Genomic DNA, 57,671 nt, shown 5'->3' with positions numbered 1-57,671 from the left:
CCCTGCGAACCCTTACCTAGCGGGTGAAGTGTCACTTGGTATGCTTTGGAATGGCTCTGCTTACATGGCACGCCAAGAAGGCGCAACGATTGACATTATCTGGCCAGAGAAAGGCGCTATCTTCTGGATGGACAGCCTAGCGATTCCATCTGGTGCTAAGAACATCGAAGCCGCTCATAAGATGATCGATTTCCTTCTTCGCCCAGAGAACGCAGCGAAAATTGCTCTAGAGATCGGCTACCCGACTCCAGTAAAAACCGCTTACCCTCTTCTTCCAAAAGAATTTGCTGAAGACAAGAACGTTTTCCCACCACAATCAGTGATGGATAACGGTGTATGGCAAGATGAAGTTGGTGAAGCGAGCGTCATTTATGACGAGTACTTCCAAAAACTTAAAGTGAACAACTAAGTTATTGTTAGTTAATCAGTTAAGTAAATAAAGCGGCGTAAGCCGCTTTATTTTTTTCAGATTCAGAAACTGATGTGCTTTATTAAAGACAAGGCTTAGGCCGTTAAAGAACCTTTCTCTGAACATAACAATTCCCCGACGAGTTTAGGTACCTCGATACTCGCCTTACCGTAACGTTTCTCTTCAAACTCACTTTCAACCGCGCTTGGTTCTAGATTGATCTCTATTGTGTGCGCACCATGCATTTTTGCATCATGAACAAAGCCTGCAGCTGGATAAACAACACCTGAAGTTCCGATAGAGATAAAGAGATCGGCTTCTTCGAGTGCTGAATAGATGTCACCCATTCTTAATGGCATTTCGCCAAACCACACAATATGAGGACGCATTTGCGCTGGAATTTGACAACAGTGACAAAGTTCACCAGTTTCAATGTCACCTTTATATTCGATAACTTGATTCGATTCACTGCAACGTGCTTTTAGAAGTTCACCGTGCATGTGGATAATGTTGTTACTACCGCCTCTCTCGTGCAGGTTGTCGATGTTCTGAGTGATGATTGTTACTTTACCATCAAGTTTGTCTTCAAGCTCACCTAGCGCCTTGTGGGCTGAGTTTGGATGAATGCCCTCACCTTGTAAACCATGGCGACGCTTGTTATAGAATGCTTGAACCAAGTCGGGATCTTTTGCAAACCCTTCAGGGGTCGCGACATCTTCGATTTTATGGTTTTCCCATAGCCCGTCTTGTGCTCGGAATGTTTGTATCCCCGACTCCGCGGAAATGCCAGCGCCAGTAAGAATTACGATATTTCGATATGGGAAATGCATACAACGTCCTTTTCAATATGTCACTTTGTAACAGCTTAGCACTGTTCAAATTCCAACAATAGTTTTAGGGATTAGACCATAGTCTTAGGCAACTGAATTCATTGGCTATTTGTGACATAACTCGCTTGATGGGTGCTGCCGTTGTTACGCAAACTCTCCGTTTTGCTTTTCACTGAAACAAAAAAAGCGACCGAAGCCGCTTAGTTTTGTATAACTGTTATGTACTTGATGAGTTTAAAACTCATCGCAGCAACTAGAGTTAGTCTTCGTTGATAGATGAGATCTTATGGATTGAAAGATCCGCACCGTTGAACTCATCTTCTTCACTTAAACGTAGGCCAGTTAGCTTGCTGAGCACGCCGTAAACAATCAAAGCACCAATCAGAGCAACAGCAATACCCGCCAGTGTACCAACCACTTGAGAAGCAAAGCTCACACCGCCTAAGCCCCAGAATGTTTGCGAACCGAAGATACCCGCTGCAATGCCACCCCAAGCGCCACATACACCATGCAGAGGCCATACACCCAATACATCATCAATCTGTGTTTTGTTTTGCATGTACGTGAACAAGTAAACGAACAACGCGCCTGCCACACCGCCTGTCACCAAAGCGCCTAATGGGTGCATTAAGTCTGAACCTGCACAAATTGCTACTAAGCCAGCCAAAGGACCATTATGGATAAAGCCCGGGTCATTCTTACCAGCAACAAGCGCCGCAAGAATACCGCCAACCATTGCCATCAGTGAGTTCATCGCCACTAGGCCGCTGATGCCGTTGATTGCTTGTGCAGACATCACGTTAAAGCCAAACCAACCCACACATAAGATCCAAGAACCTAGTGCTAAAAATGGAATGTTCGATGGTGCGAAGTTAGTGTGTTTACCCGCGCGGATGCGACCTTTACGCATCCCTAAGAAGTAAACCGCAACCAATGCAATCCAACCGCCGACACCGTGAACCACTACCGAGCCTGCGAAGTCATGGAAACCATAGCCAAACTGGCCTTCTAGCCAATCTTGGAAACCAAAGTTACCGTTCCAAATGATGCCTTCGAAAAATGGGTAGATGAAACCAACGGTAAATAACGTTGCGATCAAAATTGGATAGAAACGTGCACGCTCTGCGATACCACCAGAAACAATCGCAGGAATTGCCGCAGCGAAGGTCATTAGGAAGAAGAACTTAACCAGTTCGTAACCATTACCTTGTGAGAGCGTTTCAGCGTCGGCAAAAAAGTGTGCACCGTAAGCAACCCAGTAACCGATAAAGAAATAAGCGATGGCGGAGACACCAAAGTCGGAAAGGATTTTAACCAGCGCGTTTACTTGGTTTTTCTTTCGCACGGTACCGACTTCGAGAAAAGCAAAGCCTGCATGCATCAGGAAGACCATGATTGCGCCAAGTAGTAGGAATAAAGTATCTGAACTTTGGGTAAGGGTTTGTACTGCACTATGAACTTGAGTCACCGTTTCACTCATTAAAGCATTCTCCTTCGCTTTATCTGATTTGCACTGATATCGTGCGATTCAATGTTGTAATTAATTAAAGACTCAACAGTAAACGCAAGATGTGTTCCAAGTGTTAAGGGTAATTTTCGTGCAACAGATTTTAACTTTAAGTCGTTGATTATTAAAGTCTAAATATTTACGTGCACTTTTATGGTTATTAAAAATCGAAAAAACAACCACGACAATTGCACCAAATAAGGGAGTTGCACCATATTGAAGCGGTCAATAAGTAGGTTCTGATACAGAGAGCGGCTGACAACAATTTACTGTTCCATAGCCTAAAAACAAAAAGCCCAGTGAATTTGAATCACTGGGCTTTCTTTAGAGATGTCGTTAACGTGTTAGTGTTACAGGTTTGGCCCTGTCGACGGGTTTTGCGGTAGGTTTTGACTTAAACGCTGCATGCCTTGATACATACGGATAAACCAAACCACAATCGCAACACCACCGAACAACATGCCTACATATGGAATGTAGTAAGCGATGTCATCGATAATATGGTTTTGATACCAGTAATCGTTCACACCGATTAACACGCCATTAGAGGTCGCTACCGTTACGATAAGCACCACGAAGAACGTCAGGTTCAAGAAGAACGAGCGAATCAGTCCGTAGTAATGGGTATCCACTACTTCCCCGTCTTCGCCTTTATCTAAACGATAGCCCGCGTAGATGATGGCAACCACACCAGAGAGAAGGCAAGTAAATGGTGTAAAGCAGCTTAGTATGTAAGCGACCCAAATACCTTTATGAGGTTTGTTCATTCTTATTCACCCCTTCCGTTTTCTCTGTTGCTGCGTTAGCGCTTTGCTCAACGCCGTTTTTCTCTTGTTCCATCACTTCTTTGTACCAAAGGTCATGGTGCTCTTTAGCCCAAGTCTCATCAACTTCGCCTGTTACCATGCCTTCTAGTGCCCCTTCCATACCGAACAAGCCGATGTAGATGTGGAACACGAAACCACAGATAAGGATCAAAGCAGCTAACATATGGACTAGGTTTGAAAGCTCCATATCTCGACGCGTTTGACCGAAGATTGGGAAGTCTAAAACCAAGCCACTGATCGCAGCCACACTACCCATAACAATCAATAGCCAGAACAGTGCTTTTTCACCCGCGTTCGAGAACTCTGCAGATGGGTGAGAACCTTTATGTTTCCCTACCATGCCACCCAGTTTCATGAACCACTGGATATCGACCATCTTAAAGATAGACTTGCGCCACCACTTGATCAGAACAGCCATCAACAGCACATAGAAAATCGGTCCGATGTAGTTGTGGTATTGCTTAGCCAGTAGAACAATGAAGCCCCATAGATCCGTTGGGATATAAGGTTTCAAGAAGTGTTTACCGTAAACCAACATCAAACCACTGAATGCCAGTGTTAAGAAGGTAAACGCCATGCTCCAGTGCAATGCACGATCAAGTCGAGACCAACGTTTGATCTTACGACCTGTTCTTGGTGCGCTTAGCATTAGCGGTCCAATCACAACGTACATCAAAGTCACGAAAGCAATACTGCCAAAGATAGCGACGGCACCGGCTGGTGACATCCACTTCTCTTTCAATATGTACCACGTCTGACCTGGAGTACTGATTAACACACCGTGTTCAGCCGATTGAGATGTGGTGTAACCTTCTTCACCATTTCTTACTTGTCGCCAAAAATCGGCACCAGCAAGTTGAGTGATTTCTCGTTGAGCAGAGCTCGATTGAGTTTGTGATGAGTTCGTCTCAGATGCATGACTCATAGGAGAAAGCATTGTTAGTGCTGCCAACATAGGCAGCACAACAAGGAAGAGACGCTTAAACATTGTAAGCATATGTCTCTCCTACTTAGCTCTTAGTCGCATCGTAAGAAAGGTCGTTGCCGTCTGTCCAACCTGCACCTTTCGCACCACGTTCAACTACACGCTGACGGAAAACATCAGAAACTTTCTCTGCGTCACCCGCTAGCAGTGCTTTGGTTGAACAAAGCGAAGCACACATTGGCAGTTTGCCTTCTGCAATACGGTTCGCACCGTACTTTTGACGCTCTTCAACAGAACCTGGCTCTGTTTCTGGGCCGCCAGCACAGAAGGTACATTTGTCCATCTTACCGCGCTCACCAAACGCTTCCTGTTTAGGGAATTGAGGTGCGCCAAACGGACAAGCAAACAAGCAGTAACCACAACCGATACACAGATCTTTGTTGTGAAGTACGATGCCGTCTTCTGTATGTTCAAAACAGTCTGCAGGACAAACTGCCATACATGGCGCATCAGTACAGTGCATACACGCAACTGAGATAGAGTTTTCACCCGGTTCGCCATCGTTCAATGTCACAACGCGACGACGTTGAATACCCCATTCCAGAGCATCATCATTTTCATTCTTACATGCAGTGACACAACCGTTACATTCGATACAACGCTTGGTGTCACAAAGAAATTTCATTCTAGCCATTTTAAGACTCCTTACGCTTTACGAATATTACAAAGGGTTACTTTCGTTTCCTGCATCAACGTGACAGGGTCGTAACCATAAGTGGTTGCTGTGTTAGCAGCTTCACCAATAACGTAAGGATCAGTGCCTTCTGGGTATTTAGAACGCAAATCTTCGCCTTGGAACTTACCACCGAAGTGGAATGGGATGAATGCCAGACCCGGTTTCACACGACGTGTAACCATCGCTTTCACCTTAATTCGGCCCTTCTCAGCACCCTCAACCCAAACATCATCACCGTCTTTAAAGCCGATGTCGTTCGCGTCTTTCGGGTTCACTTCAACGAACATCTCTTGTTGAAGTTCTGCTAGCCAAGGGTTAGAACGGGTTTCTTCACCACCACCTTCGTACTCAACCAGACGACCAGAAGTCAGGATAATCGGGTATTCACCAGATTTGTCTTGCTCTTGAATCGACTTGTAAAGCGTAGGTACACGGAAGATCGCCTCTTTGTCATCCCATGTTGGGTAGTCAGCAACTAGGTCGCGACGTGGTGTGTAAAGCGGCTCACGGTGCAGTGGCACGCGGTCTGGGAATGTCCAAACAATCGCACGCGCTTTTGCATTACCAAACGGGATACAACCGTGCTTGATAGCCACACGTTGAATACCGCCAGAAACGTCGGTCTTCCAGTTTTTACCTTCAGCAGAGGCTTTCTCTTCTGCTGTTAGGTCATCCCACCAACCCAGTTGTTTCAGTAGTTTGTCACTGAACTCAGGGTAGCCATCTTTGATTTCGCTGCCTTTCGAGTAGCTGTCTTCAGCCAGTAGGTTTTGACCTTCAAACTCAACACCGAAACGAGTGCGGAAGTTACCACCACCTTCAGCGACAGTCTTAGACGTATCGTAAAGGATATGTGTGCCTGGGTGTTTCATTTCTGGCGTACCCCAACATGGCCAAGGAAGACCGTAAGTCTCACCATTTGCAGGCCCGCCCTCTGCTTCCAGAGACGTTTTGTGGAATGTATGCCAGTTCTGTTGGTGCTCTTTCAAACGTTCTGGGCTTTGACCTGTGTAACCGATCGTCCACATACCTTTGTTGAATTCACGAGTAATGTCTTCAATCAATGGTTGGTTGTTCTCAACACGGATGTTTTTGAACAGCTGATCAGAGAAACCCAGCTTCTTAGAAAGAAGGTACATGATTTCGTGGTCAGGCTTAGATTCGAACAGAGGATCTACCACCTTGTCACGCCACTGTAGAGAACGGTTCGATGCCGTTACACTGCCGTAGGTTTCAAACTGAGTCGTCGCTGGTAGCAGGTAAACGCCGTCAGTACGATCATTCATTACCGCTGCAACCGTTGGGTATGGGTCAACAATAACCATCATATCCAGCTTCTGCATCGCTTTCTTCATCTCTGGACCACGAGTCTGAGAGTTCACTGCGTGACCCCAGTAGAACATCGCGCGGATGTTTTCACGTTGACGAATCTTGTCTTTGTCTTCAAGTACACCATCAACCCAACGAGAGACAGGAATACCTGCACTGTTCATTGGTTTTTGACCGCCGTAAGCGTTGCCGTCGAAACGGCCTTTGATCCAATCAAAGTCGATATCCCAAACTTTCGACCAGTGGCGCCATGAGCCTTCAGACAAGCCGTAGTAACCTGGCAGCGTGTCAGACAGTACGCCAAGGTCAGTTGCACCCTGTACGTTATCGTGACCACGGAAGATGTTTGCACCGCCGCCTGATTTACCGATGTTACCTAGCGCAAGCTCAAGTACACAGTAAGCACGTGTGTTGTTGTTACCTGTGGTGTGTTGAGTACCACCCATACACCAAACGATACAACCCGGACGGTTTTCAGAAAGCAGTTTCGCTGTGTGGTAAACGTCTTCTTCGCTTACGCCTGTTACACGTTCAACTTCTGCTGGGCTCCACTTCGCAACTTCTTCACGGATCTCGTCCATGCCGAATACACGTTGGCGGATGAATTCTTGGTCTTCCCATTTGTTAGCAAAGACATGCCATAACACACCCCAGATAAACGCAACGTCTGAACCTGGGCGAAGTGATACATAGTGATCAGATTTCGCAGCAGTGCGCGTACGACGCGGATCCGCAACAACGATCTTACAGTTGTTCTTCTCTTTCGCGATCAAGATGTGCTGCATCGCTACTGGGTGAGCTTCTGCTGGGTTTGAACCAATGAACAGCATTGACTTACAGTTGTGCATGTCATTGAACGAGTTGGTCATTGCACCGTAACCCCAAGTGTTTGCAACACCGGCTACTGTGGTTGAGTGACAAATACGCGCTTGGTGGTCAACGTTGTTCGTGCCCCAAAGCGACGCCATCTTACGGAATGCGTAAGCTTGCTCGTTACTGTGTTTTGCACTACCTAGGAAGTAAACCGAATCAGGGCCAGACTCTTTACGAAGTTCTAGCGCTTTGTTACCGATCTCTTCAATCGCTTGTTCCCAAGAAAGCTTCTTCCACTTACCGCCTTCCAATTTCATTGGGTACTTAAGACGACGTTCACCGTGGCCGTGCTCACGTAGAGCAGCACCTTTCGCACAATGTCCACCAGCGTTGAATGGGTGATCAAATGCAGGCTCTTGACCTGTCCAAACACCGTTTTGTACTTCAGCGTAGATACCGCAACCCACAGAACAGTGAGAACAGATAGTACGTTTCACTTCTGTTTTCGCTTCTGGATCGACTGATTTAGCCTGTGCTTTCTTCATCATGCCCGGTGCGAATAGACTTGCGCCTACCACTGCGCCACCAGCAGCTAATGAAGTGTTTTTCATGAAGGCACGTCGAGACACGCCTAGCTGATTGGTTTCTTTGCTCACACTATCGGAGCGTTTGACAAGTTTCATCCGTTATCTCCTAAAGCGTGTCGTAGTAATCGCGAATGTGTTGCGTTTCACGATAGCCCGTCTTCTTCATGTCTTCTTTCGGCATTTCAACCGTTTCTGAAGCCGTTGCCACTTTCGTTGTACCAGCGACAACGGCACCAGCTACGGCTGCAGTCGTTAAGCCTTTGAGTAAGTCCCTACGGCTTGTGTTTATTTCTTTATTATCTTTCATCATTGCTTCCTTACCTTACGGTAGATCTTTTGGAGGCTTAATGCCCCTCTATCGATATAATCGCGTACTGCTCGATTACTCGTAATCAGTGACGTTTTTCACATCAATCTTTAATTTATGCTTACTGCTTTTTGTATTAACGCTAAAACGCACTTGTTCTAACGTTAAAAATGCTTCACACAGCTGAGCGGCCGATTTGTAGAAGTTGGCACTTTCTGCACTTTCAAGCTGACGCGTAAAAGAGTTGAACCAAGGACCAAGGTGCTTATTGAAAACCGCTTGTTGCAGGGCTTCTTCTTCACCGGTTAGCATTGCCATTACTTCACACAATGCCGCAATATGATCTTCTGGCTCTTTTACTTGATCATCACGTTCAATGCCTAAAAGCTCTAAATCATGACGAATCTCTGCTAATGGTTTTTCCATCATGGCGCCAGTGCGATGCCAAGAACCAAATGGAACAATCTCTCCACGGCCAATGCCAATGAACAGGTCTTGATATTCGTCTTCTAACGCTTCGCGATTTGATTCTGTTGCCGCTTGTTGAATAGCAATCCAAGCTTTTTGCATTGCACTTTCAGATGCTTCAATATCTAGCGTTTTTAGAAAGTCGATCACCTCTTCAGAAGGTGCGCTACGAAACAGTGCAGATAGAACCAAATAGATCTCAGTTCTTAGTGTCTGTTCTTGTGCCTGATCCAAATTAGTTTCCAAGGCTAACTCCTAGTATTTCAATTGTTTCAATGGGTCTTGCGCCATTGAATCGAACATATCCACCACACGACAGTCCTCACACATAGCAATACGATTGATCGCTGCTTCATCTGAAAAGTGAGAGTGACCGCGTAACTTGTTCTGTAACATGTCGATCATAGACTGAGGTGCAAATGGTTTATGGCAACGTACACATTCCGCAGCTTTCTCTTCATGAATCACAACCGCTTTCTGACGTTCTTCTTTCACCCAGTTCATACGAGGAGTAAGAGTCAGAACATTTTCAGGACATGCTTTTTCACATAGACCACATTGAATACAGTCTTGTTCTACAAACTTAAGTGATGGAGATGCGCCATCGGTATGAAGCGCTCGTGTAGGACAAACAGCCACACAGCTCATACATAACGTACAATCTTTGCTTTCACACGAAACCGTGCCATATGGCGCATTCGATGGAAGCTCAACAATATTTTCAACTGGAATACGAGCTGAAGACATTGCATCAAGTGCTGTGAATAGACGTTGGCGCTTATTACCTTGAAGATCGCCAAGTGCAAGGTCGAACGAATCCACACATAGTGTTGGAGGACCTTCACGTAGAGACTCTAAGTACAAAATATCGATGGTTTCTTTTGGAATACCGATTTGGTCTAGTAACTCTTGAGCGATCCCTACTTCGTTATTCAGAACACGAATGATCGTTTCTGGCATAAAGCGAGATGCTGCAAACAGAACTTGAGTCGCGCCATTTACTAAAGCAGCAAACCAAGTATCAATACCAATAGATGGCAGTTCTTCTACGACAATTGGAATCACGTTATCTGGTAGCGCTTTAAGAGCCATCACGTTGTAAGTTTCATGACGTGAGCTACAGATAAGCACGATAGGATCAAGACCGCCCGCTTGCTCGTAATTCGCTAGCGTACGTTCAATGAATTTTTGAGTATCGTCAGGATTAGGCAATGCGTAAGAGATTGCTTCTGTCGGACAGCTCGTTGCACAAGTACCAACGCCTTGACATAGGTAAGGGTTGATCTCAATCTTATGGCCGGTCTTATCAGAGCCTTCACTTGATAGTGCTCCAGCAGGACAAGCATCAACACAACGCTCACAACCTTTTACGCCACGAGAACTGTGCGCACAAAGGTCAGTGTCTAGACGGAAGAACTTAGGTTTATCAAACGTGCCCATTAGCGTTGGAATCTCTTCCAGTGCTTCAGCCAGTTTTGGATAGCCACGGCCTACTGGGTAATAACCAGGTACAGGCACTTCTTCTGTCATGCAACTATTCAGACATAGGTCTAGAACAACATCGAAACAATCGTGATTAATCGCGATTTTCGCTAGGTTGCTTGATGTGCCTTTACTTTCGATCACAACTTCAAACGTGCCAAGGAAACCGGAGACTTGAACCGAATTCGCGAAATACAGTTCTGGGTTTGTGCCCTTTTCGCCGTCTGTCGACAATAAGGTTAGGCTCGTCAATTGAGGTAATTGCGCCGCAGCACTTTCAATGATCGCAGTTGGACCAATAACAAGAGTATTACCACCGCTTTCGTAGCTAACAGTAGGTGGAATCAGATTTGTTAACTCAACTGTATTTTCAAATGCATACAGTCTTGCTTTAGCGTTATTTGAAGTTGCTTGTTCTAATAATTGTTTAAGCATTGCTCAGTTCCATCTTTGGACATGGATAATCTGTTCAACTTTCATTGTAGTAAGCGATAGAGAACTTGCTGAGTAATCCGTTAACAACTAACCCTTTAGCCAGTGTGCCGTTCGTCAGACCATGAACTCGTCTATCTACAAAAAAGTTGATAATGAACGTTATTTAGCAAATGCCATGCCAGTTTAATAATCCCTATATATCAGTAGTTTAATGATTTATAGCGTTTATTGTGCGTATAAAAAAACCGCTTGGGACATTTTGTCGCAAGCGGCTCATTGAGTGTTTAGTCAAAATGTACCTATTCTTTGTGTGGTATATTTTGTCCCATCTTTTTCAGGTCAGCTTCGTCTGACATTGTAGCATCAACATCTGATACTGTATTTTTATACAGTTCATTTTCTTGTTCTGTTATTTCGTCAATTTCTGACGTTTCAAGTTCATTATCAGATACCTCAAGATCGCTTTCAGAATTTCCTAAAACCTCACCTTCATCTTTATTATCAATGGCTTGCTCTTCTTCTGGTGTGGTTTCGTCTTCCGTTTTGTCTTTAACCCAATCACGCAAGGTTTCCGCAACCCCTTCAGAAAGAGACTTTAAATTACTGTAATCGTCGTCGTAATCATCTAAACCATCACGAACGTTGAACTCTTCTGAGAGGAATAATTTACGCAAGGCCGCTTTTTTTACGCTCTCAGATGCTTCTGACACCAATAATTGAGCAACAGACAAGTCTTCAGTCGTTTCTGATGCTATCTCCTGAGAGTCAATAGCTTGAGAATCGACAGCATGAGTTTCTTCATTGCTTTCTGGAGAACCATTTTCTAAAGTTCTATTTTCTAAAATCTGACGGTCTAATGACTCTGATGTTTCTGCACCTATAGATGAAGCAGCAGACGAAGCCTCTGAAGAAATAAGTTCGGCTTCCTCAAGCGTTTGTTGCGCTTCTAATGGTTCATCAGACGATTCATCGAGCTTTCGTTGAGACCAACGGCTAAAAAAGTTAGTTGCCATTTGATCGACCCGCGCCTTTACGTTTCTTACGTCTTGCTTCTAGTAACTCGCCATGACGGCCAATGAATGCTTCCATCCAAGCTTGTACAGGCAAAGGAATGTCGTATGAAAGGACTTGGTTGTCACCGTCCATGTATTGCCCAGCAACGGTTTGTGATGCCGTAAGTAACTGAATGACTGGCTCAACACCAGAATCGACGTTATCCATCACTAAGAAAAGCTTAGGTTGTTGAGAGCTAAGGTTGAAACGATAGTCTGTACGCTCGTCTTTATGTAATTGGAGTAAACAAACGTCTTGGGCATCGTCTTCTGGCGACAGTTCAAATCCCGTCAATTCCCATTGCGTCGTTACCCAGATACCTGTTTTGATCTCTTTCTCTATTCTTTGGACACCGATTGGCCAAGCTGCTTCTGTTTTTTCATATTGTTCTTGGAATTCTTTTATCTCAGACATACTTCACCCAATTGATTTTCTTTGGTCTGAATGCACTTAGGAAATTTTGTACTGTGCGCAATCATATACACCCCATAAAGCAATAAACACGCCAATACGGATTACCTACGAGAGCGTATCTATAGCGTTCGTTATCAAGTTGTCATTATAACGTTAGTCGATACTGGTTATTTCAGACAACTCGACCCAGTGAACTCTCATATTTTGCGCTATTTTAATCTAATGCTTCCTGTTTCCATCAATTCCCGTTATTTTGGAATAAGATTTGCTTTAGCTAATTCGCTAATGTTATTCACAGAGCTATGTATTCTCAGAGCTATGGCGCGCTCGATAACGTTAATCGAAACCTAAGCTATAGCGAACTAACAAACTAGCGCATTGATGAATGAGAGCCTTATTGCTCTTGTTGACTTCTTATCTCATAAAATCGCTATCTCATTAAGTAGGAAATGACTGTGGTAAAACCAAACATAATAAAAACCAGTGAGAACCCACTTCAGACAATCGAAGTTGAAGTGTTTGATGAATATGGCGAAAAGCTAACGAAACAAATCGCGTGTGAGCGCCCTCTTACCGTGATGTTGAACTGGAAAGAGATCGTAACGTTGATGACATTGGGTTCTCGTCCTGAGTCATTAGTATTAGGCTATTTGAAGAACCAAAGCTTTCTGTCTGATCCAGAAGCTATTGAATCTATCATTATCGATTGGGAAACCAGTTCTGCAGCGGTTATCACCAAAGAAGACACGAGCCAACTTGAACAAGCATTGAAGAAGAAGACAGTAACGTCTGGCTGTGGTCAAGGCACCATGTATGGCAACGTGATGAAGCAATTGGAAGATTACCAAGTGCCTCAAACTAAGATTAAACAATCTGAAATCTACACAGCGCTTGAAGCGCTGACTCATTATAACGATACCTACAAGAAAGCAGGCGCGGTGCACGGCTGTGCGGTTTGTAAAGACGACAAGGTTCTATCGTTTGTTGAAGATGTTGGCCGACACAATGCCGTTGATACATTGGCTGGTGAGATGTGGCTTAACAAAGAGTCAGGTGAAGATAAGATCTTCTATACCACAGGCCGTTTAACGTCTGAGATGGTGATTAAGGTTGCTCAGATGGGTATCCCTGTTCTGTTATCACGTTCTGGTGTAACTCAAATGGGCTTAGACTTGGCTCAGAAATTCGGCATCACCACTATTGCACGCGCAAAAGGTTTACGCTTCCAAGTGTTTACAGGCGCAGACAAGATCGACTTTGATGTGAAAGGCGAACAAGTTCTTTAAAGACAAACTTTTCTAAAGGCAAGTGCTATCTAAAGCCAATTTTCAGATGAACTCATATAAGGTGTAGGCGAAGGCTTGCACCTTTTTCTTTTGTGTCCTCTATTCGATTTAGTCTCCTTATCATTCCCTCTCCTTGCTCCATCATTTTATTCGCATAATTTTTACAGCCAGTTCGCTGTTACCACCCTTTCTGCACGTTATTTCAGCAACAGAATGCGCTCAATATTACTGTTTAGTTTTACTTAACGTTAATTTCAAAATTACTAGATATACCAAACGTTAACAATTCTTTATCTTGTGCTCCGTGAACAGAACGAAGCACGCACTTATTGTGCTGCTTGGTGAAAGTTTCACTTCTTTGAATGCTCACTTCGAAGAAAACACATAAGAAAAAAGAATTGGATAACAATATGAAACAGCCTTTAAAAGCTTTAGCAATTGCTCTTGGATTGACCTTGGGCGCCAACTGTCACGCAATTGAACTTAAGCCGGTCGATACTGACTTTACATTACAAATACTGGGTTCAGGTGGTCCTATCTCGGATGACCTACGTGCATCCTCAGGTGAAATCGTATGGTGGAAAGGCAAATCACGAATCATGATTGATGCCGGTGGCGGTGTTTACCTACGTTTCGGTCAAGCGGGTGCAAAACTTGAAGACCTAGATTTTATGGGTATTACTCACTTCCATACCGATCACGTCAATGACATGCCTGCTCTTCTTAAAGGTGGCTATTTCTTTGAACGCGAAAAGGCGTTGGAGATTTCAGGTCCAACCGCAGGTTCTGCGTTCCCAAGCCTCAACGGTTACTTCGAAGCGAATTTTGACCCAGACCATGGCGCATACGCTTATCTTGCTGGCTTATACGATGGAACCGATGGTCTATTCCCAGTCAATCTTACCGATGTTGACTATCAATCCACAGTGCCAACCGTTGTTTATGAAAAAGATGGTTTGAAGATCACTGCTCTGGGTATTCCTCATGGTGATGTGCCTTGTCTCGCTTACCGAATTGAAAGTGAAGAAGGCGTGATGGTGATTTCAGCTGACCAAAACGGTAGCAACCCTGCGTTCTTAGACTTCGCTCGCGGCGCCGACATCATGATGATGCCAATGGCGATTCATGAACAAGCCGATGGTGTCTCTACATTTATGCACGCTAAGCCTTCCGTGATTGGTGAGATTGCTAAAGAGATTAATCCAAAAATGTTGGTACTTAACCACTGGATGGGTCTAGGCCTTAAGCGTAAATCTGAATCGATCAAAATCGTACGCGAATACTACGACGGACCAATCATGTCCGGTCGTGATTTAGCCAGCTTCCCTATGTCCGCTGTAAAGGAGAAATAACATGAACAACAAAATCGCCCTATCAATCGCGATCACGTCTGTGATTAGTCTTAACTCTGCAATGGCGTTTGCTGATGCACCTGCCGAAGCCCCTGTTGAAGCTAAACAATCTTCAGGACACGGTGGTAAATGTGCCGCAGGTAAATGTGGTACCGAAAAACGTTTCGAAAAAGCGGAACTGACCAGTAACCCACAAGACCGTTTAGTTCGAGCTCGTGACGGGAAATGTGGCTTAACAGCTGAAGGTATCTCGCCAAGTAAAGAACGCATCTTAATGGCAAATAGCAAGGTGACAGGTGGAGTATGTGGCCAGTAGAAACGCATAAAACTAAAGCTATAAAAAATAAGGCTTTAAAAACCAAAGCTTTAGCATCAAATGACCGAGTCCCTAAAAGCAGAGAGTTAAACCATAAAGTGCGAACCATTCAGAATACAGACAAAGGCATTGGGCTACGCGGTGAGCACATTGAACTGCTCGCTCGTTCCCCAAAGCACCCTGATATTGATTTTCTCGAGTTAGCACCAGAGAACTGGATGAGCTTGGGTGGACTTAAGCGTGAGCAATTACAAGATATATCTAAGCTCTACCCCTTGATTGCACACGGTTTAAGTTTGTCTATTGGCGATTGCCAGCCACTTAACACAAAGTTTGTACGTCAGGTTGGTCAGTTTCTCGATGAATTGAATATCGAAGTCTATAGCGAGCACTTGAGCTTCTCTAGAGACAATCAAGGGTACTTGTATGAACTGTTACCCGTGCCACGCCGCGCAGAAAACATCGACTATTTAGCGGACAGAATCAAGCAAGTCCAAGACATCATTCAACGTCCTTTGGTCATGGAGAACATCTCTTATTACCACAATTACGGAGATGAGATGCCTGAGGGTGAGTTTATCGCTGAAATAGCAAAGCGCAGTGGCTGTGAGTTGTTGGTCGACATCAATAATCTCTACGTGAACAGTCAGAACCACCACTTTGATGCAGCTCAAATGCTTAAAGCTTTGCCGAGTGATGCTATTCGCTATTACCACATTGCAGGGCATTTAGTTGAAAACGACAGGTCGGTTGAAAGTGATAAATCGATTAAAGGTAACAAGTCGCTGATTGATACCCACGGCATGGAAGTACAGCAAGCTGTTATTGACTTGGCACGTTACACCATCTCTATTCATGGCAGTAAACCGTTATTGCTAGAAAGAGATAACAACGTACCGCCTTTGGTTGTACTGACAGAAGAGTTACGAGGTGTGCATAGTCAGGTTCTAGATGCTGGTGTAAGTCATCGCCCTCTTGAACAGGAGTTGTTATATGCATAATCCGCCAAACTCAATGGTAAGGCAAACACAAGCTTTGGCTGCATTAATACGTTCGCCACTTGAAGGCAACGCGGTGTGCCGATACAGCGAATTCATTAGAGATAACGTATTTGGTGTATTGAACAACACATTTCCGCTGTTTTGTCAGCAAGTCGACCAAGACCAACTACTGATATTGGTTGATGAGTTTGTTGTCGTGCATTACGCCTCAGAGCCGGAGTTTCATCATATCGCGACTGAGTTTGTCAGCTTTGTTCAGCGTCGCGCTCAGCCAATGTATATCTCTAGTTTGACTGCCACCCATCAACTTACAGACGATCAATTGGCTGTATTGGAGTTCGAATGGTGTGCCTTTTGCGTTGAAATTGACTCTTCAAAGCAAGTATTGCCGATGTCGTGGACGGGTGACTTTTGTATCGATGAACAACAGCTTCAATTGGGTTTGTTAGTCAACAGTATGATGAAGCTCGTACAGGTACCTTTCCTTGTTCATGGTGATTCACTGACGTTTCTAACACAAAGGCGACACTCAATTTATTACGCGATTTATCGCGACTCAGACCAACGCGTCAACACGATAAAACTAAGAGAAATTGATGTTGCGATTATCCAAATAATCCAACAACGACCAAATCGTTCTTTAGCCGATATAAAACAAATAATTGCTCAACAATTGGCGAGATTCGAGTTTATTAATTGGGTTGAACACTTCAGTGAAACAGAACTGATTGGCGTTCACTCTTTAGGAGAAAAATTATGATTAAGTCAGCCCTCAGCTGGTACGACACTATTGTCGAGAAATGCAAACAGTTCGATTATCTAGCTCTGCTTGCCGTACGTCTGTACCTTATTCCGGTGATTTATGTTGGTGCACACTCAAAAGTGCTCGGCTTCGCTGGGACGGTCGCTTGGTTCGGTGCATCAACCGCCGATGGTGGTCTTAACCTTCCCTTCCCAGAGCTACTGGCATTCCTAGCGGCAGCGACCGAAGTATTAGGTTGTATCTGTATCGCGCTAGGCCTGTTTACTCGCTTTATCTCGATTCCAATGATTTTCATGATGAGCGTCGCGAGTGCAATGGTTCACTGGAAACACGGTTGGGATGCGATTGCGACTGGTGGTATGGAAGCAACCGTTCGACTTAACGGCTTCATCGAATGGCTCGCGGTTAACTTCCCAGGTCGTTACAACTACATCACAGAACTTGGCGACCCGGTAATGCTCAACAACGGTATGGAATTCGCAGGCACTTACTTCGTGATGCTGTTAGTACTGCTTGTTTACGGCGGTGGTCGTTACGTGAGTGCAGATTACTGGCTACGTAAACAGTTCTCTAAAAAACAAAACAAAGCACTTCGTTGGTAATCGATTCTTTTCACACAGCTACATGTAAAACCTTTAATTAGTTCTCTCTAATTATCATCTTATTTTCCATTATCTTACCCGTCACACTCGTGGCGGGAAGGAGTTTTTATGCTTACAGATGTCGTTGATCTGTCGCGGTTTCAATTCGCAAGTACCGCTCTTTATCACTTTATATTCGTCCCCCTAACTATAGGTCTCTCCTTCTTACTCGCAGTGATGGAATCGCTGTATGTCATGACCAACAAAACCATCTACAAGGACATGACCAAGTTCTGGGGTAAATTGTTTGGTATTAACTTTGCTGTCGGTGTTGCTACCGGCCTAACCATGGAATTCCAGTTCGGCACCAACTGGGCATATTACTCGCACTATGTGGGCGACATATTTGGTGCCCCACTGGCGATTGAAGCGCTTGTTGCGTTTTTCTTGGAATCAACCTTAGTCGGTATGTTCTTCTTCGGTTGGGACAAGCTCTCTAAGCGTCAGCACTTATCGGTAACTTGGTTGACGGCTTTGGGTTCGAACTTCTCTGGCCTGTGGATTCTGATGGCCAATGGCTGGATGCAAAACCCAGTGGGCGCAGAGTTTAACTTCGAAACCATGCGTATGGAGATGACAGACTTTGTCGAAGTGATCTTCAACCCTGTGACTCAAGTGAAGTTCGTGCATACCGTTGCGGCGGGTTACACAACCGGCGCGCTATTTATTATGGGTATCAGTGCTTACTACATGCTTAAAGGGCGTGATTTACCGTTCGCTCGTCGTTCATTTGCAGTCGCAAGTGCTTTTGGTATGGCTGCGATTGTATCGACAGTAATGCTAGGTGATGAATCGGGTTATGAGTTGGGAGACGTTCAACAGGTGAAGCTAGCGGCTATCGAAGCTGAATGGCACACCGAAGAAGCCCCTGCATCATTTACATTGTTCGGGTTCCCAAACCAAGAAACCATGGAGACGGACTACGCGATTAAGATCCCATACGTGATGGGTATTATCGCAACGCGTTCTTTGGATACGCCAGTCGTCGGGATTCATGATCTATTAGCAAAAAATGAAGAACGTGTGCGCAGCGGTATCTTGGCTTATGGACTATTAGAAAAACTACGCTCTGGTGATAAATCACAACAAAATATCGATGATTTTGAATCGGTTAAACATGACCTAGGTTATGGCTTACTGGTTAAGAAATACAGCGATAACGTGGTGGATGCAACAGAACAACAGATCAAACAAGCAGCCAAAGACACAATCCCAACGGTAGCCCCTCTATTCTGGAGCTTCCGCATCATGGTGGTGTGTGGCGTCTTGATGTTTGCCATCATTGGTCTTTCATTCGTACAAATTTGTCGCCGTAAGATTGGTACCAATCGTTGGTTACTGAAAGCAACAATATGTGCGATCCCACTTCCTTGGATTGCTTGTGAAGCGGGTTGGTTTGTTGCGGAATATGGCCGTCAACCATGGGCAATTGGCGAAATCCTTCCAGTCAATATGGCGGCTTCTAATCTACCCGCTTCAAGTCTGTGGATCTCTATCGGCCTGGTTTACTTGTTCTACACCGCGTTCTTAATTGTAGAAATGTTCCTGATGGTTAAGTTTGCAAAAATGGGCCCGAGCGCACTGAAGACGGGTCGCTATCATCATGAGCAATCAAACCAAGATCTAGCCATTACAGGTGAGCAAAACACACCGCGTCAGCTAGATAAAACTATCGACCTTCATTAAGGAATTCAGATGTTTGATTACGAAAATCTTCGCCTGTTTACATGGGCAGTTATTGGTGTGTTGTTGATCGGTTTTATCATTACCGATGGTTTCGACATGGGCGTTGCGGCGTTGCTCCCAGTTTTAGGGAAGTCAGAAGTTGATCGACGAATCATGATTAACTCGATTGCCCCTCACTGGGACGGTAACCAAGTGTGGTTGGTGACCGCGGGTGGCGCGATCTTCGCGATATGGCCGGCAATCTACGCGGCTGCGTTCTCCGGGTTCTATTTAGCCATGATTATCGTGTTGGCGACCCTGTGGTTAAGACCACTCGGTATGGATTACCGAGCTAAGATCGACAACCCGCAATGGAAGAAAGCTTGTGATATTGCTCTTATCGTTAGTGGTTTCATTCCTCCGGTTATCTTTGGTGTTGGTTTCGGTAACTTGATGATTGGCGTTCCGTTTGAATTTAACGAATTGCTAATGATGTCATACCAAGGTGGTTTCTGGGATCTACTCACGCCCTTCCCACTACTATGTGGCTTGGTGAGCTTGGCGATGGTTGTCACGCAAGGCGCGGCATTCCTACAGATGAAAACGACGGGTGATTTAAAACAACGTGCCCAGAAAGTGATCGTATGTATGGCGCTTGTGACTGTAGGTCTGTTTATTGTTGGTGGGCTATACGCATATACACTTCCGGGTTACCTGATTACTAGCCCAGTTGTGACCGATGGTGTTTCAAACCCATTGCTAAAACATGTAGTGAAGTTTGATGACTTACTGCTACATAACTACGAAAACTATCCGGTACTTTGGGGAATCCCTGCGCTAGGCATCATCGGAATGCTGAGTTGTGCAGTGATGACTCGACTTAACCGCGCTGGCTTAGCCTTTGCTTCTTCGAGCTTATCAATCGCAAGCATCATAACGACAGCGGGCGTAGCTCTATTCCCAATGATCATGCCATCTAGCTTGATGCCATCGCATAGCTTAACGCTGTGGGACGGAACATCGAGTGAGTTAACACTGAGCATTATCTCGGTTGTGGCAGTTATCGTGGTGCCAATTATTTTGGGTTACACAATTTGGTGTTACTACAAAATGTTCGGTCGATTAGACAGTCAATACATTCATGATAACAGCTCGTCACTGTATTAATTAAAGATGAAATAGGAGGATAACCTATGTGGTATTTATGTTGGGTACTTGGCGTGTTGCTAGCCTGCGCGTTTGGAATCATTAATGCTCTATGGCTGGAGCACACCGATTTTCTCGATGATCAAAACGGATAAAACGGAGCGTAGCAACTGTTAACTAAATAGTAAGCTAACTAATTAAAATAACTGAAAGTCCTTACTTAATGCGATGCCTGTGATCTCAAAGATTGCTGACATGAGTGTTAATGAGGACTTTTTCTTTTCGCATCTAATCTCACGTGCTTACCCCCGTCTTCGCTAGCAAAGTCGGCGTCTCAAATGGCTAAGTTAATAATAGTTAAGTTGGTGCATATCATCGATTAAGTAGCTTTCTCCATCAACGGACCTTGCTTTAACAACCCTATAGGCTATTAGTTACATATTCATCATTTTAATATATCTGTTAATTACAAAATAAATATGAATATCAACGTCACTGGCTTAAAGGGAGTTAACCATGAACAATCCATCGGAACCTCAGCATCGTTTGCTGTCTCTTTCTATTCGCAGTAAGTTTATTTTAATCAACCTCACCCTGTTTATTTCTGTTTTTATCTATGCCATCTACGAGCAGCTCAGCCTAAACAAATTGGAATCACTGGAGCTCGCTGCGACCGAAAACCTTAGAAGCTCAGTCGATTTATTAACGCTTAGGCGACATGAGAAAGACTTCTTGTCTCGACACGATCAAAAATACGCAGAGCGTTTCGATAAAACTGCCGACACATTGAATCAAAGATTGGTGACGTTGAACCAAACTCTAACCTCGCACGAGCTTCACCTTACCGATCAAATGACCAAAATCTCCGATACCCTTCATCAGTACCAGAAACAGTTCCATCAGATCGTCAATCAAGTGAACGACATTGAACGCACAACCCCACCTTTAGGCTTTGTCGCAACCCTCGATGGAAAAAGAACAGCGCTGAAATCAGCAATCGAATCAGAATCAAGTTTGGCACTGGAACTTGCGTTGTTAGAGTTGATCGAAAAAGACTTCCATTACCTCGCACATATTAATAGCCAAACGAATGCAGCGTTAACCAATGCTCTTGTTGAGTTTGAACCCTACTCCCAAACTTCGATTGCGACTGAACAAGCCTATTCCGAATATAAGGCCGCGGTTGAAACTCTGTTAGTTGCTAACAGCAATCTAGGTTTGTCTGCAGAGTTGGGGCTTAGAGGCGCCTTACGTAGCAATGTTCATCAAACGGAACAAGCCATTGAAGAAGTGCAGAATGAGATAAGCCAAGCGATTACAGCTGCAGTTAAAAACACACAAAACATGTTACATCTGTTTGGTGCCGCTATCGTCGCTCTGCTTTCTCTATTATTGGGGTTCATCGGTCGCAACATCCTGGGTCGTATCAAAGCGATAAACGTGATGATGGAGTCTATTGCAAATGGAGATGGAGATTTAACCGTCAGAATGAACGCCAGAGGTAACGACGAGCTCGCTCAACTTGCCCACTCGTTCGATACCTTCATCGATAAACTGCACAGTAACATCAAAGAGCTATCCGGCGTGATGACGGTGCTGACAGACAGTTCATGCAGTTCTGAAGAAGCGGCAGTTAAAAGTATGAGCAATGCAGAGAAACAAAAGCAGCAATCTGAATCGGTAGCGACGGCAGTCAACGAGTTAGTGATGACGAGTAATGAGGTGACGGCGAATATCGAAAATGCCGCAACCAATGCCGAGAAGATCAAAGAAAATGCCCATCAAGCGCTACAAAAGACACAATCAACCAACGACAGTATTAATGTCTTAGTAGAAAACATTGCAGAGTCTCAGGATCTCATCGTTCAGCTTGAAGAACAGAGCCGTGAAATCAATCAGGTGGTGACGACCATTCAAGGTATTGCTGAGCAAACTAATCTATTGGCACTTAATGCTGCGATTGAAGCGGCGCGTGCTGGCGATCATGGACGAGGTTTCGCTGTGGTAGCATCCGAAGTACGAGAGCTTTCACTAATGACCAACGATTCAACTCATCAAATAGAATCCACGATTCATGGTTTAACCACTGGGATAGACAAGACCGTCGCTAAGATGACGGCAAGCTTAGAACAAACTGAGTTGGTGAAAAACCAAACCAAAGACGTGGTGAATGCGATAGAAGGAATACACTTCCAAGTTGGCGAGATGTTCGACTTAAACAGCCAGATCTCAACAGCGTCTGAAGAGCAATCGATGGTTTCTGTTGAGATTGACCGAAACATTACTGATATCGCTCACCTTGCTAGTGACACCTATACTGTGGTTTCTGGGTCGGTACGTTGCAGTGAACAAGTCTCGAGTGTGAGTGTGAAGCTAGAGAAGATTGTCGCGCAGTTTAAGTATTAGTGATTAGCGCAAGCTAGTTGATTCGTGTGGTATGGAAAAACAAAAGGCCTCTATCTGATTGCTAAGATAGAGGCCTTTCTAATTTTGAATACGTACTAACGTGTTATTACGTATCAGCTCTCACTACACGGTATTAGCCGCGTGCTTTCAAGAACTCAGCGTAAGTGCCGCGGAAATCGTTGATCTTGCCATCTTTGATTTCAAGGATACGAGTTGCAAGCGAGTCTACGAATACACGGTCGTGAGATACGAAGAACAATGTGCCTTTGTAGTTCTCAAGAGCCAGGTTAAGCGCTTCGATAGATTCCATATCCATGTGGTTCGTTGGCTCATCCATTAGAAGGATGTTTGGTTTATGCATCATGATCTTACCAAGAAGCATACGACCTTGCTCACCACCAGAGATAACCTTTACAGATTTCTTAATGTCGTCTTGACCAAATAGCATACGACCTAGGAAGCCACGAACAACTTGCTCGTCTTCGCCTTCTTGGCGCCATTGGCTCATCCAATCAAACAGGTTCATGTCTTGTTCGAAGTCATGTGCGTGATCTTGAGCGTAGTAACCGATGTTTGAGTTTTCAGACCACTTGTACTCACCAGTGCGTGGCTCTAGTGCGCCAGCTAGTGTGTTAAGTAGTGTTGTTTTACCTACACCGTTTTCACCGATGATAGCAACACGCTCACCTACTTCGAAGATACCGTCGAACTTGTTGTATAGGTCTTCTTCAAAACCTTGAGATAGGTTTTCAACCACAAGTGCGTTACGGAATAGCTCTTTAGACTGTTCGAAACGGATGAATGGGTTTTGACGGCTAGACGCTTTAACTTCGTCTAGTTGGATTTTATCGATCTGCTTAGCACGAGACGTTGCTTGCTTCGCTTTCGATGCGTTAGCAGAGAAACGAGATACGAACGTTTGAAGTTCAGCAATTTGTGCTTTCTTCTTAGCGTTGTCAGACAATAGACGCTCACGAGCTTGAGTCGCTGCCGTCATGTACTCATCATAGTTACCTGGGAATAGACGAAGTTCGCCGTAATCAAGGTCAGCCATGTGTGTACAAACAGAGTTTAGGAAGTGACGGTCGTGCGAAATGATGATCATTGTGCAGTTACGTTGGTTTAGCGTATCTTCCAACCACTTGATGGTGTCCATATCCAGGTTGTTCGTTGGTTCGTCAAGAAGCATGATATGCGGGTCTGCAAACAGTACTTGAGACAATAGAACACGAAGCTTCCAACCCGGTGCTACTTCGCTCATCAGACCGAAGTGCATTGATTCTTCAATACCTACTGCAAGAAGAAGCTCACCCGCTTTCGCTTCTGCCATGTAGCCGTCCATTTCAGCGAACTGAACTTCAAGGTCGGCTACTTTCATGCCGTCTTCTTCGCTCATTTCTGGCAAAGAGTAAATGCGGTCACGCTCTTGCTTAATAGCCCAAAGCTCTTTGTGACCCATGATAACCGTGTCGATTACCGTGAATTCTTCGTAAGCAAATTGGTCTTGGTTTAGCTTAGCAACGCGCTCGTTAGGATCGTAGCTTACGTTACCAGCACTTGGCTCAAGTTCACCAGATAGGATCTTCATGAACGTCGATTTACCACAGCCATTCGCGCCGATTAAACCGTAGCGGTTGCCTTCGCCGAACTTAACTGAAATATTTTCGAAAAGTGGCTTAGCGCCGAATTGTTGGGTGATATTTGCTGTGGAGATCAATGCCATTACCTTCTTAATGTGAAAAACGTCGCAACGTTACTTGTTCAGGGCTTTAACTGCAAGTATTGATTGCAATTACTGGCCATTAAGTGAGTGATAACCTAGCCAAATCATAGTTTGAGCTGACTCACATTTTTGATTTTCTATTTATCTCCGAAAAGCCGTCGATTTTCAGGAAAAACAAAATATCGAACAGCGCCCCATAATGGGTGGTATATAACGTCCCAAATCATGCCAACCATTGAATATATCGTATGCTGATTGGTCACAGTCAAAGCCACCCTGATCAAAGCAGCAACAGACATAGCCAAGACTAGCCTAATCCCTGACAATTTCATGACAAAATCGATCGAAACAGGAATAAAGTACTCGCCCCCGATACGGGGTTGGATTTCACAAAGTCAGATTATCTAACTATAGTAATCCTAACCTCATAATTCTAAGAGACTTTTATGCGTTCACTATCGCGCTTCTTAATCCTCACGTTGGCCATTCTCTCATGGCCTAGTCATGCCAACTTGGAATATGACTTACAATCTCAGCCGCAGGTATCCGATTCTGCTGTTGACCTCGATGATCGAATTGATTCGTTACCCGATCCTCTCTTTATGGAGCCGTCGGACAGACGCCAAGTCAATATTCTGCTTGCCGAAGTTCTGCGAGTTCAAAAGCAGGAAATCCAAACCTTCGAGCAACAGATAAAAGCTTACAGAGATAACAGCGACGCCGATCAATGGTTTGCCGTTCAAACCAGTTACGTCACGCTGAATAGCTTGAACGTAAGTAAACAGCATCTTTTAGAGCAGACCAACTCTGCAAACAAAGAGCGTTTAACCGGTTTTGGTCCCTATGGTGTGACCCAGTTTAAGCAAGAGTGGGAATTGACCAAACTCAATATTGAGTATCTTGTTTATTTCCAAATTCGTAGCTTTAAAGCGCTTGTTAAAGACATCTTTATTTCGCCAGTGCCAGTGATTGGTGCCTCACTAAAAGTGTTATTCATCTACTTCGGTTTAGTGTGGTGGCTTGCCAACAGCACCCGCTTGATTGAACTGTTTCGAATTAACTTTCTTGAAGCGAAAACGAACCCTCCTTTTCTGGTTCGCGTGATTTGGTATATCAGCCGCGCTGATCGTGCGATTGCTTGGCTAATTGCCATCACATTGTCATTGAGAGTGCTTTCTAGTATCCCTAGTCTTCAACATTTGATTTTCCTGGAGATCTTCACTTGGTGGATTCTAGGTGGTTCGATTGCCATCAGCTTTATTTTGGAATTTGCCTACCGTTTAGGTCGTACATCAAATCAAGAAGTGATAGCACTACGCCTATCGACTATTCGTCGTTACGTGTGGAGCTTCATCGTTGCGGGTGTGATTCTCCAGATATCAAGTATTACGCTAGGAAAAGGTACGATTTACAGCTGGATTTACAGCGCTCTGTTTTTTTGGTTTGTGCTGGTCACGATCTCAGTTCTCAGACTATGGAGAGCGAAGGTCTTCGATACGTTGCAACACATCTCTGATCGTCCGGTTTGGGTGAATTGGGCAGTAAACCGCAAGGATACCTTCTTACTTAATATATTGGCGACGGCCATTGGCATCGTGTGGTTGAGTGTTTACAACTTTCAACATCGAATTATGGCCCTGCTATCCAATTACACTTTGTTTAGCCAGGCCTTAGCTTATCTATTTAGAATTGAAGTTGCTAAACAGTCTGACCTTGATAAGAATCAGCAAAACTTGGTTCGAATCAAAGGCGATCAAACCTATGAATACATTCTTCCGGGTAATATCGACAGTACGTTGATAGATTACGCGGGAGATGAAATTAAGCAGTTATCACGCTACTTAATGTCAGACAGCCCGGCTATCTGTATTGTGTCTGGCGAACGTGGTGTCGGCGCGACAACGCTGCTATATACCTTACTGCACAAAGTCTCTAACGCTGAGCCTGTATACGTGAGTTGCCCTTATGCGGGTTACCAAGAGCTTTTAGCGCATTTAGCCGTGAGCATTGGCTTGGACGAAGAAGCGACTGAAATTCAAATATTAGCGCATCTTCGTAAGAGCAATACCACTTACCTTATCGCGATTGATAACGCACAACGACTGGTGCAACCAATGGTCGGTGGCCTGTCTGATTTGATTCGTTTGACCAACCTTCTGCGTCGTTCTAAAAAGAACCACCGTGTCGTGATATCGATCGCCAAATCAAGCTGGCGATTTGTGGATAGAGCGCGTGGCGAACGTTTGCTGTTTGACTTGGTGTGTTTCCTTCCGCGTTGGACAGAGAAACAAGTGGGTGAACTTCTAAATAGCCGTATCAATACGGAGCTTGAGAAGCCGTTGTCTTTTGATGGTTTAGTAGTCCCTAAGCAATGGGACCAAGATGATATGAGTGAAGAAGAACGTGCACGCCAAGGTTTCTATCGAATTTTGTGGCACTACTCTGATGGCAACCCTACCGTTGCGCTGCGTTTCTTCCGACTCTCTTTGAACCGAAACAAAGAGACAGATCAAGCAGTGGTGCGTCTGTTCCATGTTCCTGAAGCCCAGGAGCTGGAAAATATGCCGAAACCTATGCTGGCTGTACTTCGTTCTATCGTTCAACTGGAAATCGCTTCTCCGGAAGTGTTGTCTGAATGTACACAGCTGAGCACGGCAGAGATAACGGGGATTCTGCGTTACTTTGAAAGCCGTGGTTATATTGGTTGGCATGAAGAAAAGGCTCGGATTTCTGAGCACTGGTTCCGCCATATTACGAACGTTCTCGACCGTCAACATCTACTGGTGAAGTAAAATGAAGAAGTTATTTATCCTACTATTTGTTGGCTTGGCAGGTGCTGTCAGTTTCCCGACCTTTGCGACGGAAGAGTTAGCTAACGTAGAAAACATCTCTAAAATTGCGAGCCTTGTGCGATGGAGCGGCGTGTTCTTCTCCATGATCGTTATCGCTGCGATGTGGTTGCTGCTTAAGTTCATCAACTCGTTAGTGACCAGCTTTGGTAGTCAGTTCGTGCAATATCGAATGCTACTACAAAAACTGCAGTCGTTTACTCAGTTCTTCATCTATGTGAGCACCGGTCTCATCGTGTTCATGATGAGCTTTAGAATCAACGACCAAATACTGGCCTTGATTGGTGGCACCCTCGCCGTGTCGGTAGGCTTTGCGCTTAAAGACTTGGCTGCTTCATTCATCGCCGGTATCACGGTGATGATTGATAGACCCTTTCAAGTTGGTGACCGTGTCACGTTTGAGGGTAACTATGGCGACATTATCACTATCGGTTTGCGTTCGGTACGAATGAGAACATTGAATGACGACATCATTACCATTCCGAATAACAAGTTCTTAAATGAAGTGACGACCAGTGGTAACTACGGTGCGTTGGACATGCAGGTGGTGATTCCGTTCTACGTCGGCATGAATGAAGACATCACCCTAGCCCGTGACTTAATTCAAGAAGCTGCGTCTTCGAGTCGTTACATCCACTTACCGAAGCCTGTCACGGTTTTGGTTAAACAGACGATTACCGATAACTACCTTGCGATACAGTTGACGTGTAAGGCTTATGTGGTGGACACCGCGTATGAAAAGTTGTTTGAAACCGACATTACCCTGCGTGTGATGAAAGAGTTTAAGAAGCACAACATCAACCCACCGAAGATTTCAGTGGCAGCGCATTGATCGAACTTGGTCTAACGCTAGGAGAGTAAATTAATCTCCTAGTCAGCGACAAACGAAAACACCTCCGAACTTATCTCGAGTACGGAGGTGTTTTTTTATGTGGTGTTATCTGTGTTAACGCTAAGTGCTTTGGGGTTTATACCTTAAAGTACTTCAACTGTTCTGTTAGATGCTCTGTGGTATTGGCCATTTTCTGACTGTCTTCTGCGAGCGATTGCGATGCCTGCAGAACCTCATTCGCGGCTAAATGAATACCAGTAACACTTTCACTCATTTCCGTTGCGACTGTGCTTTGTTGTTCCGACGCTGCGGCAATCTGAGCCACCATGTCGTTAGCGTTGTGCAGTTCATTCACAATTACATCCAGTTGTTGGCGTGTTTCGTTAGACGCGACAACGCTGTGGTCAACCTTCTCGTTACTGCTTTGCATTGCTTTAAAGGTGCGCTCTGCTTGCTGAGTCAGTTTCTCAATTGTGGATTGCACTTCATTGGTTGAATTCTGAGTGCGGCTCGCTAGGTTACGGACTTCATCTGCCACAACTGCAAATCCTCTGCCTTGCTCTCCCGCTCGAGCTGCTTCTATTGCCGCATTAAGCGCTAACAAGTTCGTTTGTTCTGATACATCACGAATCACACCGACAACTTGGCTTATTTCAGTAACGCCTGATTGCAGATCTCTAACTAAGTTGTTCGCGGTTGAAATGTTATCAGAAACCTGAGAAATGGTTGTAGAAGTGACCTGCATGTTTTGATCGTTCTGGTTTGCATGATCGACCACCTTATTAGTACTAGCGGCCGTGTTCTCTGCATTCACTGCAACATCTGAGATAGTCGCACTCATTTCAGTCATCGCAGTAGACAGTAATTCCAGCTGCGCATGTTGAGCGTTAACACTGGTTGCGGCCTCTTCACTGGCTTGCGCGATGTGACTTGCCATGTTGCTCGATAAGTCCGCTGACTCATTGGCAGTCCGAAGCGTCGTTTGTAGTTTATCGAGCATGGTATCTATCTGGTGGCTCATATCACCAAGCTCATCTTTACGAGTCATGTTCATGCGCACACGAAGGTCGCCATCGGCAATCTTATGGGTGTTATCGATAAGCTTATTCAGTGGCACAAGGATGTTGTTGGAAATCGCGTAACCCATAGCGAACAGTAAGCCAGATAAAACAACCGCTACCATCCCTTCCTTAATAGCTAAGGCATAGAACGCCTCTTGGATATCCGCGACTAAGATTCCAGAGCCAATCACCCAGTTCCATTCTGGAAACAACTGAACGTATGAGATCTTGTCTTTGAGTTCACCTTGCGGGCTCATCCATTGGTAATCAAGAAAGCCTTTCTCTTCAGGAGTGCGAGAAATGGTGACCATCTCGCGCCAGTGATGCTTACCTGCTCCATCTCTAAGGTTTCCGGCATTAGTGCCATCAAGCTCTGGTTTTAACGGATGACTAATGATGTTGAGCTGCTGGTTTAGAATCCAGAAGTAATTAGTGTTGTCATAACGAAGCGTTTTGATGGCTTGTAGCGCACGATCCTTTGCGACCTCTTCACCCAGCACACTGCGTTGGCTGTAATAGTAGTTTGCCAAACTTACCGCGGTTTCAACTTGAGCGCTGAGTTTATCTTGCCGCTCTTCCATCGAACTAGCACGCTGTTGCATTAAATTAAAGGTGGATGCCATTACCAGTAGAACGACCGATAAAATGACGATGGAGACGAGCTTTAATTTGATAGATAGGTTACTTAATTTCATAGCTGACTGACTTTATTATTTGTTTTGATTATGGATTTTCGACCAAGTTATCAAAAATTCGTACAGTTCAGATGATATGCATCAAGATCGAAGGATATACACCGTGTTACATAACTAAAAAGAGGTGTACGTCAAACAGGCGGAGGTTGAGATTTGGCTGGCGATAGATTAGTAGTGCGGAATCTTCGTGCTTGGGCTAAAACGTTCGTGTAATAGCCCAAGCGCGTTAGAAATATTATCGGGTGATAATATCGGTGAATTGGCTGTTAGAGCTTATAGATTTGATACTAGCAATTGAGGCGTGGCTTTTTGTTGAAGGTAGATACTAAATCGACTTCCTTTACCTACTTCGGATTCAACACGTATCTCACCGCCCGTTTGGCTCAAGATACTTTGAGAAACGGATAAGCCTAAGCCTGTACCATCTCGCTTGGTCGTGTAGAAAGGCGAGAAAATGCGTTTCAGCTGCTCTTCCTTGATACCGCAACCTTCATCTTCCACATGAACAATCGCCCCATGAGACACGCCGCTTTCAACCCAGTCTTCACTCGAGATGGTTAACGTACCTTGTCCTTCCATCGCATGAATCGCATTCATTTGTAGGTTAACCAGAATCTGTAGCAATTGGTTGCGGTTGACTTCGACTGAGGTTCTAGCATTCAATTTCGAGACATACACAATGCCTTTCTTTTTCGCCCCTGTTTTTACGAGCGTAATACTTTCATCGACAATTGGATTGATATGTTGCCACGTAATTTCATCTTGCACGCCGCCGTGACGGCTGTATTGAAGCAGGCTTCGCGTTATGTTTCGAATTCGGTCTATCTGCTCCATGATGGCGTGGACTTCTTCGTCTACACGGCTCACGTCATCGCCTAGTTCAAACTTCATCAATTCTACATTGCCAAGAATCACTGCAGTTGGGTTATTGATCTCATGAGCAATGCCTGCCGTTAATTCACCTAATGCGGCTAATTTCTCATTGACCACCAGCTTATCTCTGGCTTGATTAAGTAGTTTGATGTGCAATTCGAGCTCTTCAGTTTTCTCTTTTAAACTCGCGGTACGAGAGTGAACCTTACATTCAAGTTCAGACGCAGCTTGTTGAATCTCTTGATTACGTTCGTGGAGCAAATCTAGCATCTTGTCGAACTGTTTAGCGAGCAGTGTAAGTTCGTGTTGATCATCCAAACCTAACGTGCCAATGCGCTTGTCTTGCCCCATCTGGACTAGCTTGACGACCTTGTGGATGCGTTCTATTGGATTGAAAAGATCACGCGCACCACGGTGAACGATCAAACCTGATACCAATAACAGCAACACAATGGTAATGCTAATTTCACCAAGGTTGGTCAGGTACGTTTCTATCAGCGGCCAAATCAAATAACCGGTGTAAAGCATACCAATCACGTTATCGAACTGGTCATGGATTGGTTGATAAGCCGTGATGTACCAAGCATCGTAAACATACGCTCGATCTAGCCACTCTTTACCTTCATTTAAAACTTTTGAGTGAACCTCATTAGAAACACGAGTACCAATTGCGCGCCCAGCTTGTTCTTCACTGCTTAAAGGTACATTGGTACTGACGCGAAGGTCATCGAGGAAGACCGTGACCGTGCCTATATGACGATTAAAGCCTTCTCTTTTTGGGTAGATAAGATTACTAATTTGGTCGACTAGTTGAGTACTGTTATTAAGTAAGATCCCGCCATCTAGAAAACCAATCACATGATCACGTTCATCTTTTATGGATACAACGGTTCGGCTTACCAGTCCGCGAGTCTCAACTTCTTGCCCATTGAGCATCGGAACTTCCGCTTTTTTAGCGAGGTCACTATCGAGGTAGTTGAGTTCGTTACGGCTTAACACGCTGAAAAACGAAGACTTGTGAGTCAAATTTAGATATTCGAGTTTCTTAGCCATACTCTCGACACTGCGCCAGCGTAGAAAGTCGAGTTCATAACGAGATTTGTTTTCAGACACCCATCTCGTTAGCTCTTCGTGTGAAAGATCGCTCGCCAGTTTGGTTTGAAAGTTATAAGACTCGGCAAACGCTCGAACGTTGTATGCTTGCTGATTTTGAATTAGGTGGATACTGTTGTCGGCAACATCTAAACGCTCATCGACATCAATCAAAGCGCCCTGCCACGTGTAATGAACAGACCAATACAATGTGATAGCGACAAGTGCACATAAAGTCAGAATGATCGGAGCAGATGTTAGGAACAATAAGCGGTAACGCACCATGGTTTTGAATCGGAACGTCCACTTTGACCACCAATGACGTCTAATCGGCATATTCAGAGCCTTCTGTGTTCCAATCTTTGTATTTACGCTCTAGCGTTTTACGTGCCACGCCAAGATCTCTCGCAGCAGCCGACTTATTACCATCATGGAAACTAACAAGCTGTTCTATATGAGATTTTTCCACTTCTTTGAGTGTCCAAGTGTTTGGGTAACCCTCGGCAACATCTGCATTATTCAAGTTTGGCATTTCTGCTCCATGTGACACCGTCACTGAAATATTAGCCGGTACAGGATCGCTATTAATCTCGCGCCAGTAGTGTGCTGGTGGCTTGTCTAAAAGAATGCATCGTTCGACTAAGTTTTTAAGCTCACGAATATTCCCTGGCCATTCGTATTCGTTCATGGCCAATATATCTTCATGTGCCCAATTTGGAACAGGCATCCCAAGCTCACTTGATAAAAGACGAGTAAAATATGGAACAAGCTCAATTAAATCTGATGGACGCTCTCTCAATGGCACTACATCAATCTTAAGTACATTAAGTCGGTAGAATAGATCGCGACGGAAGTGCCCTTTATCGACCTCTTCCTGAAGGTTTCGGTTGGTCGCCGCTACAACGCGTACATCCACAGAGATCTCTTTCTCACTACCAACAGGACGAATGGTTCTTTGTTCTAACACACGTAGTAGCGCTGCTTGCATTGGCAGCGGCATTTCACCGATTTCATCAAGGAACAAGGTGCCACCACTTGCGACTCGGAAAAGGCCTTCACGGTTTTTCTTCGCACCGGTAAATGCGCCAGAGGTGTGTCCAAACAGTTCACTTTCTAGAAGCTCTGGAGCAATCGCGCCACAGTTAATTGGCACAAATGGTCCAGTACGTTTACTGGCTTCATGTACACCACGCGCAACCAACTCTTTACCTGTACCCGACTCGCCTTCTATCAAAACGGAAGCTCGAGATGGTGCAAATTGACTGATAAGCAGTTTAAGCTGTTTGGTTTTGTCTGAATTGCCGATCAATTCGGTCTTGATATGACGGCTAACATCACGCTTCAACGCGTACTGCATTCTTTGGTCAAGCCGCTTGTCCATACAACGCAGAACGGCTTGTATCATCTGTTCTAGGTTGAAGGGCTTAAGAATAAAATCTGAAGCACCAAGCTTAAGTGCAGATATGGTCATCTCTAGATCGGCATAACCCGTCATGAAAATCACATCGGCGCGTTTGTCGTTGTCGTTAAACGCCTCTTCCCACTCAATACCAGAGCGACCTGGTAAGTTGATATCAAGGACAATCAGATCAAAATGTTCACTCGAACGCAGCGTTTCAGCCTCTTCAACCGACCCTGCACTCGACACCTTGCCAAAGAACTTACCTAGTGCTTTCTTTAAGATAGCCTGCATACCCAACTCATCATCGACGACCAAAACGGAAAACGCCTGATACTGAGTCAATGTGTTCGGGTTGAGATTGGATGCAGATGAACTAGGTAAAGACATAATGATTAGCCGGTGAGGAAGGTTGGGACAGAGTGTACCAATTAACCTTTTGTCCAACAGGGACAATGTGCGACATTTTGTCCTAGCTCATGTTTTGATTCATTTTAACGGGGTAAATGGCGCAGTGTTGTCCGAAATAACAGCAATTTAATGAGATCTGATGCATTATTTATTGGCATTAAGATTGCTTGTAAGGTGTAGATTTCTAATTACAACAATTAGCGTCTTATGCACATGCCCTTCTTTGAGCCCTTTAAATCTGAAGGCATGTCATTCATTTATAACAGAATGGACATAATAATAATGAAAGCAATTCCCTTAACTATTGCAGCTCTATCTATCGTCAGTTACACGGCTAGCAGTGCGGAAGACACCACTCATATCAAGTTGGCGACAACCACAAGCACTTATCACTCTGGTCTACTGGACTACCTACTGCCTGAGTTCGAAAAAGATTCTGGCATCAAAGTAGATGTTCTGGCTGCGGGTACAGGTAAATCACTTCGCATGGGTGAAAATGGTGACGTGGATTTGGTGATGACTCACGCACCAAAGGCTGAAGCGAATTTCGTAGAAAAAGGTTACGGCGTTTTACCTCGTAAGCTGATGTATAACGACTTTGTCATCGTTGGCCCACAAAGCGACCCTGCAAAAATTGAATCTCAAAAAGCAGTGGCAGATGTGTTCAAAGCGATCGCGACTAATAACGTGACGTTTGTGTCTCGTGGCGACGACTCTGGTACTCATAAGAAAGAGATGGGTATTTGGGCACAAACTAAAATCGAACCAAACTTTGGAGGCTACCGCAGTGTTGGTCAAGGTATGGGCCCAACTCTGAACATGGCGTCTGAAATGCAAGGCTACACCATGACAGACCGTGGTACGTGGTTGGCTTACCAAAACAAACTGGATCTTAAAATCCTTTTCCAAGGTGATAAGAACCTCTTCAACCCTTACCAAGTGATTCTCGTTAACCCTGAGCGCTACCCAAGCATTAACTACCAAGCAGCGAAAGTATTCAGTGATTGGTTGGTTAATCCTAAAGGTCAGAAACTGATTAACGACTTTAAACTGCACGGCAAACAACTGTTTGTTGCAAGCGCAGAATAGTATGCTCTAAGTAATAAGTCGTTGGTTGTAATTAAAGCGTAGCGTTGAAGATGTCGTCAAAACCAACAAACACTACACTTAACTAAATTCAGTTAATGAGCACGCTTAAAAACAATAGCTGGCCAATACAGGCTCAAATATATTGTGTCAGCTATGATTAACATCAGTCATTACCGATAAAAACCTATTATCGATTCACACGAGATACTTCATGACCCTATGGCAAACAACGATTGATGCAATGAATCTACTGGTGAGCTTTGACCACGAATTGTGGCAGATCGTCGCGGTATCCTTCAGTGTGTCTTTGTCCGCCATCTCATTAGTGATTGTTCCTGCAATCCTTATGGCTTTCTTATTGGCTTATACCGAGTTCCCCGGAAAGTGGGCTCTGCTTTCGGTGATCAATACCCTGCAAGCGATCCCTACTGTGGTTATTGGTTTGTTGATGTACATGATGCTTTCTCGCTCTGGCCCGCTAGGTGATTGGCAATTGCTGTTTACCCAGAAGGCGATGATTTTAGGTCAGATGCTGATCTGTTTCCCTATCCTAGTCGCGATGATGCACGGTGCTCTGCAGGCCAGTGATCGCCGAGCAGTAGAAACAGCGCGTACGCTTGGTGTATCAACGACACGTGTGGCGTGTACCTTGATTTGGGAAACACGTTTTCCTCTATTGGCCGCAACCATTGCAGCCTTCTCTCGTATCGTTACTGAAGTCGGTTGTTCAATGATGGTCGGTGGCAACATTATGGGGATGACAAGAAACATCCCAACAGCTATCGCTATGGAAAGCCACAAAGGAGCATTCGCTCAAGGTGTTGCCCTCGGTATGGTGTTATTAGCATTGGCATTGGCCCTCAACTTTTTCCTTTCCAGTGTGAGGGGAAAAGGCTATTTAAGAACTTAGGAACGCTGTCATGAGTATAAAAATAACAACGCAGCAAATTTCAATGCGCTACAAAGAGCGTGTTTTGTTCCACATTCCCGAATTGTCGATCGGCCCCAACGATGCCATTTATCTCAAAGGAGACAATGGTGTTGGTAAAACGACCCTACTAAAAATCTTGTCTGGATTAATTCAGCCAAGTTCTGGACGCATTCAGTCTCCAACACAGAGCTGGCAACAAAGATTATTCCCTCGACTCAAATTCAAAGACATCATCTACCTGCATCAAACCCCCTATCTTTTTGATGGCTCGGTGTACCAAAATGTCGCTTATGGCATTCGCTTTAACAAAGAGAGCCAAAAAGATAAGCGAGCTCAAATAATTAATGCATTGAGAATGGTAGGTTTAGAAACCCTGGCAGATGAGCACATCTCTGTGTTGTCTGGGGGGGAGCGTCAACGCGTAGCAATGGCTCGAGCTTGGATTCTTAAGCCTTCAATCTTGCTTATGGATGAACCAAGTGCTTCTTTAGACAAAGAATCTATTGAAAGATTGGTGATTATGGCCGAAGATCTTCTTCAGAGAGGCGCGAGTTTAGTCATTACCAGTCACCAAACTAACGCGTTAACCGATTTATGTAAGAAGCAGTGGTGGATTAAAGACAATACTTTGACCGAATCCCCGCTTCTGCAAGTTATTCAGAAAGATAAAGCACAAGAGAATATTTATGCTGCTTCCAACGCAAACTAGTTGGGTTATTTTGGCTGGCGGACAGGCCAGCCGTATGAGCGGAAAAGATAAAGGACTCGTTGAGCTCAACGGTTCTCCGCTTATTCAATATGTTATAAACAAGCTGTCACAACAAGATGTCAGCATCACTATCAATGCCAATCGTAACTTAGACAGTTACCAAGCATTTGCTCCGGTTGTTTCCGATTTTTTCCCTGACTACCCAGGTCCGCTGGGTGGCATACATGCAGGCCTTAAAAACGCTAGCACCGACTGGGTTGGCTTTGTTCCTTGCGACAGCCCACAAATCAGTGACGACCTTGTTGAGCGCTTTTGTTCTGCGGTTAAAGAAGACAGTGACATTCTTGTCGCTCATGATGGCGAATTTAAGCAACCTGTATTCACCCTATTCCACAAACGTGTTCTGCCAAAGTTAGAAGCGTTTTTAGAACGTGGTGATCGTAAAATCATCTTGCTATACAAAGAGTGTGTTACCGAATACGTTGATTTTAGCGATTCTCCTAACTGCTTTGTCAATCTCAACACGCCAGAAGAACTCACCCAATTCGGAACGCTTCAATAATGAAAGATTCAAAACAACGCCCTAACCTTCCTCTATTGGGCTTTGCTGCTTATAGCGGTACAGGCAAAACGACCGTACTTGAAGCCTTGTTACCTTTGTTAACCGACGCAGGTTTAAAAGTTGGCGCTCTTAAACACGCTCACCATGATTTCGATGTCGATAAGCCGGGTAAAGACAGCTACCGCCTACGCAAAGCAGGCGCGAATCAAATGTTGATCAGCTCTCGTAACCGTCATGTCATGATGACAGAAACGCCAGAAGCCGAAGCGGACTTTGATTACCTGCTTACACGTTTCAATTCCAACACGTTGGACTTAATTCTGGTTGAAGGCTGCAAGAACATCGCCTTCCCTAAGATTGAGCTTCACCGCGACGAAGTGGGTAAACCTTGGCTTTATCCAAACGATGACAACATTATTGCTATCGCCGCAGACAGCAAAGTTGAATCTGACCTGCCGCAAATGGCGATCAGCGACTTAGAAGCAATTCGTGATTTCATCATTGAATACGCTCAATCGTTCGACTCTACTTCGAAAAAAGATAAAGTCGCTTCATGTGCATCTTCAAAAGACAACACGCCAGTTGTGTGTTGCGACTCTTTCTCTCCAGCCGGCCTAACGGTTACTCAAGGTCAGCAAAAAATTGTTGATAGCATTGATGCTCTAGATTTGACGGAATCTGTTTCCTTAGAGCAAGGCTATGGCCGTGTTCTGGCTGAAGATGTTATCTCGCCAATCAACGTGCCTCAGAACACTAACTCTGCAATGGACGGCTACGCCATTCGTAGTGAAGATTTAGATCTAGATAGCTACCGCGTTGTTGCTGAAGTCATGGCTGGACATAGCTACGGCAAAATCGTTCAACAAGGTGAAGCCGTTAAGATCATGACAGGTGCGCCAATGCCAGAAGGCGTTGATGTTGTTGTGATGCGTGAGCAAGCTGTTCAGGAAGGTGACAAGGTTAGCTTCCCTGACGCGAAAATCTCGGTTGGACAAAATGTCCGTATGGCGGGTGAAGATCTAGAAATTGGCCAACCTGTCTTTACGCGAGGCACACGAATCGAAGCGCCAGAAATGGGCATGATGGCATCGTTAGGTTTTGGTACCTGCCCTGTTCTGCGTAAAGTGAAAGTGGGCGTGTTCTCTACGGGTGACGAAGTTCAAGCTCCGGGTAGCGAGCAAAAACCAAACTCTATCTACGATTCGAACCGTTTTACTATTATCGGCATGCTTCAAAAGCTTGGCTGTGACATCGTCGATTACGGCATCATTGAAGATGACGAACAAAAGATGATGAATGTGCTGCACTCTGCGTCGCTTGAAACCGATATGGTTCTGACTTCTGGTGGTGTGTCTGTTGGTGATGCGGATTACATCAAGCTTGCGTTAGATAAGCTGGGTGAAATCAACTTTTGGCGTATCAACATGCGCCCAGGTCGCCCATTGGCTTACGGTAAAATCGAAAACAAACCTTTCTTTGGGCTGCCGGGTAACCCAGTTGCAGTAATGGTGTCGTTCATTAACTTTGTTGAGCCAGCGATCCGCAAGCTTCAAGGTCAAACCAATTGGACTCCGGTAAAAGCAAACGCAGTAGCAACTGAACAGTTACGTTCGCGCCAAGGTCGTACTGAGTTCAGCCGAGGCGTGTTCTCGATGAATGAATCAGGTGTGCTTGAAGTGAAAACGACAGGTAAGCAAGGTTCAGGTATTCTGCGTTCAATGAGTGAAGCAAACTGTTTAATCGAAATCTCACCAGCGGTTGATACCGTTAAAGTTGGCGAGACAGTGACGATCATTCCTCTACAAGGTCGCGTTTAACTCAAAGCAATTACCTAAATTGACTTAGCTGCTTTTTAGTTGATTTGGAAGATCTTCGCCAAGACATAGACGAAGCCCCTATATTGATTTTTCAATTTTAAGGGGCTTTTTGTTATTTTCGTTTGGTGAAAAACAACTTGTTCGTTTCCTAAAAGACAAATAGCTTAAATTACGCTAAACGTTTATCACGATAATCTTAAGATTTATTACCATTACCTTGAGCCACGTACGGTTTTTATGTAGAGTGCGCGCAAAGTAATAATTCTATTGGAGAGCACCATGGCTCGTACCATTCTGTACACTTACAAAGACGAAGACAAAGAGTTACTGTTTTCAAAACAAGAACACCGCACGATCCAAGAAGCTGTTGCTGCAGCGGAAGGCATCGACATCTCTGAGTATCTAAAAACTGAGCAACAGCTTGAGTTGATTTCTGATACTAAAGCGGTTCGCAACTACCAAGACAACTACTTCCGCAAGCTTGGCTTTACTAAGCTTACGTTGAAGCAAAAAGACAACCTTGGTGTTGGTAAAAAGAAGAAGTAAGCCCTCTGGCTCTTGCTCTTTTCTTTACAGGTCGCTTTTCGTTTGTAGTTAGAGCTAAGAGCTAACTAAACGAAAACACCAAACAATAAAAAATGCCGCAGCCTCTTTCGAGATTGCGGCATTTTTATTTATGCTTTTTAACTATCTAACCTTAGCTAGCTTAACGTTAAGTCGCGATTACTTAATGTTAAGGAATGCAGCACCACGAACGCCGCCTGAATCACCGTGTTTTGCTTTAATGATTTTAGGACACTTCGCTACAGACAGCAGGTATTTAGGCACACGCTTTGGCATCTCTTCGTAGATCAGTTCAAAGTTTGAAAGACCGCCGCCCAGTGCAACAACGTGTGGGTCAAGACCTGTAAACAGGTTCGCGAAACAGATAGCCAATAGCTCCATGAAGCGATCAACGTGCTCTGCAGCTTTTGCTTCACTTTCATTGTATGCTTGGATGATCTCAATCGCTTTCTTCTTCTCACCGAAGTAGTGCTCGTAAATCAACTCAAATCCACGACCAGATAGGTAGCTGTCTAGACAACCTTTCTTGCCACAACCACAGCCTAGTAGCGGTGCGTTGTCGCCAAGGTGGAACCATGCATCGATAGGAAGGCGCATATGGCCAAGCTCACCTGCAACGTGGTTACGACCAGAGAAAACTTTACCTTCGTAAACTAAACCACCACCGAAGCCAGTACCTAGAATTAGGCCAGCAACTGATGGTTCATCTTTAAGCTCATCATCCCACGCTTCTGAAAGCGCAAAACAGTTTGCGTCGTTCTCAATTTTTACACTACGACCAATAAGCGCTTCTAAATCTTTACGTAGTGGCTTACCTGTTGAAGCTGGTACGTTAACAACAAGCATTGTGCCGTCGTCTGCGTTTTCCATGCCAGGAAGACCAAGGCCAATTTTGCCTTCGCAAGAGAATTCGCTATCGTACTTTTTTACCAAACCAGCAATTGTATCAAGCAGTAACTGATAATCGTCTGTTGGTGTTGGAACACGCTCTGTTGCTACTCGCTCAAGTTTCTCGTTGAATGCACCAAACTCAATTTTTGTGCCGCCAACATCGAAGCCGTAATACATGAAATCTCTCCAATTTTTCCCTAAATTCGGGCAAATAAATTCTTTAAATAAAACAACTGAGGAACATTATCCATAACACTCCCCCTACAAACCGTGATAGATAACAAACTTATCTCGTGTTCGAGTCTGTTTGAACAACAAGTCAGCACAAAGCGGTTAAAGGTTAGAGTGAAGTCTCACTTTTAGTGTGCTCTATGAAAGCGTTCAGGCTAGGTTTGGTCGGATCCGACTTATAACGCGTCTTGCTTAGCATGTAGCTTTCGCGAAATGCTTCAAACCAAAGTTGTAAAGTCTTTGCGCCTTGCTCTTCACCTGCTTGTTTTAATACCAGGCTCGCCACTTCTGCTGTTGAAAGGTGTTGATCGTTATCTGACTTACGCATCATGTATTGAGAAACCGATTCAGGCTCAATCGATAACACAGGTAGATCTTGAAGGTATTCCGAGCGTCTGAAAATACGTCTTGCTTCACGCCAGCTACCGTCGATGAAAATCAACAACAGCTTTTTATTTGGATCACGCATTTTTGGCAGATCTTGAACCACTCGCGATTTGTCATCGGTATAGTCTTCCGGGAACACAATCACAGGCTGGTATTTCTCGTCTTTCAGAACATCCAACATCTCTACATTGGGCTCAGTTCGATGCCAAAGATAAACATGGCTGTCTTTCACTGTGTCCACAATCAAACGGCCGGTGTTACTTGGCTTTAAGATTTCGTTGTCTGACAAGATCAACATGGTCGCGACGTTCGTATCTATGTTCGGTTGGTGCTCACAGATACAGCTGTCTTGTTTGATTTTGCAGTACTCACACCGAACCACTTTACATCCGCGCGCGTTAAACGGTTTGGTGGAAAGAGATAAACGGTGTTGGTATAAACGGTGGAAAGCGTGAATTCTCATGGACAATAACGACAGATAGAACTAGAAAAGTGGCACGATTGTACTTACAGTGGCTTGATAATGATAGGAGGAATTCTTATGCAGGACCCATCGCTACTTCGCCTTGTTTGTTTTATCACCGCTTTCATCTTGTGTGCGCTGTGGGAGTACCGTGCTCCTAGAAAAACACTGACTCAAAACAAGTGGTTTCGTTGGGGAAATAACTTCTCATTGATGGCGGTTAATAGCATTTTGTTGGCAACATTAATCCCTGTTGCAGCGTTTGAAGCGGCGCTGATTGCTGAACAAAACCAATGGGGTCTGTTTAATAACATCATGCTTCCTTTTGAAGTCACCGTGTTTCTCTGTGTCGTGTTGTTAGACCTTGCCATTTACACGCAACATCTCGTGTTCCACCGTATTCCCCTGCTTTGGAAACTTCATCGTGTTCATCATGCAGACTTGGATATTGATGTAACGACAGGCACACGCTTCCACCCGATTGAAATGATCTTATCGATGCTGATTAAAGTGGCGTTGATTTTTGTACTGGGCGTACCGGCTTTAGCGGTCGTGTTCTTCGAAGTGGTGTTGAATGTGAGTGCGATGTTCAACCATAGCAATGGTCGTTTGCCATTATGGTTCGATAAGCAATTACGCAAAGTGATTGTGACGCCTGACATGCATCGAGTTCATCACTCTATAATCATCAAAGAAACGCATTCGAATTTTGGTTTCTTTTTATCGGTGTGGGACATTTGGTTCAAAACCTATCGCGCTCAACCTAAGCTTGGTCACGACAAGGTAACCATTGGCGTCCCTGAGATACGCGATGGGAAAGAACAAAGGCTAGATTTGATGCTGCGTCAGCCATTTGCACGATTCCCGACAACGAAAGACTAAGTTCTAATTCAGTTCAGCCTCTAGCTTGTATTGAGGTGAACTTATCTTAATCCGAAAACAAAACGCCCTTAGATTCTTGTGAGAATTTAAGGGCGTTTGTGTATCGATAGGGATATAAGCGCAGCTAGTGCTTCAACTCTTGTGTTGTAAGGCTTAACTCAGCACGCTTGTTTACTTCAACAAGCTCGTTTATTTCATTACGTATTTATGAAGCATAGCTTGTTGGTGCCCTGCTATCTCTCCGACTTGCTCTGAGCTTTCAATCATGGATTCAAGCTGTAATTTAGTATTCTCACCCTGTTCCGAAACCCGAGTGATGGAATGCGTCACATCTACTGTCGCACGTGCTTGTTGCTCTGTCGCCACCATGATTTGTTCAACACGTCCTTTAATCTGGCTTACCGCAACCTCAATCTTTTCAAAAGCTTGCTTCACATCGCCACTGGTTTGCAGTGCATTGATCATTTCACTTCGAGATTCAGTAACAGACGTTCGAGATCGATCAGCCGCAGCCACCAGCTCATTCATCATATTGCGAATGTTGGTGGTTTGTTGAGACGTGCCACTCGCTAATTTGCGTACTTCGTCGGCAACGACAGCAAAGCCTCGTCCTTGCTCTCCTGCTCGCGCTGCTTCAATTGCCGCATTCAGTGCTAACAAGTTGGTGTTTTCTGCAATGCCACTGATCATATCGACCATTTCACGAATCTGTTTTACACGGCCATCAAGGTCGGCCATTGATTCTTCGTTCATGCTTAGTGAATGTTCTAACGCATGCAAACGTTGCTGGTTCAGCCCAACGACTTGGCTGCCATTGACTGACTCATCTTCTGCTATTTGTGCATCATCGTTCGATGCGTTAGAGATACGAGCAATCTCACCAATGGATGCTTCCAGTTCAGTAATCGTGGTGATCATGTTCTGCAGTGATTCATTTTGTTCATTCAAGCTAGAGTTGGTTTGCTCTGCAGCGTCGTGACTTACTTCAGCCGTTTGGTAAAGTGTTTCACAGTTACGAGTCACCAAGCGAACCGAGTCGGCGGTCGAATCGACAACGGTATTCAGTTTCGAAGCAATCACTTGTAACTCTAATGGCCCTACCAATGCACTGTGCTTAGAGAAATCGTGCTCTGCAAGCAAGCTCAATTGTTGAGTAATGTTTTTCAGTCCTTTGTTTACCCAGCGGCGCAGTACTAACCATGAGATCACAATGATCACAGCGATCACTAGTCCACTAATAAACAACACACGATCAATGTTGGTGATGGTTTGATTTACGACCAGTTCGCTTTCATCAATCAGGTGTGCAGCAGTCGAAGATAATTGATTAAGGGTACTAATTACGGTATTCGCCAAGGTAATCACTTGGGTTAGGTTCTGCTCTTGCTGCTTAACCAGTTCCAATTTAAGCAATATTTGTCTAATCACACCTTCTTCTGTGAAGCCCTCTTTTACCATCTCATAAGGTGCGGTAAGGCTTGCGAACTCCGCGATGTCTGGATGCCAATCAGCAAAGTCGCTATAAGCCAAGTTAAGGCCCGCGATTCGGTTTCTTAATTGGCGATATTCGTCTTGTGCTTTTTCGATGTCAGACTGCATCATTAGCATCAAGAAGGTGTTCGCCATTGCCGACGCGCTCGATGTAAAACGATTTGCGGCATCGCTCGCTTCTGGGTTGTCTTCGACTAAGAATGAGCTGATACGGTTCATTTCTGGTCCGATAGATCCGACGCCATAACGGAACTCGCCCATGTTACTATCGATCAAATTTTGCTTACTTTGAATCTCTATCTGCGCCAGCAGTACCGTGTTGGTCATAGCTTGCAGTTGTGCCATGTCATCGACAAGGTTTTGTTGTTGCTCTAAAGAGATCGCTTCAGGAAAAGACTGGGAGATAAAAAGGAGTTCCTCTAGCGTGGTATTACTCTCTGTGGCAAGTTGGTCAATTGAGCCCCTTGTGGCATTCAGTGTACCTAAGTCGGTTGATTGGGTGCTGTATGTGAGAAGTTTTACTTGTTCTAATACGCTTTGCGTTAATTCGGCATTATGTAGAGCAAGGGGTAATGCTTGTTCCGAGAGTGCGTCAAAGTGTCCCCCGACCCGTTCAACGCCCCGAATGCTAACCATTGATAAAAAACTAACAAGTAAAAGAATGGAAATAAATACAGCAGTGACGGTTTGAATGAGCGAGAATGTATAACATGAGGGTTTTATTGATAAATTTGTGTCGGGCATGTGAAATCCAGTTTGACTACGAAAAGAGATATCCTTAAGTTATTCCGTATACTAGAAGTCCTTGATGACGTTTTTATTTCAGTTTTTTGTCAGAAGAGTTACATATGAAAATCACAAAAATGGCTGTAGTTACAATAACTTTAGCAACATTGGCTGCTTGTAGCTCGTCACCATCGCCTTCTCAGCTTAGTCAAACAGCACAGAATCCTCTCTCAAAATCAGAACAATTGACTACAAACGCTTATATGAGCGTGTATGAACAGTGGAAAGGCGTGCCATACCATTTCGGTGGGACCTCATTTAGAGGTATAGATTGCTCTGCTTTTGTGCAGATAGCCGTCCAAAATGCGACTCAACAAGCCCTGCCAAGAACCACAATAGACCAGAGTAAAAAGGGAAAAGAAATAGCGTATGGGCAGGCAACGAGTGGCGACTTGGTGTTTTTTAAGACATCGATGACAGTGCGACACGTTGGAGTTTACTTAGGAAATAATCAATTCCTACATGCTTCTACATCGAAAGGTGTGATTATATCGAGGCTGGACAACCCTTATTGGGCTTCCAAGTTTTGGCACTTTAGGCGTTTATAGCGATTCAAAAGATTCACCGCTGAACGACATAACATGAAACGTTACGGCTTAAACGCCTTTTACTATTTTAGAGTGATACGCGAATAGCTAGTCGTATTTAGCAACAGCAGTATCAAACAGGTTCTTCACCAACGCGATATATTCATCAAGAAATACAATTTGTTCGTTGGTCGCTTTCTTAGCCCAAACACCCGCTAATACTTCACCAAGGTCAGCTACTACGGCATCTGCTTCTTTCAATAGCTGAAAACGAACGCTCGAATGCAACTCTGGGTTTTGCTCGAAAATAGCCATGATGTTCGTTGAAATCATGTCTGTGATGATGTCTTCAACACTCTCGTTACCTGTATCGCCATTACTATTGGTAAAGACGTCCAGATTAAATGATAGGTGCTCGATCAAAGCCAAATAGCCATCGGTTTCTACAACCACAATAATTCTCCGTTTTAAGCTCTAAAGCAGATTAATACGTACTTGCCTAATACTATGTAAATGACGCTATTTGTCATCACTTTATTGCCCAAAACCGCATTAAAATGATCCTAGTTAGTATTTCAGCTTAAATTTAAATCGATATAGCTCTATGCGGTGTACCTGCCCACTTAAACCATAAGTAAATTCACGCCTAACAAAGTGTAAGACAAACTTTGAAGTAAAGTATTGCGCCAGTTAACAATAGCCCTTTCAGCTTACTCTAAAAGTGCATTTAAATTGGTGGGGAGACAATAACAAGCTCAAACCACTTTTCCAGTTTGTGGTGATTAAAACGGTTTCGATTGTGAGACCACTTCCAAACTGTTTCACCACGTCAGGGTTTCAATTTATGTTTGTATTTCAACGAGCTTGTATCAGCTCGAGTTCACAATTCGGCCAATTGATTCTGCATAAGGTGAAGAAGAGCTAAGAACATTGACGAGTGCGTCTATAAATTGCTCAGATTTATCCTAAACTATTGCTATTAAACAAACAGTATTTCTAACCTTCAATCTTTTTAACTTTCAGTCTTTGAGGATTTCCTATGTGGCAGGCCATTTCTCAACAACTTTCAGATACTCTTCTATTTAACTTTCAGATTACTGAGCGTACCAAGGTTTCTGGTGGCGACATTAACGATTGCTATATGATCAGCGATGGTAATGAACGTTACTTTGTGAAAGTGAATCAGCGAGAATTTTTACCTAAGTTTGAAATTGAAGCTGAGAACTTACGCTTGTTGAGAGAAACCTCCACCGTTTACGTACCTGAATTAGTGCTTATTGGCAAAACCAAGGAGTGCTCGTTCATTATTCTCAATTACTTGCCAACCAAGCCGCTCGAGACGGGCAACAATAGCTTCGATTTCGGCGTTCAGCTTGCGCAGCTTCATCAATGGGGTGAGCAAAAAGAGTTTGGTTGCGACCAAGACAACTATATCGGCAGCACACTTCAACCTAACCCTTGGCATAAGAAATGGGGTCGTTTTTTCTCTGAGCAGCGTATTGGTTTCCAGTTACAACTGCTAAAAGAAAAAGGCATCGAATTCGGTGATATTGATGACATCGTTGATGTGGTGAATATGCGTCTTGCTGGCCACAACCCTCGCCCGTCTTTGCTTCATGGTGATCTTTGGAATGGCAACGTTGCAAACTCAGCCTTTGGACCAATCTGTTACGACCCGGCTTGTTATTGGGGCGATCATGAATGTGACTTAGCTTTAACGGAATTGTTTGAAGGGTTTCCAAAAGAGTTTTATGACGGTTACCAGAGCGTAAATCCACTAGACGTTGGCTATACTGATCGCAAAGACATTTATAACTTGTACCATCTTCTCAACCACTGCAATCAATTTGGCGGCGAGTATTTAGCTCAAACTGAGGCATGCATTCAGAAGATACAGGCCGTTTAATACCAATCGCAGCTAGCTAAGTCGTTCTATAAAGCTACTACGAACTATACAAGCTATTGCGATCTATAAAGCTACTAGGATTGGGACGAGTTACAGTGAGGAGAATTTGCTATGCATAAATACACAGAAAAACATGTCTCCTGCCCCCACTGTGGGCATGCAATCAGCATAACGCTAGATGCTTCAAATGGAAGCCAAGATTTTTATGACGATTGCCCAGCGTGTTGCAATGCTATTCATCTCGACATGCAAGTAGACGAAGTAAGAGACAGAATCAACCTCTCGATTGATGCAGACGACGAACAAGTCTTCTAACACACTTACTCTCTTGTCGAGTTAGATCTACTCTCGATTTCTAGGCTAACCTAGAAAAACACAAATACACAAAAATAGAAAAAGAGCACTAAATGTGCTCTTTTTTAATGTCTTCGACTTTTACTTAGTCATCGATTTTTGGGCAAGTGCTATTGATAAACCTCTACTATTATTTTTGGTTTGCTAGTACGCGTTCAACAGTATCAACAATTGCTTGTGTTTGAGGATCAAACTCAATGTTTACTTGGTCGCCTACTTCACGGCCGCCAAACAGAGTACGATTCAGCGTTTCTGGGATTAGATGGACAGAGAAACGGCTCTCTTCAACTTCACCAATGGTCAATGAACAACCATCAACGCCAATGTAACCCTTGCTTAACACATACTTCATTGATTCTTGCGGCAGCTCGAACCAAAGCGTGCGGTTGTTTTCTGTCTTAATCACATCAACGAGATTAGCCATCAGAGTAATGTGGCCAGACATGCTATGCCCGCCAATTTCGTCACCAAACTTTGCTGCACGCTCAACATTCACTTTGTCACCAACATTCAACTGGCCTAAGTTCGTCAATCGCAATGTTGCTTGCATTAAATCAAAGGCAATCTGATTGCCTGAAATTTCCGTTACCGTTAAGCAACAACCGTTATGAGCTACTGAAGCACCAATTGCTAATCCCTCAACCATTTCGTCAGTTAGCTCGATGGTATGAGTTTGAAACAACTCTTTTTTGTTGATAGCAACCAGTGTTGCCATGCCTTGAACGATACCTGTAAACATAAGATTCCTATTTAGCGTTCTAGGGCGTGCTGACCTTTTGTGGTTAAATTTTGTTCGGATGGGGACGCCCAGTCAAAAGCGTTTTAATCGCGGCGAGGGGGAAGTAGCCTAGTCATTCTAAGTAAACCTCCCTCAACAAAGAGTAAAACGCTTTTTGCGGGGGCGCCCAGCTCGAAAGATCAACACGCCCTAATAACAGTTTTTCATAGCAGTTATTGTGACATTTCTTTATGATTCGTCCAGTGGAAGCTTAAGATCATTGTCTCTGATTCCTTCAGAATGTCCTTTACTACACTATTATTCTAATTTTCCCTCTTATTTGGAGTTGTTTGTGCATCGTTACAAAGAAGAATCCTCGAATCTAATCAAACTTGCGACCCCAGTATTGATCGCATCCGTTGCACAAACTGGAATGGGTTTTGTTGATACCGTAATGGCCGGTGGCGTCAGCGCTATCGATATGGCGGCGGTTTCGATTGCAGCAAGTATCTGGCTACCATCAATCTTGTTTGGTGTTGGTCTATTGATGGCGTTGGTTCCTGTCGTTGCACAACTGAATGGTTCTGGTCGACAAGTAAAAATTCCATTTGAAATTCAACAAGGTGCTTTTTTAGCGCTCGTCATTTCCCTTCCTATCATTGGCGTACTGTTCCAGACACAATTGATATTGGAATGGATGGACATTGAACAACTCATGGCAGAAAAGACCATCGGCTATATGAATGCGGTGATGTTTGCTGTCCCTGCATTTTTGTTGTTCCAAACATTGAGAAGCTTTACTGATGGTATGTCTTTAACTAAGCCTGCAATGGTGATTGGTTTTATTGGCTTGCTATTGAACATCCCGCTTAACTGGATGTTCGTATACGGAAAACTTGGTGCTCCTGCGCTGGGTGGTGTTGGCTGTGGCGTTGCAACGGCTATCGTATATTGGGTGATGTTTGCACTGCTGTTTGCTTACGTTTTAACATCAAAACGTTTAGCGAAAATCAACATCTTCGGCACGTTCCATAAGCCTCAGCTCAAAGCGCAAATCCGCCTGTTTAGACTTGGTTTCCCTGTCGCTGCCGCTATCTTCTTCGAGGTAACCTTGTTCGCAGTGGTTTCTCTGTTGGTTGCTCCGCTCGGCTCATTGATAGTTGCCGCGCACCAAGTCGCGATCAACTTCTCTTCGCTAGTCTTCATGATTCCAATGAGTATCGGTGCGGCTGTGAGTATTCGTGTTGGCCATAAGTTGGGTGAAAACAACACCGAAGGAGCAAAAATCGCGACACACGTAGGTATCATTGTTGGTTTAGTCACAGCCTTAATGACGGCGGCATTAACTGTATTGTTCAGAGAGCAAGTGTCTTTACTCTACACAGAGAACACCGCGGTAATTACCGTTGCAATGCAATTGCTTTTGTTCGCTGCGGTTTATCAGTGCACCGACGCAATCCAAGTTATCGCAGCAGGTGCTCTACGTGGCTACAAAGACATGCGCTCGATCTTCAACATTACCTTCGTGGCTTACTGGTTGCTTGGTCTTCCTATCGGCTACATTTTAGGAATGAAAGATTGGATTGTTGAACCTATGGGTGCACACGGTTTCTGGATTGGTTTCATTGTCGGTCTAACATCGGCCGCGATTATGCTGGGTATGCGCCTACACTGGATGCACAAGCAGGACGACGACGTTCAGTTAGAGTTCAGTTCTCGCTAGATTCGCACTCACTAAATCGGTCTATCTGATTTCGAATACAAAAAAGAGCTCTGATTTTCAGGGCTCTTTTTCGTTTACTGGTCAGGGAGATCCTATGTGTTTTAGTAGTCACTCTTTTCTCGAACAAAGCGCGCAAATTTAGGTTTTCCGTTTTGAGTAAAACCGTTGTAGCGAAAGGTAATACGGCTGCCGATCTCTGGCGGTGCGAGTCTCATTTGGTCACTGAATCCGCTGCCTATATAAAATTCCACCCCCTCTTCTGTGTGGACCAAAATCGAACCCATCATCCCTTTATACTTACCTGTCCCGCCCTTGTAGCCAATAACTGTCGCTTCGGCATCATGATGCCTTTTAAGCTTTAACAGGTCATTACTTCTGCCTGCTTGATAACGACTGGTGATTTTTCTAAGCATCAAACCTTCACCATTACTCTCATCGACATTATCGAGTTGATGGAACAGTGCTTCCTCATTATGAATCGGTACATGTTCGATGTAGCTGACATGAGGTTCACCAATCACGCTTACCCAATGCAAAATGTTGTAATAACGCTTTTGATAATCCCCTGCAGCGCCTGGCATATCAAACAACATAAAATCGATTTGCCGCCATGCCGCATCGCTCGGCGTATGGTCGAGAACGGTAGATTGAACTAGATGGAAATTGCCTCTTCCTGCCCACAACTCCCCTTCGAGATGGACCTTCGGCAATTTTTCAGTAAACCACTTGGGTGAGTAAATACGATTTCCATTGCGAGTATAAAGATATTGGCCATCCCACAAAGCCCGAATCCCATCAAGTTTTTCACTCTTCCAGTATTCAGAAACATCGATGCCTTGCTGGTAAGAGTTGGCAAGTACCAGATGGTCGGGTGGTAAATAGGATGAATGAGATGAAAGTGAACATGCCCATAGAGTGGCTATAGCCAGTTTGGTTAATCTCATCATCTGCTCCGTATTAATAACTGTAGTGGTCAACAAATGCCTTTAATCCTAAGCGCTCTAACACGTAGTTAGACAATCTTTGCTAGAAGATGCGATCAACTCTCCAACCTTATTTAATATTCATTTTCATTCATCATATTAATGACTTGTAGATCTCAAATGTCCCACCGTTTTTAGTTCTCATATTGAGAAACGTCTTTTCTCAATATGAGATGGAAATGACACCTACACATAAGTTATTGAAAAATATAAATATAAAAGTTGGCACATTCAGTGCAATTGTTCATACATACTTAAAAGGAGATATCGCTATGGAACTACGTAAGATTGATTTGAATACAACGACACTAACGCTTTCTATCTTCGGTGATTTGGATGCAGCAGGCAGTCGTGACGCACAAACAGACATTGATGATGTCATTTCTAATGACGGTCACCCTGAGATAGAAGTTGATTTTAGCCAAGTTGAGTTCTTAGATTCATCAGGTGTTGGTGCGATTGTTTATATGTTCAAACGCCTGACCGAGCGCGAACGCAACATGCGACTTGAAAATGTGACTGGTCAGCCTCTTGAAATTATGAACCTGCTACGAATTGGCCACGCTATCCCAGTAAATTCAAAAAATCCTACAAATTCATGAAGATCCACTAAGCTAGAAGTAACAAAACATAATAATAAAAAGTAAAAACATAGGACGTTGGCATGAAAATACTGAAAAACTACATAGCCCTTTCTCTGTCCGCTCTGGTTCTGGGTGGCTGCACCAGCTACCCAGAGCAAGGCACAGGGGGGTTAGCTGAAAGTTATGATTCCATCAACTATCAAAACTCAGATTTCTCTCCTGTTATGCCCGACGAGCCTCTTGGTCCAGAACATGGATTACGTTTTGATTGGCAGTTAGCTAAATTACATCTCGATGCTTTGATTCAAGAAGGTGCTCGTTGGTGTTTCCCTGCAGCTGTTGTCCAAGCGATTGAAAAACAAAATCGCATTGCACGTGAGCTTCAAGGCGGTCTACTTCTGGATGCAGCCAACGACCTGGTGATCCAAAGAAAACGCTTAAATGAACTTGAAGTCCAACTAGACTATGTAACCTCACAAGCCCACTGTGAGCCACCAAAAAATGAAAACCAATTTAGAATGCAATTGTCTGTTATCGAACAGTTGTATGACCTGCTTAATGTTGATAATCAATTCGCGGAAGATTCGACCGAAGTCAATCCGAAGTACATGGGAAGACTTGCGGAAGCAACCAGCCTACTCAAAGAACACAAATCTCTAGACCTTGTTGTTACAGGCCATGCTGATGCGACAGGTACCGAAGAATATAACGATAAGTTAGCGCTTGGACGAGCGAAACAAGTCGAACGCTACCTGACTATTTTTGGTTTAGGCGCTCAACGAATCAAAGCCGTCTCTGTTGGTGAGACCGTCCCTCTTTTTGAAGGTGAATCCGACGGCACACGTTTAACTAACCGCCGAGTGAGCATCGAAGTCATCTCGCCTAAAAACGCGGAGAAAATGGGAGGTGGACTATGAAATTATTGATCGCTTTTACCGTCTCCCTATTGTTGTGCTTTGCGAATATCGTCAATGCTAGCGACGAGTTTTCAGACGCGGTTCAAGTCGGTGACCTAATCCAAGTTAACGTACCCGGCGAAAGCACCTTAAACATAGGGTTCCAAGTAGACAAACGTGGCCGTATAACCCTTCCTGAAGTTGGTGCGGTGTTTGTCGCAGGTTATGACAGTGAACAGCTCAACAAAGTCGTTCTAGAGTCGCTGGCAACTGCTTATAAAGATCTTTCGAACGCATCGGTGTACGTCAAAGAGCAGCAAATCATCATCTACGTGCAAGGTTATGTAGAACAGCCTGGCGAATACACACTTGCATTGGGTTCTAGTATCCAAATGGCACTTTACGCTGCAGGTGGTCTACGTTCAGGGGCACAACTCGATAAACTTATTCTTAAGCGAGGTGCTGACAAGGTAGAATTCAACTACAAACGTTTCCTAGATTCGGGGGATGAATCAACGCTCCCCGCTTTGCAATCATTGGATTCACTGTTTGTACCTGCTTCCCCATTAGTGGGCAACATTGAGCAAGAGTTTGACGCTGCAAAGCTTGCTAACTCAGGTGACAGTGCTGATTCTCGTAATTCAATCAAAGTGTTTGGTGAAGTTAACGCACCAGGCTCTTTCACTTACAAAGAGAACACTGACCTTGTCGACGTGCTAATGCGCTCAGGCGGTGTAACACGCTATGCCAGTGTCGAGCAAATCCGAGTCATCTCAAATAACACCCCAACGCTATTCAACCTAAAACGTTACTTAGATTCTGGTGACGAAAGTCTGCTTCCAATTTTACGACCTGGCGCGACCATTTTCGTTCCCAAGCAAGAAGAAGAGATCAAATCTGGCGCGAACATGGTTTACGTGATGGGTGAAGTCGCTGCCCCTGGTGCTTTTGAAGGTAAAAGAGGTGCCACCTTTATGGATATCCTAGCTAATGCGGGCGGCCCGACTCGTTTCGCTGAGTCACGACAAATCCGTGTACTAAAAGCCGACGGCAGAGTAGTTAAATTCGATTTAGCGGCATACACAGAAGGTTTACCTAATTCTAACCCTCCTAGCATCAAAGCTGGAGACGCGATTTTCGTTCCAGAGAAAACAGACATGAACGAGAAATCATGGCTAAAGATCTCGCCGGATAGAGCTGTAAATGTAATTGGTGAAGTTGTTCGACCAGGACGTATTGAGTGGTCAGACGAAATGGATTTCATGGGCCTACTTGCTCATGTTGGAGGGCCAACACTGCGCGCCGATACCACAAAAATAGAAGTGGTTACAGGTAGAAAGCTTGTGGTTTTCGACTTAGACGAATTTATTAAATCTGGAGCTCCACGTGACCAACTGCCCTTCATCCGTGCAGGCTCAATTGTGCGCGTACACGACTTACCTCAAGACCCTTCAGACAACAAATCTCAATGGGTACGTCAAAGCTCAGATGCATCAATTTACGTGTTTGGCCAAGTTCGTTCACCAGGCCGTTACCGATTTACAAAAGACATGCACTTTCTAGATATATTGTCAGCGTCAGATGGACCAACGAAAGACGCCGACATTCACAATATTCGCGTAACCCACAGAGATAAGACTTACTCTAAAGTGAGCAAATTGAACTTATCTCTCTATTTCGAAACGGGGGATGAATCCATCCTACCAAACGTAACTGCCGGCGATACTATTTATATCCCAGAAAAAGATAAGAATTGGTTAGACACACCAAAAGAAAAAACGGTTCGCGTGCTTGGCGCAATTAATAACCCGGGTCGTTACGTGTTTAACGACAACATGACCATCTTAGATATCTTGGCAGAAGCTGCAGGCCCTACTGACAATGCTTATGTGGAGAAGATTACTATTGTGAACATGTCTTGTTGCCAAGGCCAAGCACGTACCTTTGACCTTGTTGAGTTCAGCAAAACAGCGAACATCTATAGCCTACCTGTGTTACGTGCAGGTGATACGATTTACATCCCAGACCGTCGTGAAAGCTTTATTGAGAAAGCCCGTGTTGGCTTAGATGACATCCTACGAATTACCACCACCATCGTGTTAATAGGAGCGTTATAATGACTATTTCAGCAACGCATGCCGAAGTTGAACAACTGTACTTAGCTTCTGAACTTAACGGCCAGAAATCAATATGCGTGACCGCTTGTCATTCGGGTGACGGGGTAACGTCTATTGCAACCGCATTAGCCGAGCGCTTTCTTCTTGCTGGCCACTCTACGCTTTATGTCGATCTCAACTTGTTCAACCCTGCTTTCAAAGATTTGAATATGCTAGAAGACAGTCAGCAAGGTCAATTAATAGAACATGTTGAATCTCATCGTACGTTTATCGGCGTCCCTGCTCCACAAGTCGCTTCAACGCAATTGGCTTATAAAGATCCGACAACGTTACAAAAAGTAGTCAACAAATGGTTAGAGAAATACGACAGAGTCATCATTGATACTTCACCGCTTCTCAACATAAACAAAGGTAACATTCCGGCGCAGTCAGTTGCGAGCGCTTGTGACAGCACACTTATGGTTGTCGCATATGGTGAAACATCGAGTCACCACCTAGAACAAGCGAAAAAGCTGCTTGATGCGCAAACTATCAACCTAATGGGTAGTGTGATGAACATGAAACAAAGGCCTAGTTTTGCTCAAGAGCTGGTAAGACAAGTCAATCGAATGAAATTCATCCCTACTAAGCTTCGCGATAGTTTGGCAAACAAACTGTATCAAAATGAATTTTTGAACCTGCCAATGTAACTTTCGCGTTTAACTTTATGGCTGTCATTTACCCCCTGACAGCCACCTATCCTATTAGGCCTCAAGCCAATCCCCTTAAAACCAAATTAGTTATTTTTGGCGAAATTATTGTTAAAAATACGATTTTTAAAACCATTCAACGCATTTCACACACGTCAATCATGGTCTTACCACCTTTAAATCCCTTCAAAAATCAACAGCCCTACACCTAACTTTAGCGGTAATGTGACACAGACAGTTAAAGCGTCATGTAAATCGAATCAAAGATGGAATTCGTACGATTATTCCCTAAGATTATAAATAGAGGTGGTTTTTGACGAATTTGTAATAGTTTGACAAAGTTATCCGATGGCTGTTGAAACACAGTGGATGAATTGGCAAATCACACTTCACTGACTTTGCACGTTTATCTATTCAAACTTCACCCATCCCTCCTTCTGCTCAAATGGTTCAAATACACGGAAAGGATCACCATCGAGCAATTTAGATAATCAATTTACCTTGGTTACCTTAGTTGTATTATTAAAGAGAAAGGAAACTCAATATGAAATACAAGTTAAGCTCCGTATTTTTGTTAGTAGCAGCAGCCAGCGGTAATGCTAACGCTGGAGAATGTGGCAGCGTAACAATCGCAGATATGAACTGGAACTCTGCAACACTGATCGCCAATATCGACCAATTCATCCTAGAACACGGTTATGGGTGCGATGCTGAACTTATCCCTGGCGACACGATGCCAACAGGCACATCTATGATCGAAAAAGGCCAGCCTGATGTTGCCCCTGAACTTTGGAGCAACAGCTTAAAAGACGCATTGGATAAAGGTGTTGAAGAAAAACGCCTTCGCTACGCAGGTAAAGCACTTGTGAACGGCGGCGAAGAAGGCTTTTGGGTTCCAGCTTACCTAGTTAAACAATACCCTGAAATGGCAACCATCGAAGGCGTACGCAAGAACGCTAGCTTATTCAAACACCCTGAAGACCCAGATACATCTGCATTCTACAGCTGCCCTGCAGGCTGGAACTGTCAGATCAGCGCCGGAAATTTGTTTAATGCTCTTGAGCTAGAAAACAGTGGTTTCACGATTGTTGATCCAGGCTCGAGTGCCGGCTTATCTGGCTCTATCGCAAAAGCTTATGAACGTGAAGAAGCATGGTTTGGTTACTACTGGGCACCAACCGCTGTTCTAGGTAAATACGACATGGTTAAAGTCGACTTTGGCAGTGGCGTAAATGAGGAAGAGTTCCTTAACTGTACCACCAAAGAAGATTGTGAATCGCCAAAAGCGACCATGTACCCGCCTTCACCCGTCCACACGATTACCACTGAAAGTTTTGCTTCACGAGCACCTGAAGCGTACGACTACTTTACTAAACGTGGTTTCACCAACGACAAAATGAACTCGCTACTTGCTTGGATGGAAGACAACCAAGCTGATGGTGAAGAAGCGAGTTTGCATTTCTTGAGTGAATTCCCAGAAGTATGGCACCCATGGGTTTCTCAAGAAGTGGCTAAGAAAGTTGAAGCTGAACTGTAAGAGCTTGGATCAACGAGTAATTACGCTTCAACAATAAAACAGAAATAACGTCGCTATACTTGATGTTATTCATGATTCGGAGCCCTTTTCATTGCCGATTTTCCTATCGCATGAACAAGTGGCTCCGAACTATAAGGATATAAAATGGCTGACAGCAATTGGTTATCAAGCTTTCCAGAGATGGAACGCTCTGATTTACGAACCATAAAAAAGACGCTAGATGGCGCATACCGTGAATTTTCCCGTGAATACGGCGAAATGATTGAATCTCTCTTTGACCCTCTTCTTTCATTCCTTGTTTGGTTTGAAAAACTCCTTATCTCAACACCTTGGATTATAGTCCTCGCCGTGTGTACCAGCCTTGTCTACGCAGCAAGCCGTTCTTGGAAACTGGCGTTAGGTTGTGTTGTTTCTCTACTTCTCATTGGTTACTTTGGAATGTGGGAAGACACCATGCGGACGCTCAGTATCATTACTGTGTGTACCTTAGTTTCGATATTCTTAGGCATTCCGATTGGCATTGCGATGGCTCGTTCAAATCGAGCGCAATCTATCGTTACGCCGATGCTCGATATCATGCAAACCATGCCGGCATTCGTTTATTTGATTCCAGTGGTAATGCTACTTGGTATAGGTAAGATTCCAGGGCTAATCGCCGTGGTTATCTATGCGATTCCACCTGTGATTCGTTTAACCAACCTAGGCATACGCCTAGTCGACAAAGAAGTCCTTGAAGCCGCTACCGCTTTTGGTGCGAGCAAAAAGCAGCGCTTGTGGGGTGTTCAACTTCCTCTAGCAATGCCAACGATTATGGCGGGTATCAACCAAACCATCATGATGGCACTGTCTATGGTTGTTATCGCATCCATGATTGGTGTTAAAGGTCTAGGACAGCCGGTTCTTAAGTCGATTACCAACCAGTACTTCACATTAGGCCTGATGAATGGTTTCGCCATCGTTGCCCTCGCAATCCTTTTTGACCGCGCTTCTCAGGCGTACGCAAGAAGAACTAATGCGCATTTAGGAGGATTCAAGCATGACTAAACCATTGATTGAGATTAGTGGCCTATACAAAGTGTTTGGACCAAAACCAATGTCTGTTATGAACCGAGTTCAAAACGGCGAACATAAGGATCAGATTCTCGCGGACACGGGTCATACCGTTGGTTTAAAAGAGATCAACCTTGAGATTAACCGTGGC

Annotated in this window: 51 protein-coding genes and 1 pseudogene (1 of these 52 running past the window's edge); 31 read left to right on the top strand and 21 right to left on the bottom strand. The window is 44.3% G+C overall.

Annotated elements, in window-relative coordinates:
* On the top strand, positions 1 to 409 hold the final stretch of the coding sequence (locus CWO27_RS16335) for an extracellular solute-binding protein (protein ID WP_008217941.1). The gene continues 629 nt to the left of window position 1, outside the view; 409 of the gene's 1,038 nt are visible here — the last part of the coding sequence; the start codon falls outside the window, past its left edge; it ends in the stop codon at positions 407 to 409.
* A 95-nt stretch (positions 410 to 504) separates the two neighbouring features.
* Here CWO27_RS16335 and cobB read toward each other — a convergent pair whose 3' ends face one another.
* From cobB to CWO27_RS16280, 11 genes are all read right to left on the bottom strand, one after another.
* A complete protein-coding gene (gene cobB, locus CWO27_RS16330) occupies positions 505 to 1,239 on the bottom strand; it encodes a Sir2 family NAD+-dependent deacetylase (RefSeq protein ID WP_102431930.1) in 735 nt (244 codons plus the stop codon).
* Positions 1,240 to 1,498: 259 nt separating this feature from the next.
* Positions 1,499 to 2,719 carry an ammonium transporter gene (locus CWO27_RS16325; protein WP_102431931.1) on the bottom strand — a complete coding sequence of 407 codons (1,221 nt, stop codon included), beginning with the start codon at positions 2,717 to 2,719 and terminating at the stop codon, positions 1,499 to 1,501.
* A gap of 377 nt (positions 2,720 to 3,096) precedes the next feature.
* On the bottom strand, positions 3,097 to 3,513 hold the full coding sequence (locus CWO27_RS16320) for a hypothetical protein (RefSeq protein WP_048658737.1): 417 nt from the start codon (positions 3,511 to 3,513) through the stop codon (positions 3,097 to 3,099).
* Complete coding sequence (locus CWO27_RS16315) at positions 3,497 to 4,570, bottom strand: formate dehydrogenase subunit gamma (protein WP_012603931.1); 1,074 nt, start codon at positions 4,568 to 4,570, stop codon at positions 3,497 to 3,499. Before CWO27_RS16315 ends, CWO27_RS16320 begins: the two co-directional genes overlap by 17 nt.
* 13 nt (positions 4,571 to 4,583) lie before the next feature.
* Positions 4,584 to 5,192: a formate dehydrogenase FDH3 subunit beta gene (fdh3B, locus tag CWO27_RS16310; protein WP_004742271.1), complete on the bottom strand. Its 609-nt coding sequence runs from the start codon at positions 5,190 to 5,192 to the stop codon at positions 4,584 to 4,586.
* 11 nt (positions 5,193 to 5,203) lie between these two features.
* Positions 5,204 to 8,059, bottom strand: coding sequence for a formate dehydrogenase subunit alpha (locus CWO27_RS16305; protein ID WP_107899227.1), 2,856 nt, complete (start codon positions 8,057 to 8,059; stop codon positions 5,204 to 5,206).
* 10 nt (positions 8,060 to 8,069) lie between these two features.
* A complete protein-coding gene (locus CWO27_RS16300) occupies positions 8,070 to 8,270 on the bottom strand; it encodes a twin-arginine translocation signal domain-containing protein (protein WP_004733728.1) in 201 nt (66 codons plus the stop codon).
* A 75-nt stretch (positions 8,271 to 8,345) separates the two neighbouring features.
* Positions 8,346 to 8,984: a TorD/DmsD family molecular chaperone gene (locus tag CWO27_RS16295; RefSeq protein WP_055318797.1), complete on the bottom strand. Its 639-nt coding sequence runs from the start codon at positions 8,982 to 8,984 to the stop codon at positions 8,346 to 8,348.
* A 9-nt stretch (positions 8,985 to 8,993) separates the two neighbouring features.
* Entirely contained in the window at positions 8,994 to 10,655 is a 1,662-nt protein-coding gene (locus CWO27_RS16290) for a 4Fe-4S dicluster domain-containing protein (RefSeq protein ID WP_102431932.1), read from the bottom strand.
* A gap of 299 nt (positions 10,656 to 10,954) precedes the next feature.
* Positions 10,955 to 11,668, bottom strand: a complete 714-nt coding sequence (locus tag CWO27_RS16285) for a DUF3306 domain-containing protein (protein ID WP_102431933.1) — start codon at positions 11,666 to 11,668, stop codon at positions 10,955 to 10,957.
* A complete protein-coding gene (locus CWO27_RS16280) occupies positions 11,658 to 12,122 on the bottom strand; it encodes a DUF3305 domain-containing protein (RefSeq protein ID WP_102431934.1) in 465 nt (154 codons plus the stop codon). The genes CWO27_RS16285 and CWO27_RS16280 overlap by 11 nt, the downstream gene beginning before the upstream one ends.
* Before the next feature lie 455 nt (positions 12,123 to 12,577).
* Between CWO27_RS16280 and fdhD the strand changes: the two genes are divergently transcribed.
* From fdhD to CWO27_RS16230, 10 genes are all read left to right on the top strand, one after another.
* Positions 12,578 to 13,408: a formate dehydrogenase accessory sulfurtransferase FdhD gene (fdhD, locus tag CWO27_RS16275; protein ID WP_102431975.1), complete on the top strand. Its 831-nt coding sequence runs from the start codon at positions 12,578 to 12,580 to the stop codon at positions 13,406 to 13,408.
* 410 nt (positions 13,409 to 13,818) lie between these two features.
* Positions 13,819 to 14,760, top strand: coding sequence for an MBL fold metallo-hydrolase (locus CWO27_RS16270; protein WP_107899226.1), 942 nt, complete (start codon positions 13,819 to 13,821; stop codon positions 14,758 to 14,760).
* A gap of 1 nt (position 14,761) precedes the next feature.
* Positions 14,762 to 15,076 carry a hypothetical protein gene (locus tag CWO27_RS16265; RefSeq protein WP_017112074.1) on the top strand — a complete coding sequence of 105 codons (315 nt, stop codon included), beginning with the start codon at positions 14,762 to 14,764 and terminating at the stop codon, positions 15,074 to 15,076.
* A gap of 98 nt (positions 15,077 to 15,174) precedes the next feature.
* A complete protein-coding gene (locus CWO27_RS16260; RefSeq protein WP_102431976.1) occupies positions 15,175 to 16,077 on the top strand; it encodes a DUF692 domain-containing protein in 903 nt (300 codons plus the stop codon).
* Positions 16,070 to 16,837: an HvfC/BufC family peptide modification chaperone gene (locus tag CWO27_RS16255; RefSeq protein WP_102431935.1), complete on the top strand. Its 768-nt coding sequence runs from the start codon at positions 16,070 to 16,072 to the stop codon at positions 16,835 to 16,837. The genes CWO27_RS16260 and CWO27_RS16255 overlap by 8 nt, the downstream gene beginning before the upstream one ends.
* Positions 16,834 to 17,442 carry an HvfX family Cu-binding RiPP maturation protein gene (locus tag CWO27_RS16250; protein ID WP_107899225.1) on the top strand — a complete coding sequence of 203 codons (609 nt, stop codon included), beginning with the start codon at positions 16,834 to 16,836 and terminating at the stop codon, positions 17,440 to 17,442. Before CWO27_RS16255 ends, CWO27_RS16250 begins: the two co-directional genes overlap by 4 nt.
* A gap of 108 nt (positions 17,443 to 17,550) precedes the next feature.
* Complete coding sequence (locus tag CWO27_RS16245; RefSeq protein WP_107899224.1) at positions 17,551 to 19,167, top strand: cytochrome ubiquinol oxidase subunit I; 1,617 nt, start codon at positions 17,551 to 17,553, stop codon at positions 19,165 to 19,167.
* Positions 19,168 to 19,176: 9 nt separating this feature from the next.
* The gene (gene cydB / locus CWO27_RS16240; RefSeq protein ID WP_107899223.1) at positions 19,177 to 20,313 is read left to right on the top strand and encodes a cytochrome d ubiquinol oxidase subunit II; all 1,137 of its coding nucleotides are present in this window, start codon (positions 19,177 to 19,179) and stop codon (positions 20,311 to 20,313) included.
* 26 nt (positions 20,314 to 20,339) lie between these two features.
* Positions 20,340 to 20,447 carry a cytochrome bd-I oxidase subunit CydX gene (gene cydX, locus CWO27_RS16235; RefSeq protein ID WP_102431939.1) on the top strand — a complete coding sequence of 36 codons (108 nt, stop codon included), beginning with the start codon at positions 20,340 to 20,342 and terminating at the stop codon, positions 20,445 to 20,447.
* Between the two features lie 361 nt (positions 20,448 to 20,808).
* Entirely contained in the window at positions 20,809 to 22,698 is a 1,890-nt protein-coding gene (locus tag CWO27_RS16230; protein ID WP_107899222.1) for a methyl-accepting chemotaxis protein, read from the top strand.
* Positions 22,699 to 22,831: 133 nt separating this feature from the next.
* Here the strand turns inward: CWO27_RS16230 and CWO27_RS16225 are convergent, their stop codons facing one another.
* Positions 22,832 to 24,415 (bottom strand): ABC-F family ATPase, encoded by a 1,584-nt coding sequence (locus CWO27_RS16225; RefSeq protein ID WP_050650342.1) that lies wholly within the window; start codon positions 24,413 to 24,415, stop codon positions 22,832 to 22,834.
* 452 nt (positions 24,416 to 24,867) lie between these two features.
* Between CWO27_RS16225 and CWO27_RS16215 the strand changes: the two genes are divergently transcribed.
* On the top strand, positions 24,868 to 27,213 hold the full coding sequence (locus CWO27_RS16215; RefSeq protein WP_107899221.1) for an ATP-binding protein: 2,346 nt from the start codon (positions 24,868 to 24,870) through the stop codon (positions 27,211 to 27,213).
* Position 27,214: 1 nt separating this feature from the next.
* A complete protein-coding gene (locus tag CWO27_RS16210) occupies positions 27,215 to 28,102 on the top strand; it encodes a mechanosensitive ion channel family protein (RefSeq protein ID WP_107899220.1) in 888 nt (295 codons plus the stop codon).
* 136 nt (positions 28,103 to 28,238) lie between these two features.
* On the opposite strand, the gene CWO27_RS16205 is transcribed toward CWO27_RS16210, so the two are convergent.
* From CWO27_RS16205 to CWO27_RS16195, 3 genes are all read right to left on the bottom strand, one after another.
* Positions 28,239 to 29,858: a methyl-accepting chemotaxis protein gene (locus CWO27_RS16205; RefSeq protein ID WP_107899219.1), complete on the bottom strand. Its 1,620-nt coding sequence runs from the start codon at positions 29,856 to 29,858 to the stop codon at positions 28,239 to 28,241.
* Positions 29,859 to 30,131: 273 nt separating this feature from the next.
* Positions 30,132 to 32,159 carry a sensor histidine kinase gene (locus tag CWO27_RS16200; protein WP_102431943.1) on the bottom strand — a complete coding sequence of 676 codons (2,028 nt, stop codon included), beginning with the start codon at positions 32,157 to 32,159 and terminating at the stop codon, positions 30,132 to 30,134.
* Positions 32,149 to 33,612, bottom strand: coding sequence for a sigma-54-dependent transcriptional regulator (locus CWO27_RS16195; RefSeq protein WP_107899218.1), 1,464 nt, complete (start codon positions 33,610 to 33,612; stop codon positions 32,149 to 32,151). The genes CWO27_RS16200 and CWO27_RS16195 overlap by 11 nt, the downstream gene beginning before the upstream one ends.
* A gap of 303 nt (positions 33,613 to 33,915) precedes the next feature.
* Here CWO27_RS16195 and CWO27_RS16190 point away from each other — a divergent pair, with 303 nt between their 5' ends.
* From CWO27_RS16190 to CWO27_RS16165, 6 genes are all read left to right on the top strand, one after another.
* Positions 33,916 to 34,722: a substrate-binding domain-containing protein gene (locus CWO27_RS16190; protein WP_017059611.1), complete on the top strand. Its 807-nt coding sequence runs from the start codon at positions 33,916 to 33,918 to the stop codon at positions 34,720 to 34,722.
* A 211-nt stretch (positions 34,723 to 34,933) separates the two neighbouring features.
* Entirely contained in the window at positions 34,934 to 35,632 is a 699-nt protein-coding gene (locus CWO27_RS16185; protein ID WP_009846742.1) for an ABC transporter permease, read from the top strand.
* 10 nt (positions 35,633 to 35,642) lie between these two features.
* Complete coding sequence (locus tag CWO27_RS16180; protein ID WP_017067175.1) at positions 35,643 to 36,362, top strand: energy-coupling factor ABC transporter ATP-binding protein; 720 nt, start codon at positions 35,643 to 35,645, stop codon at positions 36,360 to 36,362.
* Positions 36,340 to 36,924, top strand: coding sequence for a molybdenum cofactor guanylyltransferase MobA (gene mobA, locus CWO27_RS16175; protein WP_107899217.1), 585 nt, complete (start codon positions 36,340 to 36,342; stop codon positions 36,922 to 36,924). The genes CWO27_RS16180 and mobA overlap by 23 nt, the downstream gene beginning before the upstream one ends.
* Positions 36,924 to 38,741 (top strand): bifunctional molybdopterin-guanine dinucleotide biosynthesis adaptor protein MobB/molybdopterin molybdotransferase MoeA, encoded by a 1,818-nt coding sequence (locus CWO27_RS16170; protein WP_107899216.1) that lies wholly within the window; start codon positions 36,924 to 36,926, stop codon positions 38,739 to 38,741. The genes mobA and CWO27_RS16170 overlap by 1 nt, the downstream gene beginning before the upstream one ends.
* 279 nt (positions 38,742 to 39,020) lie before the next feature.
* Positions 39,021 to 39,287, top strand: a complete 267-nt coding sequence (locus CWO27_RS16165) for a DUF2960 family protein (protein ID WP_017063882.1) — start codon at positions 39,021 to 39,023, stop codon at positions 39,285 to 39,287.
* Between the two features lie 177 nt (positions 39,288 to 39,464).
* On the opposite strand, the gene nagK is transcribed toward CWO27_RS16165, so the two are convergent.
* Together nagK and CWO27_RS16155 are read right to left on the bottom strand one after the other, a co-directional pair.
* Positions 39,465 to 40,373 (bottom strand): N-acetylglucosamine kinase, encoded by a 909-nt coding sequence (gene nagK / locus CWO27_RS16160; RefSeq protein ID WP_102530284.1) that lies wholly within the window; start codon positions 40,371 to 40,373, stop codon positions 39,465 to 39,467.
* Positions 40,374 to 40,536: 163 nt separating this feature from the next.
* The gene (locus tag CWO27_RS16155) at positions 40,537 to 41,283 is read right to left on the bottom strand and encodes a tRNA-uridine aminocarboxypropyltransferase (protein WP_102431947.1); all 747 of its coding nucleotides are present in this window, start codon (positions 41,281 to 41,283) and stop codon (positions 40,537 to 40,539) included.
* A gap of 72 nt (positions 41,284 to 41,355) precedes the next feature.
* Here CWO27_RS16155 and CWO27_RS16150 point away from each other — a divergent pair, with 72 nt between their 5' ends.
* A complete protein-coding gene (locus CWO27_RS16150; protein ID WP_102431948.1) occupies positions 41,356 to 42,159 on the top strand; it encodes a sterol desaturase family protein in 804 nt (267 codons plus the stop codon).
* Positions 42,160 to 42,348: 189 nt separating this feature from the next.
* Here the strand turns inward: CWO27_RS16150 and CWO27_RS16145 are convergent, their stop codons facing one another.
* On the bottom strand, positions 42,349 to 44,394 hold the full coding sequence (locus tag CWO27_RS16145) for a methyl-accepting chemotaxis protein (RefSeq protein WP_102431949.1): 2,046 nt from the start codon (positions 44,392 to 44,394) through the stop codon (positions 42,349 to 42,351).
* A gap of 104 nt (positions 44,395 to 44,498) precedes the next feature.
* Between CWO27_RS16145 and CWO27_RS16140 the strand changes: the two genes are divergently transcribed.
* Positions 44,499 to 44,984 carry a C40 family peptidase gene (locus CWO27_RS16140; protein ID WP_102431950.1) on the top strand — a complete coding sequence of 162 codons (486 nt, stop codon included), beginning with the start codon at positions 44,499 to 44,501 and terminating at the stop codon, positions 44,982 to 44,984.
* Between the two features lie 87 nt (positions 44,985 to 45,071).
* On the opposite strand, the gene CWO27_RS16135 is transcribed toward CWO27_RS16140, so the two are convergent.
* Entirely contained in the window at positions 45,072 to 45,416 is a 345-nt protein-coding gene (locus tag CWO27_RS16135) for a DUF3802 family protein (RefSeq protein ID WP_048665016.1), read from the bottom strand.
* A gap of 586 nt (positions 45,417 to 46,002) precedes the next feature.
* Here CWO27_RS16135 and CWO27_RS16130 point away from each other — a divergent pair.
* On the top strand, positions 46,003 to 46,869 hold the full coding sequence (locus CWO27_RS16130; RefSeq protein ID WP_048611040.1) for a fructosamine kinase family protein: 867 nt from the start codon (positions 46,003 to 46,005) through the stop codon (positions 46,867 to 46,869).
* Positions 46,870 to 46,980: 111 nt separating this feature from the next.
* Complete coding sequence (locus tag CWO27_RS16125; protein WP_004733789.1) at positions 46,981 to 47,184, top strand: CPXCG motif-containing cysteine-rich protein; 204 nt, start codon at positions 46,981 to 46,983, stop codon at positions 47,182 to 47,184.
* Between the two features lie 169 nt (positions 47,185 to 47,353).
* Here the strand turns inward: CWO27_RS16125 and CWO27_RS16120 are convergent, their stop codons facing one another.
* The gene (locus CWO27_RS16120) at positions 47,354 to 47,962 is read right to left on the bottom strand and encodes a riboflavin synthase subunit alpha (protein ID WP_102431951.1); all 609 of its coding nucleotides are present in this window, start codon (positions 47,960 to 47,962) and stop codon (positions 47,354 to 47,356) included.
* A gap of 331 nt (positions 47,963 to 48,293) precedes the next feature.
* Between CWO27_RS16120 and CWO27_RS16115 the strand changes: the two genes are divergently transcribed.
* Complete coding sequence (locus CWO27_RS16115) at positions 48,294 to 49,664, top strand: MATE family efflux transporter (RefSeq protein WP_061017956.1); 1,371 nt, start codon at positions 48,294 to 48,296, stop codon at positions 49,662 to 49,664.
* Positions 49,665 to 49,765: 101 nt separating this feature from the next.
* Here the strand turns inward: CWO27_RS16115 and CWO27_RS16110 are convergent, their stop codons facing one another.
* Positions 49,766 to 50,608, bottom strand: coding sequence for a DNA ligase (locus CWO27_RS16110; RefSeq protein ID WP_048658712.1), 843 nt, complete (start codon positions 50,606 to 50,608; stop codon positions 49,766 to 49,768).
* A 311-nt stretch (positions 50,609 to 50,919) separates the two neighbouring features.
* Between CWO27_RS16110 and CWO27_RS16105 the strand changes: the two genes are divergently transcribed.
* The 7 genes and pseudogenes from CWO27_RS16105 to CWO27_RS16075 form a co-directional block, all read left to right on the top strand.
* Complete coding sequence (locus CWO27_RS16105) at positions 50,920 to 51,249, top strand: STAS domain-containing protein (protein WP_004733793.1); 330 nt, start codon at positions 50,920 to 50,922, stop codon at positions 51,247 to 51,249.
* A gap of 62 nt (positions 51,250 to 51,311) precedes the next feature.
* Positions 51,312 to 52,148, top strand: coding sequence for an OmpA family protein (locus CWO27_RS16100; protein WP_107899215.1), 837 nt, complete (start codon positions 51,312 to 51,314; stop codon positions 52,146 to 52,148).
* The gene (locus CWO27_RS16095) at positions 52,145 to 54,244 is read left to right on the top strand and encodes an SLBB domain-containing protein (protein WP_102431953.1); all 2,100 of its coding nucleotides are present in this window, start codon (positions 52,145 to 52,147) and stop codon (positions 54,242 to 54,244) included. The genes CWO27_RS16100 and CWO27_RS16095 overlap by 4 nt, the downstream gene beginning before the upstream one ends.
* Positions 54,244 to 54,933 carry a tyrosine-protein kinase family protein gene (locus CWO27_RS16090; RefSeq protein ID WP_102480084.1) on the top strand — a complete coding sequence of 230 codons (690 nt, stop codon included), beginning with the start codon at positions 54,244 to 54,246 and terminating at the stop codon, positions 54,931 to 54,933. Before CWO27_RS16095 ends, CWO27_RS16090 begins: the two co-directional genes overlap by 1 nt.
* 544 nt (positions 54,934 to 55,477) lie before the next feature.
* Positions 55,478 to 56,470, top strand: coding sequence for an ABC transporter substrate-binding protein (locus CWO27_RS16085; protein ID WP_019823101.1), 993 nt, complete (start codon positions 55,478 to 55,480; stop codon positions 56,468 to 56,470).
* Between the two features lie 144 nt (positions 56,471 to 56,614).
* A complete protein-coding gene (locus CWO27_RS16080; RefSeq protein WP_102431955.1) occupies positions 56,615 to 57,514 on the top strand; it encodes an ABC transporter permease in 900 nt (299 codons plus the stop codon).
* A pseudogene (locus tag CWO27_RS16075) lies at positions 57,507 to 57,671 on the top strand (quaternary amine ABC transporter ATP-binding protein); the annotation flags it as partial. The gene CWO27_RS16080 and the pseudogene CWO27_RS16075, both read left to right, overlap by 8 nt.

The organism is Vibrio sp. 10N.286.51.C3 (assembly GCF_003050065.1).
Lineage (GTDB): Bacteria > Pseudomonadota > Gammaproteobacteria > Enterobacterales > Vibrionaceae > Vibrio > Vibrio crassostreae.
This window is presented reverse-complemented; position numbering and strand designations above follow the sequence as displayed.

What these genes read in the sequence shown, in the direction of transcription:
- CWO27_RS16140 (WP_102431950.1), top strand. Translation starts at nt 44,499, where the DNA reads ATGAAAATCACAAAAATGGCTGTAGTTACAATAACTTTAGCAACATTG.
- nagK (WP_102530284.1), bottom strand. Translation starts at nt 40,373, where the DNA reads ATGTATTACGGCTTCGATGTTGGCGGCACAAAAATTGAGTTTGGTGCA.
- CWO27_RS16195 (WP_107899218.1), bottom strand. Translation starts at nt 33,612, where the DNA reads ATGTCTTTACCTAGTTCATCTGCATCCAATCTCAACCCGAACACATTG.
- CWO27_RS16145 (WP_102431949.1), bottom strand. Translation starts at nt 44,394, where the DNA reads ATGCCCGACACAAATTTATCAATAAAACCCTCATGTTATACATTCTCG.
- CWO27_RS16120 (WP_102431951.1), bottom strand. Translation starts at nt 47,962, where the DNA reads ATGTTTACAGGTATCGTTCAAGGCATGGCAACACTGGTTGCTATCAAC.
- CWO27_RS16185 (WP_009846742.1), top strand. Translation starts at nt 34,934, where the DNA reads ATGACCCTATGGCAAACAACGATTGATGCAATGAATCTACTGGTGAGC.
- CWO27_RS16315 (WP_012603931.1), bottom strand. Translation starts at nt 4,570, where the DNA reads ATGCTTACAATGTTTAAGCGTCTCTTCCTTGTTGTGCTGCCTATGTTG.
- CWO27_RS16100 (WP_107899215.1), top strand. Translation starts at nt 51,312, where the DNA reads ATGAAAATACTGAAAAACTACATAGCCCTTTCTCTGTCCGCTCTGGTT.
- CWO27_RS16170 (WP_107899216.1), top strand. Translation starts at nt 36,924, where the DNA reads ATGAAAGATTCAAAACAACGCCCTAACCTTCCTCTATTGGGCTTTGCT.
- CWO27_RS16200 (WP_102431943.1), bottom strand. Translation starts at nt 32,159, where the DNA reads ATGCCGATTAGACGTCATTGGTGGTCAAAGTGGACGTTCCGATTCAAA.
- CWO27_RS16125 (WP_004733789.1), top strand. Translation starts at nt 46,981, where the DNA reads ATGCATAAATACACAGAAAAACATGTCTCCTGCCCCCACTGTGGGCAT.
- CWO27_RS16085 (WP_019823101.1), top strand. Translation starts at nt 55,478, where the DNA reads ATGAAATACAAGTTAAGCTCCGTATTTTTGTTAGTAGCAGCAGCCAGC.
- CWO27_RS16130 (WP_048611040.1), top strand. Translation starts at nt 46,003, where the DNA reads ATGTGGCAGGCCATTTCTCAACAACTTTCAGATACTCTTCTATTTAAC.
- CWO27_RS16215 (WP_107899221.1), top strand. Translation starts at nt 24,868, where the DNA reads ATGCGTTCACTATCGCGCTTCTTAATCCTCACGTTGGCCATTCTCTCA.
- CWO27_RS16265 (WP_017112074.1), top strand. Translation starts at nt 14,762, where the DNA reads ATGAACAACAAAATCGCCCTATCAATCGCGATCACGTCTGTGATTAGT.
- CWO27_RS16230 (WP_107899222.1), top strand. Translation starts at nt 20,809, where the DNA reads ATGAACAATCCATCGGAACCTCAGCATCGTTTGCTGTCTCTTTCTATT.
- CWO27_RS16285 (WP_102431933.1), bottom strand. Translation starts at nt 11,668, where the DNA reads ATGGCAACTAACTTTTTTAGCCGTTGGTCTCAACGAAAGCTCGATGAA.
- CWO27_RS16105 (WP_004733793.1), top strand. Translation starts at nt 50,920, where the DNA reads ATGGAACTACGTAAGATTGATTTGAATACAACGACACTAACGCTTTCT.
- CWO27_RS16110 (WP_048658712.1), bottom strand. Translation starts at nt 50,608, where the DNA reads ATGAGATTAACCAAACTGGCTATAGCCACTCTATGGGCATGTTCACTT.
- CWO27_RS16180 (WP_017067175.1), top strand. Translation starts at nt 35,643, where the DNA reads ATGAGTATAAAAATAACAACGCAGCAAATTTCAATGCGCTACAAAGAG.
- CWO27_RS16325 (WP_102431931.1), bottom strand. Translation starts at nt 2,719, where the DNA reads ATGAGTGAAACGGTGACTCAAGTTCATAGTGCAGTACAAACCCTTACC.
- cobB (WP_102431930.1), bottom strand. Translation starts at nt 1,239, where the DNA reads ATGCATTTCCCATATCGAAATATCGTAATTCTTACTGGCGCTGGCATT.
- cydB (WP_107899223.1), top strand. Translation starts at nt 19,177, where the DNA reads ATGTTTGATTACGAAAATCTTCGCCTGTTTACATGGGCAGTTATTGGT.
- CWO27_RS16210 (WP_107899220.1), top strand. Translation starts at nt 27,215, where the DNA reads ATGAAGAAGTTATTTATCCTACTATTTGTTGGCTTGGCAGGTGCTGTC.
- CWO27_RS16165 (WP_017063882.1), top strand. Translation starts at nt 39,021, where the DNA reads ATGGCTCGTACCATTCTGTACACTTACAAAGACGAAGACAAAGAGTTA.
- CWO27_RS16250 (WP_107899225.1), top strand. Translation starts at nt 16,834, where the DNA reads ATGATTAAGTCAGCCCTCAGCTGGTACGACACTATTGTCGAGAAATGC.
- CWO27_RS16190 (WP_017059611.1), top strand. Translation starts at nt 33,916, where the DNA reads ATGAAAGCAATTCCCTTAACTATTGCAGCTCTATCTATCGTCAGTTAC.
- CWO27_RS16305 (WP_107899227.1), bottom strand. Translation starts at nt 8,059, where the DNA reads ATGAAACTTGTCAAACGCTCCGATAGTGTGAGCAAAGAAACCAATCAG.
- CWO27_RS16080 (WP_102431955.1), top strand. Translation starts at nt 56,615, where the DNA reads ATGGCTGACAGCAATTGGTTATCAAGCTTTCCAGAGATGGAACGCTCT.
- mobA (WP_107899217.1), top strand. Translation starts at nt 36,340, where the DNA reads ATGCTGCTTCCAACGCAAACTAGTTGGGTTATTTTGGCTGGCGGACAG.
- CWO27_RS16290 (WP_102431932.1), bottom strand. Translation starts at nt 10,655, where the DNA reads ATGCTTAAACAATTATTAGAACAAGCAACTTCAAATAACGCTAAAGCA.
- CWO27_RS16245 (WP_107899224.1), top strand. Translation starts at nt 17,551, where the DNA reads ATGCTTACAGATGTCGTTGATCTGTCGCGGTTTCAATTCGCAAGTACC.
- CWO27_RS16205 (WP_107899219.1), bottom strand. Translation starts at nt 29,858, where the DNA reads ATGAAATTAAGTAACCTATCTATCAAATTAAAGCTCGTCTCCATCGTC.
- CWO27_RS16150 (WP_102431948.1), top strand. Translation starts at nt 41,356, where the DNA reads ATGCAGGACCCATCGCTACTTCGCCTTGTTTGTTTTATCACCGCTTTC.
- CWO27_RS16090 (WP_102480084.1), top strand. Translation starts at nt 54,244, where the DNA reads ATGACTATTTCAGCAACGCATGCCGAAGTTGAACAACTGTACTTAGCT.
- CWO27_RS16300 (WP_004733728.1), bottom strand. Translation starts at nt 8,270, where the DNA reads ATGAAAGATAATAAAGAAATAAACACAAGCCGTAGGGACTTACTCAAA.
- CWO27_RS16095 (WP_102431953.1), top strand. Translation starts at nt 52,145, where the DNA reads ATGAAATTATTGATCGCTTTTACCGTCTCCCTATTGTTGTGCTTTGCG.
- CWO27_RS16270 (WP_107899226.1), top strand. Translation starts at nt 13,819, where the DNA reads ATGAAACAGCCTTTAAAAGCTTTAGCAATTGCTCTTGGATTGACCTTG.
- CWO27_RS16320 (WP_048658737.1), bottom strand. Translation starts at nt 3,513, where the DNA reads ATGAACAAACCTCATAAAGGTATTTGGGTCGCTTACATACTAAGCTGC.
- cydX (WP_102431939.1), top strand. Translation starts at nt 20,340, where the DNA reads ATGTGGTATTTATGTTGGGTACTTGGCGTGTTGCTAGCCTGCGCGTTT.
- CWO27_RS16255 (WP_102431935.1), top strand. Translation starts at nt 16,070, where the DNA reads ATGCATAATCCGCCAAACTCAATGGTAAGGCAAACACAAGCTTTGGCT.
- CWO27_RS16280 (WP_102431934.1), bottom strand. Translation starts at nt 12,122, where the DNA reads ATGTCTGAGATAAAAGAATTCCAAGAACAATATGAAAAAACAGAAGCA.
- fdh3B (WP_004742271.1), bottom strand. Translation starts at nt 5,192, where the DNA reads ATGGCTAGAATGAAATTTCTTTGTGACACCAAGCGTTGTATCGAATGT.